Origin of the sequence: Streptomyces sp. NPDC012508 (assembly GCF_042902595.1) — a bacterium.
In the GTDB taxonomy this organism is placed as follows: domain Bacteria; phylum Actinomycetota; class Actinomycetes; order Streptomycetales; family Streptomycetaceae; genus Streptomyces.
In genome coordinates this window covers 744,393-800,894 of the sequence record NZ_JBIBEO010000001.1, presented here as the reverse complement: position 1 = coordinate 800,894, position 56,502 = coordinate 744,393, and the positions used below count along the sequence as shown (strand labels likewise).

Sequence of the window (56,502 nt, the reverse complement as noted above, 5' to 3'; positions counted from 1 at the left end):
CCGCGTGCGCGGCAGGCGCCGGGCCGGTGCCTGACGCGGGCCGTCCGATCCGCGGAAGTGCCGGGACGGCAGTGACTCGCGCCCCCGATTCCGGCAGGCGTCGAGCTCGGGACGCGGTCCGTGGGCGGGCGGTGTGGTGCGTGGATCCGGCGTACTCCGCGCGGTGCCGGTCATGGCCGCCGTGACTCCCGTACGGCTCTACAGGGCGCCGAAGTCCGGGATGGTCAGGGAGCCGTCTTCGGCCAGGGGGAAGCCCGGGTTGTGGGCGATCTCCCACAGATGGCCGTCGGGGTCGGCGAAGCACCCCGCGTAGCCGCCGTACGCCGTTGCCTCGGCCGGCTTCGTGACGGTCCCGCCGGCCTGCTGGGCCGCGGCCAGGAGCGCGTCCACGTCCTTCGGCGCGTTCGTGTTGTGCGCCAGGACGATGCCGCCGAAGCCCGTCCCGTGGCCGTTGTCGAGTCCGCAGTCGCGTGCGAGCTTGTCGCGGCTCCACAGGACGAGCCCGAGGCCACCTGCCTGGAAGAAGACGGTCTCCTCGACCTCTTGGCCCCGCCAGCCCAGGCTCTCGTAGAACGCCCGGGAACGTCCGAGGTCGGCGACGCCCAGGGTGATCAGACTGACGCGCTGTTCCATGATCGGAAGCTAGCACGCGGTCCGGCGGATCCCGCGAACCTCGCGCGCTAGGACTTGCCGAAGATCAGCTCGAGTTGGGCGTCCAGGGTGGCGACGGCCTCCGCCTCGCTGAACTGGTGCGAGAGCAGTTGCATGCCGAGACCGTCGACGAGTGCGAGCAGGGCCGTCGCCGCCCGTTCGGGGGAGTCGCCCCCGGCCCCGGCCGCCCGTATCCGGTCCGCCAGGAACGTACGCATCTCGGCGGCGGAGTCTCGCAGTCCCGCACCGATCGACGGCTTCACCGTGGCGTACGCGAGGAAGGCGAGCGAGACATGGCCCTCGAGCCGGCGGGTGTCGTCCAGGGGCAGGATCTGCAGGAGCAGGGCGCGGACGAGGTCGCGGGGGGATTCCGGCAGCGCCTCCGCCATGGAGCGTTCACGGACCCGGTCCATCACCATGCCGAAGGCGAACGACATCATCTCGTCCTTGGTGCGGAAGTAGTGCTGCACCATCCCCGTCGAGACCCCGGCCTCGGCCGCCACGTGCCGCAGGCTCACGGCTTCCAGGCCGCGCATGGCGGCGAGCCGCATCAGTGCGTCGGCGAGCAGCTCCCGGCGTTCACGGTGGTCGACCTTGCGAGGCATGCACGCACTTTACATTGCACCTGTATCGTCTACCTTATCCATTGCAGTCGTATTGGAAAAGGGGATCGGCATGGACATCGAGGTGGAGGATGGGGGCAGCGTGCTCGTGCTCCCCCTGGCGGCCGTCGAGGACGGGCAGCGGGACCTGGTGGGCGGGAAGGCCGCCGGTCTCGCCGCGCTGATCGCCCTGGGCGAGCGCGTGCCGGACGGCTTCTGTGTCACGACCGAGGCGCACCGCAGCGGCGAGGTGCCGCGGGCCGAGGTGCTCGCGGCGTACGACCGGATCGGCGGCGGGCCGGTCGCGGTCCGCTCCAGCGCCACCGCCGAAGACCTGCCGTACGCCAGCTTCGCCGGCCAGCAGGACACCCATCTCGGCGTCACGGGCGCCGACGCGCTGATCGACGCCATCCGGGGCTGCTGGGACTCGCTGCACTCCGAGCGCGCGATCGCCTACCGGGAGGCCAACGGGATCGCCCATGACTCGGCGCGGATGGCGGTCGTCGTACAGCCCATGGTCGACGCCGAGGTCGCGGGCGTGCTGTTCACCGCCAACCCTCTTACCGGCTCGCGCGCCGAGTCCGTCGTGGACGCCGCGCCCGGTCTCGGCACCGCGGTCGTGGACGGCACGGTGGACGCCGATCACTACGTCCTCGGCGGCGAGCGGATCGAGGAGCGCGGCTGCCTCACCCCGGCCCGCCTGCGGGAGCTGCGCGAGGTGGGCGAGCGCGTCGCGGCCGGGCTCGGCGCGCCCCAGGACGTCGAGTGGGCCTACGACCATGACGGCGTGCTGTGGCTGCTCCAGTCGCGGCCCGTCACCACGCTCTTCCCGGCGCCGCCGCCCAGCGACAGACCCGGCCCCCGGATCTACGTCGAGTTCGGCCATGTCCAGGGCATGCTCCAGCCCGCCACACCCATGGGAATGTCCACGCTGAAGTCGATGCTGGCGGGCATGTTCGCCGCCTTCGGCCTCACGGTCGAGGTCGTCGACATCGGCGGCCGGCTCTACGGCGACCTGACCGACGCGATGCGCGACCCGTCGACACGGCAGCGCCTGGTGAAGATGATGGCGGTGGACTTCGGACCGCGCGCCCAGAGGGTCGTCGAACACCTCCTGGACGACCCGCGGTTCGCCCCCCGGAAGAATGCCAGGCGACGCGGCGCGGCCGCGCTGAAGAGCGGTCCGAAGGCGGCTGTCGGGATTCTCGGCGCGCTGGCCCGCCCGGCGGTGGCGCGAGCGCGCGTCTTCGGCGAGATCGAGCGCCTGCGGCAGCAGCCGGTCACCGACCCGGCCTCGGCCGCGGAGCTCCTCGAACTGGTCGAGGAGGACGCGGAGCCGGGTATGCGATCCGACGCGATCATCTGGCCGGTCGTCAGCGGACTCGTCGTCTCCGCGGCCCTTCCGCCGTTGCTCAAGGGGGTCGCGAGCGAGGACGAGATCCGCACGGTGCTCGGCGGCATGCCGTACAACGTCACGATCGAGATGGATCTCGCCCTGTGGCAGATGGCCCGGCGCGCCGAGCCGTACCGCGAGATGCTCCTCGACACCCCACCGCAGGAGCTCGCTTCGGCCCACCGCGCGGGCGAGCTGCCGGAGTTCGGCCTGGGGGCGTTCCTCGACCAGTACGGTACGAGGTCCGCCGCCGAGGTCGACGTCGGCGTCCCGCGCTGGTCGGAGAACCCCGCGCCCGTGTTCGCGATGCTCGCCAACTGCCTGCGGGTCACCGACCCCGAGCAGGCCCCGGACCTGCGGTTCCGGCGCGCCGCGCACAAGGCCGAGGAGATGCTCGCCGAACTCACGCGCAGGGCACGCCGCAAGCATGCCCTCCGCGGCCGGCTCGCCGCCTTCTTCCTGCGCCGCTCCCGGGAGTTGACCGGGCTGCGCGAGGCGGGCAAGTTCGCCGGGCTCTACCCGCTGCGTGACCGGCGTCGACGCCTCCTCCTGATCGGCGCCGAACTGCGGGCGAAGGGGCTGGTCGAGCGCGCCGAGGACGTCATGTTCCTCACGCTGCCCGAGCTCCGTGGGGCCGTGCAGGACGGTGACGACCGGCGCGAGACGATCGCGCTCCGGCGCTCGGAGTACGAGAGGGAGCTGCACCGCCGGACCGTTCCGGTGGCCCTGCTCTCCGACGGTACGGACGTGGAGACGTTGCTGCCGGCGCCGCAGTCCGACGGTCGCACACTCCTGGGCATGGGCGCGGCCTCCGGACGCGTCACGGGACGGGCCCGCGTGGTCCGTGACCCGGCGAGCGCGACGGTCGAACCGGGCGAGATCCTCGTCGCGCCGACGACCGATCCGGGCTGGACCCCGCTCTTCCTCACCGCGGGCGCGCTCGTCACCGAGACCGGCGCGGTGATGGCCCACGGGCCGACGGTGGCGCGGGAGTACGGCATCCCCGCGGTCATCTGCGTCCCGGGCGCCACGCGGCACATCCGTACCGGGCAGCTGATCACGGTCGACGGCGCGGCGGGCACGGTCACCTTCGAGTAGCCGCCGGCGCGAACGGCGGGGCTGAGCCGGGGGTGTCGGGCCGTGCGGTCGGTGGGCGCCCTCGGCGCGTGCTAGCGCGGTCCGGCCTCAGCGGCGCCCTCGGCGCGTGCTCGCGCGGAGGGCGCCCACTGCGCGCGAGCACGCGCGGCCGCTAAGCGGCGCCCGTCGGCGCATCGTGCCCTGCCGTCAGCCAGGCACCGACCCCCGGGAGAGCGTCCGGCCCGCTGTCGCCCTCCACCGTCGCGACGAGGTCGGCGATGGTGGTCCCCGCGAGCGATGCCCTCCACGCGGCTTCCGCCGCTCCCATCGCCCGGGCGATGGGACAGGCCTTCGTGCACTTCTCCGGTGGGGTCGCCAGTGGCCCCCGTTGGCGGATCTCGGTGCAGACGAACGCCGGCTCGGGCCCGTCGACGGCCTGCACGACGTCGAGCAGGGTGATCTCGGCGGCCTGCCTGGTCAGCACGTACCCGCCGGTCTTGCCCTGCACGGATCGCACCAGACCCGCCCGCGACAGGGCCTGCATCTGCTTGGCGAGATAGCTCGGCGACACGTCGTGCAGCTCCGCCAGCCGGGCCGCGGGCACCGGTCGGCTCGCCGCTGTCAGGACCACACAGCAGTGGAGCGCCCACTCCACGCCACCGGACAGTTTCATGTCGCCTCCCCATCCTCCCCGTTTGACTCGGACACATGATATCCGAGTATCATCTCGGACATCGGGTATCCGAGTTTGCGTCCCGGGGCCGTCACCGGCCCACGAAGGAAGGCACACCATGAAGATCACCGTCATCGGCGGCACCGGCCTCATCGGCTCCCAGGTCGTCGCCATGCTCCGGAAGGCCGGCCACGACGTGGTCCCGGCCTCCCCGTCCACGGGCGTCGACCTGCTCACCGGCGCCGGTCTGGACGACGCACTCGCCGGCGCCCGCACGGTCGTCAACGTGACCAACTCCCCGACCTTCGACGACCGGTCCGCCGACTTCTTCCGCACCACCGTGAGCACCCTGCTCCGTGCGGGTGAGCAGGCCGGGGTGCGCCACCAGGTCGCGCTCTCGATCGTCGGCGTGGACCAGGTCCCCGAGCTGGACTACTACCGCGCGAAGGTGCTCCAGGAGGACCTGCTGCGCGAGGGCCCCACGCCGTATTCGATCGTCCGCGCCACCCAGTTCTTCGAGTTCATGGACGCCGTGCTCTCCTGGACCTCGGCCGACGGCGTCGTCCGCCTCCCCGCCACCCCGCTCCAGCCGATCGCGTCGGCGGACGTGGCCGCCACCCTCGCCGAGGTCGCCACGGGGGCGCCGCTCGACGGCACGCTCGACGTCGCCGGACCGGACGTCCTCGCGCTGGACGAGATCGGCCGGATCACCCTGGCCGCGCGCGGTGACGACAGCCGCGTCGTCACCGACGACCAGGCGGGCATGTTCGCCGCCGTCCGCGGCGACGTCCTCACCGCGGGTGCCGGTGCCCGCCGGGCCCCCACGCACTACCGCGACTGGCTGGCCGCCACCCTCACGCGCTGATCGGGACGGGCCCCGGGGCCGCGGCCGCAGGCGAAGACGGGTTCGCCAGCGCTCAGGCGCAGATCCGAAGAGGAGGGCACAGGAGCGGCCTCCGCGAGCCGGTCCAGGCGCTACGCGGAGGCTCTGCCCCGGCCCGTCGAACCGCCGTTCGTCGGCGGGTACGCCGGGCGCTCCGGTATCGACGGGGAGCCATGGGGCGAGGGCAGGGGCGGGAGGGACGGCTCGTGCAGCCAGGCGGTGAGCAGGTCGTCCACGGGCTCGTCCGCGTAGCGGGCCACGTGCGCGGTGAAGCCGGCGGTCGTCACCACGCCGTTGCGGTGCACGGTGGCCCAGTCGCGCAGCATCCGGAAGAAGGCCCCGTCACCCAGGGCGCAACGGATCGCGTGCACGGTGAGACCACCGCGCTCGTACAGGCGGTCGTCGAACATCAGCTTGCGTCCGGGGTCGGCGAGCTTCAGGTCCTGCGGCAGCGCGGCCAGCATCCGGTGGGCGACTCCCGCGAGGTCGTGGGCCGTGCGGCCGCCGGAGCGCTCCGACCAGAGCCACTCGGCGTACTTCGCCAGACCCTCGTTCAGCCAGATGTGCCGCCAGTCGGCGATGGTCACGCTGTTTCCGAACCACTGGTGCGCCAGCTCGTGGGCGACGAGGCGCTCGGAACCGCGCGCGCCGTCGACATGGTTGGCGCCGAAGAGGGAGAGACCCTGCGCTTCCACGGGGACGTCCAGTTCCTCGTCGGCGACGACCACCGCGTACTCGCCGAACGGATAGGGACCGAACAGCTCCTCGAACAGCTGCATCATGGCGGGCTGCCGGGCGAAGTCACGCGAGAAGCGCGGCAGGAGATGCGCCGGTACATGGGCGCTCTGCGGCACACCACCGAGCCCCGGGTCCCCGAGCAGCACCGTCTGGTACATGCCGATGGAGAGGCCGACCAGATAGCTGGAGGTGGGCGCCGACTGCTCGTACACCCACGTGGTCGTGCTGGCCCTGGTCGTACGGGTGAGCAGCCGGCCGCCCGCCACCACGGTGTACGCGGAGGGCGTGTTGACCGAGATCTGGTACGAGGCCTTGTCGGCGGGCCGGTCGTTGCACGGGTACCAGGAGGGCGCGCCGACGGGCTGGCTGGCCACCAGCGCGCCGTCGGTCAGCTCCTCCCAGCCGAGCCCGCCCCACGGGCTGCGGACCGGCTTCGGATTGCCCGCGTAGTGCACCTCCACCGTGAAGGCGGCGCCCGCGGTCAGCGGCTTGGCCGGCCGGACCCGGAGCTTGCCGCCGCGGTGGGTGTAGTGCGGCGCCCGGCCGTTCACGAGGATCCGGCCGACCTTGAACTCGGCCAGGTTCAGATGGAACTCGGTGAGCGGCGCCCGTCCCACTATGGCGCTGAGCCGGGCCGTCCCGGCGAGCCGGTTGGGGCCGGGACGGTACTCCAGAGCGAGTTCGTACCGATGCACGCGGTAGCGGGAGTCGCCGTGCTCAGGAAAGTACGGGTCCGATGCCGATGTCCGCTGGCCGCTCACTGCCGCTCCCGCTCCCTGCCCTGTGCTGTGCCGTGCTCGTACTGCCCGTTCAGGCCCGCCACGCCTCGATCGGATTGCCCAGCCAGCGGGTGTCGGCGGGGACCGATTCCCCGGCCATCACGAGAGAGGCGGGACCCAGCGTGCTACGGGCCCCGACCGCACTGCCGGGCAGGACGATTCCACCCGGGCCCAGGGTGGCGCCCTCGCGGAGGACCACAGTATCCGTCCTCAAGATCCGGTCGTGGAAGAGGTGTGTCTGCAACACGCAACCGCGGTTCACGCTGACCGCGTCACCCAGCACGACCAGGTCCGTCTCGGGGAGCCAGTAGCTCTCGCACCACACACCCCGGCCGATCCGTGCCCCGAGCGCGCGCAGCCACAGGGCCATGAGCGGCGTTCCCGGCACCGATCCGATCAGCCACGGCACGGCCAGCACCTCGACGAAGGTGTCGGCCAGTTCGTTGCGCCACACGAAGCCGGACCAGAGCGGGTGCTCGCCCGTCCGGTGCCGGCCCACCAGCAGCCACTTGGCGGCCACCGAGACCAGGCACGCGGCCGCACCGGCGGCGAGGAGGACCGCCCCGGACAGCAGGGCCGTGCCCCAGATCCCCAGCCCGGTCGCCGTGGCCAGGGCGCAGAGCGCCGCCACGGTCAGGACCGCCAGGGCGGCCGAGCAGAACACCGGCAGGAGCCGGCACAGCTCCACCAGACCGCGCGCCCACAGCAGGTGCGCGGGAGGGTCGTACGTCCTGCTCCGGTCCGAGTCGGCGGCGGACCGCGGCAGCCTGACCGGGGGCAGACCCAGGTACGAGCTGCCCTTCTTGGCCTTCTTCGGCGTCGCCGACAACACCCCGACCAGACCGTCGTCGGGCACCGTGCGGCCCGGCGCGGTCATGCCGGAGTTGCCGAGGAACGCCCGGCGGCCGATCTCCGAGTGCCCGATCCGCACCCAGCCGCCCCCCAGCTCGTAGGGCGCGGTCAGGGTGTCGTCGGCGAGGAACGCGCCGTCGCCGACGGTGGTGAGGCTCGGCAGCGCGAGCACCGTGGACACCTCCGCGCCCCGGCCGATCTTCATCCCGAGCAGCCGCAGCCAGACCGGGGTGATCAGCCCGGCGTAGAGCGGGAAGAGCGTCTCCCGCGCCATGTCCATCAGCTGCGTGACGGTCCACGCCTGCCAGGCGACCCGGCTGTGCGTCGGATGGCTTCCGGTGCGCAGCCCGAGGCTGAGCAGCCGTACCGAGACCAGCACCAGCGACGCGTACGCGAGCCCGTAGGCGAGGGCCCCGGGCACCACGGCGAGCAGCGCTCCCGGCAGTGCCTCGGCGAGCCCGGCGTCGGCGGGTACGAAGCGGCTCACCACGAGCAGGGCGGGCAGGGCCGCGAGCACGGGCAGAGCCGTGAGGAGGAAGCCGGTCGCTCCGTAGACGGCGCGCCAGCGGAACGCGCGGGCCGGTCGCTCCTTGGGCCAGTTCCGCTTGGCCTTCCCGAGCTTGCCCGCGGGCGCTCCGGCCCAGCGCTGTCCGGTCGGGATCTGTCCGGCGACGGCCGAACCGGGGGCCACCTCGGCCCGCTTGCCGACCCGCGCCCCGGGGAAGAGCAGGCTGCGGGTGCCGACCACCGCGCCCGCGCCGACCTTGACCGGGCCGATCTCCAGCCGGTCGCCGTCCAGCCAGTAGCCGGAGAGGTCCACCTCGGACTCCACGGCGCAGCCGCGGCCGAGCTTGAGCATGCCCGTGACCGGCGGCAGCGAGTGGAGGTCCACGTCGGGGCCGACCTTGGCACCGAGAGCCCGTGCGTAGCGCTCCAGCCAGGAGCCCGTGAGCGAGGTCGCGCCGACGCACTCGGCGAGACGCTCGGCCGTCCACAGCCGCAGATGGACGCTGCCGCCGCGCGGGTGGCGCCCCGCCTTCACCCCGCGCAGCAGCAGGCGGGCGCCGCCCGCCGCGATCGCGAGCCGGCCGGGAGGGCTGAAGAGCAGCGCCGCGCCGGCGGCGACGAACCACCACGAGGCCGTCGGAGCCCACGGGTAGGGCCCGAACCAGCGCAGGACGTTGCCCAGGGCAAGGAGCGCCACCGTCCAGCGGAGGCCGACCACGGTGAAGAGAGGGAGCAGCAGGACGGTCTGGACGAGCCGGGACCGGAACGGGACCGGCGCGACGGTCCGGGTGGCGCCGTCGTCCTGGGCGGACTTCTCCAGGCGCCGGGCGAGCTTGCGCAGAGTGGGCTGCTGGTAGATGTCGACGACGGCCGCGCTCGGATAGCGGGTGCGCAGCCGGGTGGTGAGCTGGGCGGCGGCGAGGCTGCTGCCGCCGATCGCGAAGAAGTCGTCGGCGGCGCTGGTGACGGCCACGCCGAGCGTCTCGCTCCACTGCTCGGCGAGCCAGGCCTCGGTGCCGTACAGCTGCTCGCTGGGGCCGGTGGTCTCCAGGTCGGGCAGGGGCCAGGGCAGCGCGTCCCGGTCCACCTTGCCCGACGTGCGGGTGGGCAGCTCGGCGACGGGCGCGAGCAGGGGTACGAGGGCGGCGGGCAGCTCGGCGCGCAGTCGCTCGACCGCCGCCGCGTGGTCCCAGCCGTCCTGGGTGACCAGATAGCCGACGAGCAGTTGGTTGCCGCTGCGCGCGGTACGGACGGCGGCGGCCGCACCGGCGACGCCCGGCAGGGCCTGGAGGGCGGAGTCGACCTCGCCCAGCTCGATACGGCGGCCGCCGAGCTTGATCTGCTCGTCGCCCCGGCCGAGGAAGACCAGACCTTCCGGTTCGGCGCGGACCAGGTCGCCGCTGCGGTAGGCGCGCTCCCAGCCGAGGGCTTCCAGCGGCGCGTACTTCTCGGCGTCCTTCTCGGGGTCGAGGTAGCGGGCGAGCCCCACGCCGCCGATCACCAGCTGGCCGCTGCCGCCCATCGGCACCGGCTCGCCGGACTCGTCGACCACGGCCAGTTCCCAGCCGTTCAGCGGGAGACCGATCCGGATCGGCTCCTCGCCCGTCATGAGGGAGGCACAGGCGACGACGGTGGCCTCGGTGGGGCCGTACGTGTTCCAGACCTCGCGGCCCTCGGTGACCAGACGCTGGGTCAGCTCGGGCGGGCAGGCCTCACCGCCGAAGATCAGCAGCCGGACCTCGTCGAGGGTCTCCGGCTCCCAGAGCGCGGCCAGGGTCGGCACGGTCGAGACGACGGTGATCTCCTGTTCCACCAGCCAGGGGCCGAGGTCGGCGCCGCTGCGGACCTGGGAGCGGGGGACGGGCACGAGGCAGGCGCCGTAGCGCCAGGCGAGCCACATCTCCTCGCAGGAGGCGTCGAACGTGACGGAGAGTCCCGCCATGACCCGGTCGCCGGGGCCGATCGGCTCCTCGACGAGGAAGAGCGCCGCCTCGGCGTCCACGAACGCGGCGGCACTGCGGTGGCTGACGGCGACGCCCTTGGGCTTGCCCGTGGAACCGGACGTGAAGATGATCCAGGCGTCGTGCTCGGGGCTGGGGCGTGCGGCGGGGGTACGGGCCCCCGCGCGGCCGGTCACGTGGCGGGCGGTGATGGCGTCGCGGGCGGTGGTGGCGTCGCGGCCGGTGGCTTCGCGCTCCGTCGCTTCGCCGGCGGCGGCGTCGATGCGCCCGCCGGCGCCGAGGACGGCGCGTACTCCGGCCTCGCCGAACACCAGCTCGGCCCGCTCGTCCGGGTCCTCTGCGTCGACCGGCACATAGGCGGCGCCCGCGGCGAGGACGGCGAGGATGGCCACGTACAGGTCGTTGGTCCCGGAGGGCACGCGGACGCCGACCCGGTCGCCGAGCCCCACTCCGGCGGCAGCCAGGGCTCGGCGCCGGCGCTCGACCTCCGTGGCCAGGGTGCGGTAGGTCAGCCGGGTGCTGCCGTCGTCGAGGGCGAGCTCGTCGGGGTAGGCCCGTACGGACGCCTCGAAGATGTCGACGAGGGTGCGCACCGGTGCGGCGGGGCCGGCGGAGAACCGGGCGGATTTGCCGGGCTCCTCCTCCCCCGCGTCCCCGTCGTGGAGCAGAGTGATCTCACCGTGCTCAGGTGTGGCTGCCATCGGACCTCGCGTCTCGTTCCCGGCAACGTCCGGGTCGTCGGCGGAGCCCGGGTCTGCCCGGGTTGTTCCGTTCCGACGCCAAACAGCCCGCCAGTCTAGTGCGTCGGCAAGGATTTACCGGCCGACGCCTTGCGCGTGGCCGGTACCGGGCGGTATTGGAGCGGCTTCCGAAGAGCAGTCCGCGCTTTCTAACTCCAACCTGGATTGTTCCTAGAATGGCCAGGTGGAGGACATCAACGCGATCGCGATGCTGCAGGATCCGGTGCGGCGCCGACTGTACGAGTACGTGGCGGGCCAGGGGCGCGAGGTCGGCCGCAACGAGGCCGCCGAAGCGGCCGGGGTGGCGCGGACGCTCGCCGCGCACCATCTGGACAAGTTGACCGAGGCCGGTCTCCTGGAGAGTGGGAGCCGCCGTCTGACGGGCCGCTCGGGGCCGGGGGCGGGCCGCCCCGCCAAGGTGTACACGCGGGCGGCGGCCGAGCGGTCGGTGTCGCTGCCCGCCCGCGACTACCGCACCGCCGCCGAGCTGCTCGCCGAGGCGGCCGAGGAGGCCGGGCTCGACGCCGGGCTCTGCGCGGCCGCCCGCCGCCGGGGCGAGGCCCTGCGCGGCTCGGCGGCGCCCTGCGGCGGCCTCGAAGACGCGATGGCGGTGCTGGCCGCCCGCGGCTACGAACCGCACATGGAAGGCGGTGCGGGTGCGATCGGGGAGGCCGGTGCCGAGGGTGCGACCGGGGAGGCCGGTGCCGCAGCCGCAGCCGTGGCCGGGGAGGCCGGGGAGGTCGCGCCTGTCGTCCGTATGCGCAACTGCCCCTTCCATGCCGTCGCCGAACGCTTCCCGCCGCTCGTCTGCGGCATGAATCTCGCGCTCCTGGAGGGGCTGCTCGGTACGGACGGTCCCGTGCGCGCGCGCCTGGACGCCCGGCCGGGTGAGTGCTGCGTGGTGGTCGAGAGTTCTAAAACCAATGATGATTGACATAGAAAAGCCGACCGTGCTGGGATGAGGCCATGACCGCATCCACGCCTCCTGCCGCCCACCTCGCCCAACTCAACGTCGCCACACTCCGCCATCCCCTCGACGACCCGCGCATCGCGCCGTTCGTCGAGCTGCTCGATCCGGTCAACGCGGCCGCTGACGACGCCCCCGGCTTCGTGTGGCGGCTCGTGGAGGACGGTGCGGCCGACGCCACCGGCCTGCGCCCGGCGGGTGAGGACGTCATCGTCAACCTGACGGTGTGGGAGACCCAGGAGGCCCTGTGGGACTTCGCGTACCGCAGCGGGCACCTGGAGGTGATGCGGCGGCGCCGCGAATGGTTCGAACGGCACGTCGAGGCGCACCTGGTGCTCTGGTGGGTCCCCGCCGGGCACCTCCCCACCGTCGACGAGGCGCTGGAGCGACTGGCGGACCTGCGGGCGCACGGGCCGTCCCCGCGCGCCTTCACCTTCGCCTCCGCCTACAGCGCCGCCGAGGCCGCCCAGGACCTTCAGGTGATTCCGCCGGCGCAGGATGACCAGGTCGTTCCGCAGGCGCGGGACGAGCAGCCCGCCACGACCACGCGTCCGACTCCGGCCGGGGACGCGGCGGTGGTCTGAACGCCCGCACCGTCTCGGTGTCCTGGCTCATGGCGGCGAAGGGCGCCGACCGGCGCCGGTGGAGCGCTGTGCGTCAGTGGGGGTCGTCGTGCCGTCCGAGGGTCTCCACGGGGGTCGCGCCCGGGCGGGTCCACTGCGGTACGGGCCGGCCGGTCGGGCCCCAGGTGGCGACGCCGTCGGCGTCCGTACGCCAGTACCAGCAGATCGGCGCTCCGTGCCCACCGACCGGCGAACCGGCGTCAGGGGCCTCCGGCCAGCCCTCGGGGTTGTCCTCCCATGCCTCCCGCCGGCCGTACGGCGTCATGTCGAGCAGGCCCAGGGACCCGTTGACCGGCTCGTTGCCGCGGCCGGTCGTGGAGTACGTGAGGAACGTGCGGTCGCCGTCGCGCAGGAAACAGGTGACGTACCCCATGGCTCCGCCGACCGGCTCGTCCACGTCGCGCACCGAGTACCAGGGCTGGGTGTAGCCCATGAACGCGACGTAGGAGGCCACCTCGTCCCACGGGCCCGTCGTCAGCATCGCGAACGAGACGCCGCGCGCGTTGAGGTAGACGGCGTCCTTCATGTGCCAGGCCGTGGTGGTGCAGCCCTCGCACTGCCCCTGGTGCGGGGCGCCGTCGTACCACATGTGCTTGTACACCACGAGTTCGTCGCGGCCCTGGAACAGGTCCAGGAACGGGACCGGGCCGTCCGCCCCGACGACCTCGACCGTCCCGTCGAACTCCACCATCGGCAGCCGGCGGCGGGCCGCGGCGATGGCGTCGCCCTCGTGGGTGTGGGCCTTCTCGCGGACCAGGAGCTCGTCACGGGCGGCCTGCCACGTGGCAAGGTCGACCACGGGCGGGCGCCCGGGCGGCGCGGTGGTCCGATCGTCCGACGTGGGCGCCATGGTGTCCTCCGCGGTGTCTCGTGCCGGGCGGTGCCGTACGACGCTGGGCGATGCCTCGTGGCCGACAGCGTCCTGCGACGTCCTACGACACCATTAGACGCGCGACCCGGCCGAAACTCATCGCGGTGGAGCCCTCGGCCGCAGCCGCTGCGGCGCATGCCGTCGAGGGTGGGCCCGGCAAGCGGTCGTCGTCACGAAGCGGCCACTCCGTTCGCGAAGGCGTCCGGTTCGCCAATTCCCCCTCCCGGCCCGGCAGTCGGCGACGTACGCGCGGGAAGGGCTTCCCCCGCCACGGCCCGGCAGCCGTCCGGAGGCACCCCGAGGCGATCGGCTCCGGCTGGACGACCGTCAGATGCCGTTCCGGCGCGGGTAGACACAGGTGCGCGCGGACGGCGGGCAGGGCGCTCGACGGGCGAGGGGCGGTGTCCGGTGGAAGGCTGAGGGGCGTAACGGAACTGCGAAAGGTCCCTGCCATGATCACCACCGATTTCGTACCCGGCTCCCCTTGTTGGCTCGACCTCGGCGCCCCCGACGTCCCGGCCGCCGCGGCCTTCTACAGCGCCGTGCTCGGATGGGAGTACGAGTCCATGGGTGAAGGGGAGGACATGGAAGGGGGGATGTTCCGCAAGGACGGAAAGATCGTCGGCGGGCTCGGCAAACTCACCGAGGAGGGCGCGCGCTCGGCCTGGATGATCTACTACTCCGTCGCCGACGCGGACGACACGCGTCAGGCGGTCGAGCGGGCGGGCGGAACGGTCCGGGTCGCACCGATGGACCTGGAGGAGTGGGGCCGGATGGCGCAGTTCAGCGACCCGCACGGAGGACAGTTCGCCGTCTGGCAGCCGGGCACGAACAAGGGCGTCGAGCTGGTGGACGAGCCGGGATCACTGTCCTGGACCGAGCTGTACACGACCGACGCCGCTGCCGCGAAGGAGTTCTACGGGGGTGTCTTCGGCTGGCAGTACAGCGACATGGAGATGCCCGGCGGCGGAGGCACGTACACGCTCATCACCCCGGCCGGACTCCCGGAGGAGCGCATGCAGGGCGGCCTCATGGGGATGTCCGCGAAGGACCTCGTCCTCACGAACGGACGGCCGTACTGGCACCCCGTCTTCGCCGTCGCCGACTGCGACGCCACGGTCGCCAAGGTCGTCGAGAACGGCGGCAACGTGCAGATGGGACCGGACGACGCGGAAGGCGTCGGCCGGCTCGCCGTCTGTGTCGACCCGTCGAACGCCGATTTCGTGGTCCTGGCCCCCGAGTCGAGCTGAACTCAGGCAAACAGCCGGCAAGCCAGTCAGTCAGTCAGTCAGCCAGTCAGGCTGCCAGGCAGTCGGGCTGCCAGTCGGTCAATCGGTCGTGACGGGCGGCGGGAACTCCTGTTCCGCCCATATGGTCTTGCCGCTACGGCTGTAGCGGCTGCCCCAGCGAGTGGCGAGCTGGGCCACCAGATAGAGACCGCGGCCGCCCTCGTCGGTCAGCCGCGCCCGGCGCATCCGCGGGTGGGTGGCGCTGGGGTCGGAGACCTCGCAGATCAGCCGGCCCGCGCGGATGAGCCGTACCTCGATCGGCCCTCCGGCGTACCGGATGGCGTTGGTGACCAGCTCGCTCAGCACCAACTCGGTGGTGAAGACGAGCTCTTCGAGCCCCCATGCCTGCAACTGCGCCGTGGCGGCCTCCCGTACGGTGCCGACCGCCGCCGGATCGGCCTCGATCGGCCAGGAGACCGCGTCCTCGGCGGGTACGGCTCGGGTACGGGCGAGCAGCAGGGTGACGTCGTCCCCCAGGCCGTCCCCGAGGCCGAGGGCGTGGCGCCGGGTCTGGTCCTGCCCCTGGTCCTGCCCGCCGCCGTTGCGGCCCGTGACGATCTCGCGGCCGAGTTCGCGCAACGGCCGGGCGAGGGCCCCGGGTCGGGACAGCCGGGCGGCGAGGTCGGCCATGCCCGCGTCCAGGTCGCCGTCCCGCCCCTCGAGCAGTCCGTCGCTGTACAGCGCGAGGACGCTTCCGGGGGCGAGGACGACCTCCGTCGTCTCGAAGGGCAGCCCGCCGACACCCAGCGGGGGGCCGGGATCGACGGGAAGGTACGACACATGGCCCTCCAGGTCCGCCACGGCGGGCGGTGGATGGCCGGCGGACGCCACCGCGCACCGCAGTGAGACCGGGTCGTAGATCGCGAACACACAGGTCGCACCGGTGGGGGAGGAGGGGTGGCCGACGTGCCAGCCGTCGTCGCGGTCGTCGTCGCCGTCCGTGCCCCCGCCGCTGTCGCCGTCCTCGCCGTCGTCCGCCCCGGGCTCCCTGTCCGTCTCCTCGGGCTCGGCGAGCAGTTGGGTGACGAGATCGTCGAGGTGTGCGAGCAACTCGTCGGGTTCGAGGTCGAGATCCGCGAGGGTGCGGACGGCCGTGCGCAGCCTGCCCATGGTGGCCGTCGCCGCGAGGCCGTGCCCCACGACATCGCCCACGACCAGGGCGACCCGCGCGGACGACAGAGGGATCACGTCGAACCAGTCTCCGCCGACTCCGGTCGTGGTGTCGGCCGGGAGGTAGACGCCCGACGTGGACGCCGCGGCCGTCTCGCTCTGCGTGGGCGGCAGCATGCTGCGCTGGAGGCCGACCGCCGCGCGGCGCTCGCGGGTGAAGCGGCGGGCGTTGTCGAGCGCGAGGGCCGCGCGGTCGGCGATCTCGCGCAGCAGGTCCCGGTCGGCGTCCTCGTACGCGCCGCGGTCCGGGTGCCGGCCCAAGGACACCCGGCCGAGCACCATCCCCCGGGCACGCAGCGGGACCGTCATGCTCATCGGATATCCGCCGATGCCGTCGGCACCCGCGCCGGTGCGGGCGGCAGATGACGGATCCGTACGCGAGCCGGAGCCGGAGCCGGAGCCGGAGCCCGAGCCGGAGCCCGAGCCCGAGCCCGCGGCCGTGACCGGACCCGGGTCGCCGCCGCCACCGGCGCTCTGGTCGACGGTGACCAGCCCGGCCTCCGCGTGTGTGGCGTCGGCGCCGGCCGCGGGCTGCCCCGCCACCGCCGTGCGGCGGAGCAGCAGCCGCCCCTCGGGGTCGGGCACAGGCTCTTCGCCCAGCATCACCGCGTCCGCGATCTCCACGACGGCGTGATCGCCGAGGCCCGGTACCAGCGCGTCGGCCAACTCCCTGCCCGTCTCCCTGACCGACAGAGAACCGCCGACGCCGGCCGTGGCGCGGTGCAGCAGCGCCAGGCGTTCGCCTGACCGCCGCAGCTCGGTGACGTCGGTGAAGAGGGCCGTGAGGCCCAGGACCTGCCCGTCGGGCGCCTGCAACCGGAACGCCGAGATCGAGATGATCACCCCTCCGGCGGGGTCCTCGATGGTGCGCAGGACCTCCTCCGACCCGATCGAGGGCCGGCCCGTACGCAGAACCTCGCGCAGCTTCGTCTCGATCGACGCCGCGTCTCCGGGCCAGAGGAACTCGCTCAGCCGCCGGCCCCGCAGGTCGGTCGGCACGCCGGTGTACGGAAGGAGGTGGGTGTTCGTCCGCAGGAGCCGCAGCTCCGCGTCGAAGACGGCGAGCCCCACGCGGTTCTGGAGGAACAGTTCCCTGACGAACGCCCGGTCCTGATGCCAGCGGGCGGCCAGCGCCGCGGGGGCGGCGAGGACGAGAAACCCCTCGCCCGTCGCCACGCCACCCTCACCCGTCACCACGCCCTCGCCCGGTGCCACGGCCTCACCCGTGACCACGCCCTCGCCTGCCACCACGCCCTCGCCCGGCGCCACGGCCCCGCCCGCCTCCGCCGTACCGCCGTGTCTGCCGCTGTCGTCGGCGAGGCCGAAGGCCTGGAAGACGACGGGCAGGTCCTCGCCTCCGCCCGTGCGCAGCACCGTCTCTCCGCCTGCCTCTCCCCGCGCGTACGCCTCCACCAGCGCCGACCAGACCGTGGGGTCCGCGAGGAGGGCGTACACCGGCCGGCCGACGACGTCGGCGGGGGACCGGCCGAGCAGCGCCCCGGCCTCCGGCGACCAGCCGGTGATCCGCCCCCGGCCGTCCAGCAGCGCACCGGCCGTGCCCTCGGGGAAGGGCAGGAGGCTGTCACCCGGGAAGGGAGTGTCGTTCACGGGGCCTCCTCCTCTCGGCCGTGCTCGCTGTCGTCCGACGGGTGGGCCCGGGCGATCAGCAGCGCGACGTCGTCGTGGTCGTCGGGGCCTCGCAGCGCGCCCAGGAGCAGGTCACAGGTTTCCTCCAGCGGGAGGGACGCCTGGCCGAGCAGGTCGGTGAGGGCCGTGAGCCGGACATCGATGTCCTGGTCTCGGGTCTCCACCAGGCCGTCCGTGTACAGCACCAGTTCGTCGCCCGCCGCGAACTCGATCTCCTCCGTCTCGAAGGGAACCCCGCCGACGCCGAGAGGCGCACCCGTGGAGAGGTCGAGCAGCCGGGGCGGGAGGCCCATGGGGACGTGCACGGGCGGCGGATGGCCGGCGTTGGAGAGGCGGCACGTTCCCCGCTCGGGGTCGTACACGGCGTACAGGCAGGTGGCCATTTCGTCCAGGTCGACGACCGTCCGGTCCAGCTGGGTCAGGACCACGGAAGGCGACAGGCCGAGCCCGGCGAGGGTGCGCGCCGCCGTCCGTACCTGCCCCATCGTCGCGGCGGCCTTGATGCCGCTGCCCATCACATCACCCACCACCAGGGCCGTCTTGCCGTCCGGGAGCGGAATCGCGTCGAACCAGTCGCCGCCGACCTCGACCGCCTCGGAGGCCGGCTGGTAGCGGTAGGAGACGTCGAGCCCGTTCAGCCGTGCAGGGCCATGCGGCAGCAGATGGCGCTGGAGCGCCAGGGCGGCCTGGCTCTGGTGCCGGTACCAGCGGGCGTTGTCGATGGCCACGGCCGCGCGGGCCGCCAGCTCCCCGGCCAGCAGGACGTCGTCCTGGTCGAACGGCACGGAGTTGCGCGCCCGCTTGAGGTCGAGCACGCCGAGGACGACGCCCCGGGCGCGCAGGGGGACGGCGAGGTACGAGTGGACGCCCGCCCGCCGGAGCAGCGCCGCGGCGGGGCCGGCGCGGGCAATCCGGTGCAGGTCACTGTCCGTGACATGCTCGACGAGGACCGGGCGGCCGGTACGGGCGCACTGGGTGACCAGCCGCTCGATGCCGTAGCGGGCCGGCTGGCCGACCGGGTCGGCGGCCTCCTCCGCCGGGGTGGGATACGCGGCCTTGACCGCCAGGGCGCGGAACACGGCAGGGCCCGAGGCCCGTGTCCCGCCCGGGTGCGGGCCGGTCAGGATGTCCTCAAGGACGTCGACGGCGGCGATGTCGGCGAACTCCGGAACCACCAGATCCGCCAGCTCGTGCGCGGTGAGGTCGAGGTCGAGCGTGGTGCCCACGCGTTCGGACGCGTCCGCGATCACCGCGAGGCGCCGCCTTGCGCGTGCGGCCGCCCGGGCGGCGTGGTGCTGGTCGGTGATGTCCACGACCGAGACGGCGACCCCGACGACACGCTGCGCCGAGGTTTCCAGGCGATACAGCGACAACGACCACACCTGTTCCCGGCCGCCGGACCGGTCGGGGCCCCGCACGCTCCTGGAGAGGACCGGAACGCCCGTCTCCAGCACGTCGCGGAGCGCCGCCTCCAGAGCGTCGCCGTCCGGCGACGTCACGGCCTGGCGGAACGTCCGGCCCAGATGGCCGGCGGCGGTCCGGCCGTCGATCTGTTCGAGAGCCGGGTTGACCAGGACGAACCGGAGGTCGGAGTCCAGTACGGCCAGGCCGATCGGGGAGTGGGCGACCAGCCGGGAGGACAGGGCGAGGTCCTGTTCCACGCGCCTCGAGGTGCCGGCGTCGGTGGCGAGCCCGAGCGCGTAGTGATGCCCCTGGTCGTCCTGGAGCCGGGTGTTGCGGAACTCCACCGGGATCGTACGGCCGTCCTTGTGGCGTACCGAGAAGATGCCGGACCAGGGGGCGCCGGCCCAGGGCCCGCCCGCGGACATCACCCGCTCGAACAGGGACAGCGCCTGGTCGCGGTGGCGCTCCTCGACCAGCAGCCGGGCGGCCGGCCGGCCAAGCGCCTCGGCCGCCGGATATCCGAAGATCGCTTCCGCCTGCGGACTCCACAGGACGATCCGCCCGCTCGCGTCCACGACGACGGCGGCCACCCCGAGCACATCGAGAAGCCCGCCGGGCTCCACGGCGAACTCACCGTTCGCCGGGTCCTGGCCGGCAGGGGGAAGCGCCGCCTCACTCATCCAGACCGCATCCCTCCTCCACCCCGCGACCACCACGCCACCGCTGCCCCTTTCACGGCGCGGACGCACGGGTCTCCTCCATCATCCGTCAGACGGCGCCCCTCGGCTTCACGGCCGGTGTCCGCCGTGCGGTACGGCGGTGAGCGATGGGCCGCCTCGTGATGGACCGGCCCTCGGCCTCCGAGCATGTCGAAACGGAGACGGGGTCTCCCGAAACCGTCGCCGCCTCGTCCGGCGGGCCGGCGCGTCCGCGGCCTCGATGATCTTCGTGAAAGGCTGAGGAGATCGTCGCAGCAGCGCAGAACGTCGTCGTCAGAGAGGCGAACTCCCATGAACCTGCCCGCATCAGGCCGCCGCGTCCTTGTCAGCGGAGCGTCGCGGGGCCTGGGCCGCGCCGTGGCGCAGGCGTTCGCCGCCAACGGGGACCGCGTCGCCGTCCACTTCGGTTCCCGTGCCGAGGAGGCCCGCGAGACGCTCGACTCCCTCTCCGGCACCGGGCATGTCCTGATCGGCTGGGACCTGACGGATCCGGCGGGGGCCGCCGCCGTGGTGGACACGGCCGTGGAGGCGCTCGGGGGGATCGACGTGCTGGTGAACAACGCGGCGGTGAACATCCGGCACCCGCTTGCGGAGACCTCGTACGAGGAATGGGTCGCCGTCTGGCAGCGGCATGTGTCCGTGAACCTGCTCGCCACGGCGAATCTGAGCCATCTCGCGGCACGGCGGATGATCGACCAGGGCGAGGGCGGGCGGATCGTCAACATCGGTTCCCGGGGCGCCTTCCGCGGCGAGCCGGACCACCCGGCCTACGGCGCGACCAAGGCCGCCGTCCACGCGCTCGGCCAGTCCCTGGCGGTCTCCCTCGCCCCGCACGGCATCGGCGTCGCCTCGGTCGCACCCGGCTTCTTCGCCACGGAGCGGGTCGCGCCCCGCTTGGAGGGTCCCGAGGGCGCGGCGATCCGTGCCCAGAGTCCCTTCGACCGTGTGGCCGCGCCCGACGAGATCGCGGCGGCCGTGCTGTGGCTCGCCTCCCCCGAGGCCGAATGGTCGTCGGGCACGATCCTGGACCTCAACGGCGCGTCGTATCTGCGGAGTTGAATCAGGCTGACGGGGGGCGGCGACCAGGGCCCAGGCGGTCGGCCTGGACAACATCCCGCCCCGTCCATACCCTCTCCCCACCTATTCAATTAGTTGAGTACTGCGAGGGTCCATGCACGCGTTCCGCAAGGCAGTCGAGAACCGGGACGAGAGCGCCATCGTGGCGCTGCTCGCCGACGACGTCGTCTTCACCAGTCCCGTGGCCTTCAAGCCGTACGAGGGCAAGGCGATCACCGCCGCGATCCTGCGTGCCGTGATGCGTGTCTTCGAGGATTTCGAGTACGTCCGTGAGATCGCCGACCCCGCCGGCCGCGACCACGCCCTCGTCTTCACCGCGACCGTGAACGGCCGTCGGATCCAGGGATGCGACTTCCTGCACGTCGACGAGGAAGGGCGGATCGACGACTTCACGGTCATGGTCCGGCCGTTGTCGGCCGCGCAGGCGCTCGCCGAGGCGATGGGTGCGCAGTTCGACCGCATCGCGCAGGAGGCGGCGGGGGAGTGAGGGGCCTCACCAGGCAGGGCCCATGGCGAGGAGACGGTCCCGGACCAGGGTGACGTGGGGGTTGGCGGAGGTGCCGGGGCGCTGGACCAGGTAGCCCGTGTTGATCGGCGGGTCGTCGGTCTCGTGGAGGGCGACGAGGGTCCCGGCCGCGAGTTCGTCCTGGCAGAGGTAGCGCGGGAGGACCGTGAAGCCGGCCCCCGCGACGACGGCCGCGAGGACGCCGCGCAGGTCCGGCACCGTGACGGCGGCTCGCCGGTTGAGACGCTGCTCGAAGACGTGACGCCAGTAGCGGCGGACGATCGGGAGATCCTCGGCGTAGGTGACCAGGGGGACGGAGTGCAGGGCTCCCGGTCCCTCGGCTGCGACCCGTCCGCCGAGACGGTCTGCCCAGACCGGGGCGGCGACCAGGACGAACTCCTCGTCGGTCAGCGGTACGGCGGTCAGGGTCCGGCCGCGTGGACGCGAGGTGGCGATGACCAGGTCATGACGGCCGGCCCTCAGCTCGTCGAGCAGAGGGTCCGTCAGGCCGGTGGTGAGGCGGAGCTGCACCCCGTCCCGGACGAGCGGGGCGAGCGCGGGCAGAACCCGTACACAGAGGAGCTCCGCCGGGCCCGCCAGGTGGACCGGCGCGGGGGCCGACCCCGCCGCCGGGTCGTGTCCGGTCGCCGCCAGCAGGGCGTCGAGCGGGCCCGCGATCCTCGCCGCCAGATCCTGGGCGTACGGCGTGGGGGCGACGCCGCGCGGCAGGCGGGCGAACAGCTCCCGCCCCGACTGCCGCTCCAGCGCCTTCACCTGGGTGGTCACCGTGGGCTGCGAGATGCCGAGCAGCTGGGCGGCGGAGGTGAAGGAGCCGGAGCGGTACACGGCGAGGAAGGTACGTACGAGATTCAGATCCAGAGCCGCCGCGCCCTGTTGCCCCTCGACGCGCCCCGGCCCCCTCTCATGGCCGCCATGGGGATCCCTATGCTTCATAGGCTTGAAGCATAGCTTCTGCTATGGCTATGGCTATGGAGTCGTGGCGACCGTCGTGGCCGTGGCCGTGGCCGTGGTCGCCCTGCCGCGCCTCAGGCCAGCTTCTTCAGCAGCTCGTCGGCGAGCGGGGCCGCGGAGGCCGGGTTCTGGCCGGTGACCAGGTTGCGGTCGACGACGACGAACGGCGCCCACGGCTCGCCGGACCGGAACTCGACGCCCGCCTCGACCAGACGGCTCTCCAGGAGCCACTTGGCCTTGTCGGCGAAACCGGCCTGCGTCTCCTCGGCGTTGGTGAACGCGGTGATCTCGTACCCCGCGAAGGCGTTCGTGCCGTCGGCCTTCGTGGCCGCCAGCATCGAGGCGGGGCCGTGGCACACGACGGCGAGCGGCTTGCCCGATTCGAGTACGTCGACGAGGATCCGGCCGGAGGTCCGGTCCACGGAGAGGTCCTCCATCGGGCCGTGGCCGCCGGGGTAGAAGACGGCCGCGAAGTCGTCCGGATTCACGTCCTCCAGGCTGATCGGGTGCTGGAGCTCGTCGATGGAGGCGAGCGCGGCAGCGACCTTGTCGGCACCCTCCTGACCACCGTTGAACTCGGGCGCGAGGCTCCCCTTGTCCACGGTCGGCACGACGCCACCGGGCGTGGCGACGACGACCTCGTGGCCGGCGGCCTTGAACGCCTCGTACGGGGCGACGGCCTCCTCGGCCCAGAAGCCGCTGGGGTGCTCGGTGCCGTCGGCGAGCGTCCAGTGGTCGGCGCCGGTCAGCACAAAAAGGATCTTGGACATGAGGGTCACTCCGAGGATTCAGATCGTCAGTGCGGTGATGTCCTCGAAGCTATGCCCGCCGTCGCTAGCTTTCCAATGCGGAATCCGATGTCTGACATCGGAACTCCGATGGGTCGGAGGGAATACCCCGGCGACGTCGCGATATGAGCTCTGACCTGCGGTGCTGCTCGCGAGGGCGGTGGCGGGGACGTTGACGCCCCGGCGCCTGTCGTCCGTCGCGCGCGGGAAGGCGGTGCCCTGCGGTACCCCGATGCCGTACGGCCGGCCGGGTGACGTCGACGTCGCCCCCGGCGGCGGAGCGGGACGTCCTGGCGGACCCCTGGCCTCCCTCGCCGCCGGTCGGACCCGGTTACCCTCCGCCCGCCCGCTCCAGGGTCAGACCCAGTTGACCTCTGCCCGCTCCAGGAGCGGATCGTCGACGAGTTCCCACAGCGGTACGGCCTCGTTGCCGGACCGGTAGTGGCCTCCGAAGTTCAGGCCGAGGACGCGGTGGTCCGAGAGGTCGAAGACCGGCGAGCCGCCGCTGTCGCCGAGCGTGGAGCAGTCGTGCCTCATCACCAGGCGGTCCGGAGTGAACTCCGTCGCCCTGCCCGGCTGGAGGCGTTTCGCGTCGTACACGTCCATGAAGATCCGGCGCATCGACTCCGGCTCGTCGCGGCGCCCGTCCCAGGCGGGGTGGCCGATCATGTACACCGGCCGGCCGGACAGGTCCGCGGGTGCGTCGGCGGCCACCGCGAGCGGGGTGGGCAGCACGCCGCCGTCGGGCGGGCCGACCCGCAGCAGCGCCAGGTCGACGTCCGGATGGATGCCGATCACCTCGGTGACCTCGTACCCCACGCCCAGGTCCACGCGGGCCGACATGCCCTCCCGGAAGGACCATCCCGCGTCCCCCGCCTCACTGAACTCCCCGGCCACCCGGCGCGTGGTCATCACCGTCCGCGGACCCACGAGGAAGGCCGTACCGACCCGGTCGAGACTCGGATGGCCGGTCACCTCCAGGCGGCCCACCCGCGCGATCGACGCGCGGACGGCGGCCCGGTCGTCCTCCAGGACGGACCAGTCACCGTCCTGCGCGGCGAAGTCCTGGTCCTGCACGGGGATCGCTGGCCTGCCTTCCAGGAGGACGATCGCGTCCACGCCGAAGTGCTCGTCCTCGTCGATCTCGTCCGCGCGGTCCGCGGCCAGTTTCTCCAGTCCGGAGACCCCCGCCTCCAGGACCCGCGCCCGTTCCTCCTGCGCGAAGCGGGAGATCTGGCCGGCCGGTGTCCCGTCCCCGGGCAGCTCCGTCACCGAACCGGAGATCTCCTCCTCCAGATGCCGGCGCACCCGCGCGGCGACGCGGCGCAGGTCGTCGAAGACCCGCGCGGGATCGGTCGCGACGGGTGATCCGTACAGCGTCCTCATGTCCCGCCACCTCCGCCTCACCGCGCTCCATCCGTCCGGCCCTGAGCGCGTCGAGCCCTGTCATGGTTTCACCGCGCCGGAGGAGGAGCAAACGGGTGAAACGGTACGACCGGGCCCGCTCCCCGTGCCTTCAGCTCTGAAGGGCGATGTCGTCGAACGACTCCAGGCGCCGCCAGCGATCTTCCGGCGTACGGAACGGCGGCATCAGGTCGACATCCGGCAGCGGTCCGAACTCCAGCTCCGTGAGCTCCGCGATGTCCGAGACCGGCACCTGGTAGGTGCGGAACGGACCGAGCGGCGGCGGCGCGCCCGGCTTCGCCCCGGCGAGCGCCCGCTCGGCGTCACGGCCCAGGTCCGGGCTCTGGTCCAGTACGTACGCGGTGGAGGCCAGCGCCCCCTCCTGCATGAACGCGACCACCTTCCAGAAGCGCAGCGGCACCTGGATGCCCCGGTAGGGCGGATCGGAGTCGTGCAGCACAGGACCCGTGAGGATCGTCAGCCTCCGGTCGAACTCCGCGGCGTGGTCCAGGAAGTAGTTCTCGAGCCCCTGCCAGAGCTGTCTGCCCTGGTTGATGAGGTCCGACTGCGGGACCGCGTTCGGGTAGTGGAACGTGTCGGTGGCGGCACGGGCGGCCACGGCCGCCGGGCCCCACACCGGGTCGAGCCGCCGCACCAGATGGCCCCGGTCCAGACTGTTGTTCCGGTAGACGTCGTTGCCGGCCTGCCGCTCGTCGGGCAGTCGCGGGTCGAACTCCCAGACGTCGTCCCCGTGTACGCCGTTCGCCGCCTGCACGCCGAGCCCGTCCTCGGACAGCTGCCCGCCCTGGACGCAGACCGCGGTCGAGGCGGCGAGCCGCCGGTCCGGCCGGAAGACCACCGTGAAGTGGGTGTACGGCAGGATCACCGTCTCCACCGAAGCGCGGACGGGCAGCGGCAGCGGCACGGTCGGGCCCAGGAAGTCCTCGTCGTATCCGGTGCGGTCGTCGAACGACTCGCGGCGCTGTCCACCCGCGCGCGGGTGCGGTGGGGAGGGCGGGGGATCGGTCGGTTCCATACGACGTAAGTACCGCGCATCACGGGTTCGCGCGCGGCGCCGGGCCCGCGGGCCACTCGATCAGCCCCGGAGCGCGGTCGCCAGTTGTGCCCGCGAGCGGACGTCCAGCTTCTGGTAGATACGGGTGAGGCGTGCCTCGACCGTCTTCACGCTCAGATACAGCTTGGCCGCGGCCTCCTGGTTACTGGCGCCCTGCCCCACCAGGTGGGCGAGGCGCAGCTCCGCGTCCGTGAGCGAGGACAGTGCGGGCAGCGAGTCCTCCCCGGCCGGGGTCTCGCTCGCCAGCGCGAGCCAGGGAGCCGCCCCTGCCCGTTCGAACACCGTCGCCGCCGAGTGCAGCGCGCTCTGCGCCGCCGAACGGCGCCGGCGCCGCCGCTCCACCCGCGCCAGCGAGACCAGCGCCCGCCCGTGCTCCAGCGGCAGCCCCGCCCCGGCGAACCGCTCGGCCGTGCGGGTGAGCAGCTCCGCCGCCTCGTCCGTCCGCCCGCACCCGGCGAGGTACAGCGCGTACGCCCGGTCGCAGCCCAGAAGTACGGTCGTACGGCGCAGCTCCTCGGCCACCGGACGCACCTCGTCCAGCAGCTCCACCGCCTCCTGCGCCGCGTCGTTGGCGAGCAGGGCCTCGGCCAGCTCCTCGTGCCAGCGCAGCATCGACGGGTCGACGGTCGACTGCGCGCGCTCGTTGGCCTGCACCCGGCGCAGCGTCTCCAGGGCGGAGGCGACGTCCCCGTTGATCAGCTGGACGCGCCCCAGGGCGTACAGGCTGCGGGAGAGGAAGACCCGGTCGCCCTCCTCCTCCGACGCCTGGACACTGCGCCGCGCGTAGCTGGCCGCCCGGGCGAAGCTGCCGCCCGCCGTCTCCGCGAGCGCGAGGGTGTACCAGGCCGGCCCGGGGGAGAGACCCGCCTCCAGGGTCAGGGCGAGCGACTGGCCCGCGTGGACGAGCGCCGCGGGGCACGCCCCGATACGGGACTCGATCGCGGCGAGCGTGGAGAACAGCTCGATCGTGTCCTCCACCGAACCGCGCCGCTGCACCAGCGGAAGCAGGGCGTTCACCTGGTCCCTGGCGTCGATCAGCCGGTCGTCGAACAGCGCGTGACGGAGCGTCAGAATCTGTGCGGCGTTACGGATACCGAGCGGACGCTCGGCCATTTCCAGGCCCCGCGCCTGGGCGAGCACCGACTCGGCGTCCGAGGCTCCGAGCGCCCGGTCCATCCGCGCCTGTACGGTCAGCGCCTGCGCGGCCGTCCGGGGATCGCCCACCGAGGCGGCCAGCGCGGCCGATTCGACGGCCGCGGCCCGCGAGCGCAGCGGATCGCCGTCCGCCAGAACGTATTTGACGGCCAGTCGGAGCAGGACGCCCGCCCGCAGCGCGGTGTCGCCCTCGGAGTCCTCCATCGAGTGCACATACATCTCGTCCAGGCCGGTCAGCCCCTGGCCCGCGGTGTCGAGGACCGCGAGCCGGGCGCGTACCCGGTCCGAGGGGGCCGCGTCGCGGGCCAGCAGGTCGGTGGCGGCGCGCATCGCGAGGTCGGCCCGGGCGGCGCGGGCGGCCTCCTCGGCCGCGTCCACGAGCCGCGTGATCCGCTGCGTGGCGTTCCGGACGGGCGTCGACTCGGCGGCGAGCAGGGCCAGTTCGGCCGCGAGCGCGCTGTTGCCGCGCCGCCGCGCGAGATCGGCGGCGTCGGCGACCTCGGCGGCCAGCGACTCGTCGGGGATGTCGGTGGCCAGCGCCCGGTGCCGTACCGCCTCGACCGAATCGTCCACCACGCGGGCGAGCGCGGCGTGCCCGGCGCTGCGCTCGGCCCAGCAGGCGTCGTGGACCAGCGTGGAGGGGAGCAGTCCGGCGGTGAACGCGACCGTGCCGTCCTCGGCGAGCGAGACCAGGTCGGCGCGCTCGGCGGCGGCGAGGTCCGCCTCCGCGTTGGGCCGTCCGGCCCGGCGTATCAGCGCCGCCGTGGGGCGCAGCGCCAAGGCGGCGAGCAGCAGCGTCTGCCGTACGTCGGGGGGCGCCGCGCCGAGGAGCTGCCGCGCCAGATCACGGGCCCTGCCGGACAGGGTCAGAGCGTCGGCGTGGTGGACGGGGGTGCGCGCGTCGGCCAGCGAACGGCCCACGGCGAGCGCGAGGCGGGGGTTGCCGCCGCTCGCCTTGTGGATCCGGCCGGCCATTCGGGACGGCAGCCGGTGGTGGAAGAGGAGCTCGGCGATCTCGTCGGCGTGCAGCGGCGGTACGAGCAGGATGTCGGCCTCCGACGGCACCCAGAGCCGGGCGTCGTGACCGTCCTCGGCGCCGTACGCCTCGGGGGTCTCGACGGCGATGACCCGCAGCGCGGGCGGGGCCAGGTGCAGGGCGAAGCGCAGCAGGTCGGCGCTGTCGGCGTCGATGTGCTGCACACCGTCCACGACGAGCAGCGCGGGGCCGCGGGCGGTGAGGGCCCGCAGGATCTGGGCGATGCCGAGGCGCAGGGCGATCGGGTCCCAGCCGCCGTCGTAGAGCGGCGCCTCGCGGCACAGCATCGCGACAGCGGTCCGCTGGGGCCCGGGCAGCCCGTCGAAGACCCCGGACGCGGTGACCGGACCGACGGCCGTACGGAAGCCGTCGGGGCCCTCGGGGTGGGCTCCGTGGCCTGGGAAGGCTCCGTGGCCCGGGTGGCCTGAGTGGCCTGCGTGGCCTGAGTGGCCTGCGTGACCTGGGAGGCCTGTGTGGCCTGGGTTGCCTGTGTGGCCGACGGGGCCCGTCGGCCCTGATTGCTCGTGGTGTCCCGGGTGGCCGGCGTACGTGATGTCGCTCGTCGGTGAGTCGGCGGCAGCGGGGCGACGGGCGACCTCGCCGTCGGGCGAGACGTCCGCGCGCGGCGCGGGAACGCCGGGCAGCGGGGCGCCGGTGCGGGGCGCTTCCGGTCCGGAGGGGGCGGCTGCGTCGGCCGCCCTCGGCCAGGTCACCGTCGCCGCCGCCGAGGCGACGAGTGCGGCGGCAGCCGCGCCCGGTATGTCACGGTCGGCCGGCAGGGTCGCCAGCCACAGGACGGTCTCGCCGCGCGCCTCCGCGCGGGCCGCTTCCGCCAGGGCGACCTCGGTCTTGCCGACGCCCGCGGTGCCCGTGAGCAGCGCGCGGCCGCGGGAGTGCAGGACGCGTTCGAGTCGGGAGAGCAGCTCCTCCCGGCCCACCGGCGCTGGGTTTCCCCCCACGCCCCCGGGGCGCAGAGGAAGGTGTGCCGCTGTCGTCACGTGTCCACCCCCTCCGGCACTCGGGCCCTGCCCGTGAGCCCCGTGGGGCAGAAGAATACGGAGCGTACCGGCGCAGTCCAGGCCTGTTGTCCGGCATACGGACAGTCGATGTCGGTCACCACGCCAGGACGCGCCCGTGGTGTAGACCACGAGCGCGTCGCTGACCAGCAATTATGCTGTTGTGGGGGGTGGTTCAGGTGGGGCTCAGAAGGTGAGGTTCCACGAGTCGATGTAGCCGGTGTCACCCGAGGCCACATCGCGGACCTGCAGCTTCCAAGCGCCGTTGGCGACCTCGCTCGACGCGTCCACCGTGTAGGTGGTCACGACGTTGTCGGCGCTGTCCGAGCCGGAGGAGGCCTTCAGGTTGCGCACAGTGCCGTCGGGAGCGACCAGGTCGATGACCAGGTCCCCGCGCCAGGTGTGCTTGATGTCCACGCCGACCTTGAGGGCGGCGGGGGCGTTGCCGGTGCGGCCGGTGACGGAGATCGTCGACGACACGGTGGTGTTGTCGGAGATCGTGACGTCGGTCGCGTTCGTGAAGACGGTGCCGGTGGGCGGCGTCGTGGTGGTGACCGCATTCACGGTCTTGGCGGCGTCGGCGATGCCGGTGCCGCAGCCGCCGGTGCAGGTGCCGGGCAGCGGGCGGGCGTTGGACTTGATCGCGGACTCGATCTCGGCCGGGGTGAGGCTGGTCTTCGCCGACTTCAGCAGCGCGGCGAGGCCGGCGATGTGCGGCGCGGCCATCGAGGTGCCCTGGTAGGGCGCGTAGTTCTCCGCGGACTGGGTCGTCGCGCCCGAGTTCAGCGTGGAGTAGATGCCGTTCTGCGGGGTGGTGATCGTGCCCGGCGTGTCGGTCGCGCGGCGGGTCTCGCCGCCCGGCGCGGCCACGTCGATGTTGGCGCCGTAGTTCGAGTAGAACGAACGGTTGCCCTCGCGGCTGGTGGAGGCCACGTTGATGACGTTCGCGCAGTTCGCGGGGGTGAAGCCGGACGCGTTGGCGTTGCTGTTGCCCGCGGCGACGACGACGGTGGTGCCGCGCGAGACGGCGCCGTTGATCGCGGTCTGGTAGACGCTCGGGCAGGTGGAGCTGGCGCCGCCCAGGCTCAGGTTGATGACCTTCGCCGGGGTCGCGTTGGCCGCGACGCCCGGCACGGTGCCGCCGGACGCCCAGGTGATGGCGTCGGCGATGTCGGCGGAGGAGCCGCCGCACTTGCCGAGCACGCGAACGGGCTGGATCTTCGCGTTGTACGCGATGCCCGCGATGCCCTTGGTGTTGTTGGTGACCGCGCCGATGGTGCCGGCCACGTGGGTGCCGTGCCAGGAGGAGTTGGAGGCCTTGGAACCGAGGCCGCACTCGTTGTCCGTGGCGTTCCAGTCGCCCTCGTCCTTGGCGTTCGCGTCACGGCCGTTGCCGTCGCGGGCGTCCGCGGAGTCGGAGATGAAGTCGTAGCCGGAGACGACGTTGGTGGCGAGGTCCGTGTGGGTCGCGTAGCCGGTGTCGATGACGGCGACGGTGACGCCGGAGCCGGTGGTCTTGTCCCAGGCGGTCGGGACGTTCATGCCGCCGGTGGCCTCGAAGAGGTCCCACTGCTTCGCGTAGTCGGTGTCGTTCGGGGTGACCGCCATCGCGTACGCGCGGATGTCGGGCTCGACCGAGGCGACCTGCGGGTCGGCGCGGAAGGCGTCCATGACCTCGGCGACGTCCTGCTTGGTGGCGCTGTCGCCCAGGTCGACCAGCGCGGCGCCGCCGGCGAGGCGGCGCTCGAAGGCGAGGCGCTCGCCGGTCGCGGCGCCCTTGGCGGCCGCGTCGCTCTTCGCGGCGGCGTTGGAGCCGGCCTCGGCGGTCTTGGACTTGTAGGTGACGATGACCTTCTCGACCGGTGCGCTGGGCAGTGCGGTCATCGCCTGCGCGGCCGGAGCCGGCTTCGGCGTGGCAGCGGCCGGGGCGGCGGCGAACGCCCCGGAGGAGGTGGCAGCGGCGCCGATGATCGCGGCGCTCGCGACCACGACGGATATGACTCTCCGCCTGGAACTGTTCAAGGTGTTCCCTTTCAAGCACGACGTAGGTGCGGAGCAGTGGCGGCGGCGCGGGAGACCACGGCGCGATGTGGGGTCGCGGTCCGTCGTTCCCTGGGCTTGGGGGGCCCGTGCGCCGCCACCGGCGACACGACGGCCCGGGTCAAGGCCGTCACCGGCGGACACTACCCACCGCTCCCCATGAACCTGACAGGCGGGGCGGGGGATGGGATCTGCCGGTGCGGCAGACAGTAGGGAACGGCGAGATGAACCCGATACGGGGAAAACCCTTGTCGGCCCCCGAGGGGGTGGGGGAGGGGGTGTGGGGCACGCGCGGGTTGACGCGATGTGACGTCGGCGCGCGGACTTTCGGCCGGAAATGTCGCCACGCAAGGCGCCCAGAAAGGGAGATGTCAGGGCATAGGGAAACCCTGCGCCTTGCTCAGTAGCGGAACGTGTCATGCCAGTTGTCCGGTCGCCGACCCCCTCCCGCGGCTCGCCCGACGGTGACCCCCGACCCTGCCGTCCACCTGCCGGCAGCATCTCCTGTTCAACGGCCGGGCGAAGGCCTAGCCCAGTTCGAGCGTCGTCACTCCGAAGATCCGTTCACGCGCCACCGGCCGGACCTCGCCCGTGTACATCCGGGCCGTCTCGAACGTGGGCTCCAGACCTCGCTCCGCCGCGAGCGCGGCCGCCGCGGGGTTCGCCTCGGGCATGTCGATCGCGATGCGCGGCGAGCCGAAGGCCCGCGCCTCGGCGGCCAGCGCGTCCAGGAGGGCGGCGGCGTCGGCGGGTGTGTCCGCGAACAGGGGCCCGACGCGTGCCTCGTCCTCGGCCGGCCGCACCACCCCGTACCCCGTGAGGCGCCCGTCGACGACGCGTACCAGTGCCCGATGGCCCGGAGTGGTCAGCCACGGCACGAGGAACCGCGGCCGCTCGGCGTGGTGGCAGGCGCTGTCGTACGCGGCGAGGGCGGCCGGGTCGACCCGCGCCGCGGGGACCACATCGGGCGCGGGGGCGCCGGCCGGACCGGACTCGCCCACGTACCGGGCGGTGCGGTACGCGAGGGAGAAGCCGGAACGCCGGTAGTTGTCCTGCTGGTCCGGCACCCCGTCGAGCCCGACCGCCCGCTCACCGGCGTGCGCGAGCCCGGCGCGCCAGGTCGCGAGGCCGTGGCCGCGACCGCGACCGCGCAGATCGGGCCGGACGAGATAGAAACCGAGGAAGGCGTACCGGTCGCTGTAGTTGACGACCGAGACGGCGGAGACGGGCTCCCCGTCGATCCGGCCGAGAAAGAACCCCTCCGGATCCTGGGCGAAGAACGCCGGGGCGTCGGACGCCCCCGGATTCCACCCCTCCTCCGCCGCCCATCCGCGCACGACCGACCAGTCCTGGAGGGTGGCCGGGGTGACATGGAGCGTTCCGGGGGTGGGGGAGGCCATGGGCGTTCCTTCGACAGCCGGTGGAGCACGGGGCGGTGACGGGCGAACCGGACGAAGCGGTCCGATCCTAGCGAGCGCGCCCGGCCCGGCGGGCCGGCGCCGATGCTTTCGGGCCGCGCGGAACCGGCGGCGGTGGGCCTGGGCCTTCGACGATCCCGTACTGTCCGCGGTACAGGACACAACCTGTCCGCTATTGCTGCGAGGGTGATCTCCGGATCGTCCCCGGACCGGAGAGCAGCAGCATGACCGTCCTCGACACACGCGCCCTCAACCGCGCCACCCTCGCCCGCCAGTACCTGCTGGAGCGTGCGGACGCACCCGTACGAGACGCCGTGGCGCACCTGTGCGGAATGCAGGCACAGGAACCGCAGGAGCCCTTCGTCGGCCTGTGGTCCCGGCTGCGTGACTTCGCACCGCGACAACTGGACGACGCGCTGACAGGCCGCCAGGTCGTGCGTACCCACCTGATGCGCCGGACCGTCCACCTCGTCACCGCCGAGGACGCGCTGGCCTGGCGGGCCCGCCACGACGCGATGTTGCGCCAGCGCGTGATGGCCACCTACCGGCGCGAGCTCGCGGGCATCGACGTCGACGAGGTCGCCGCGGCCGGCCGGGCCGTCATGGCCGACGGGCAGCCCCGCACCATGGCCACGCTCGTCGAGGAGCTCGACGGCCGGTGGCCCACGCCCCCGCGCCGCGTCCTCGGCGAGCTGCTCGTCGCGGCCCTCATCCCGATGGTCCAACTCCCGCCCCGCGGGCTGTGGCAGACCAAGGGCGGTGTCCGCAACCTGCCCCTGGCCACCTGGCTCGGACAGGACGTCGACCCGCTCTCCCCCGACGTGACCGACCCGACCGGGCAGCAGCTGCTACGGCGCTACCTCGCCGCCTACGGTCCCGCCGCGACCGCCGACCTCCGCGCATGGAGCGGCCTCGCCGGACTGCCCGCCGCCGTCAAGGCCCTCCGCGACGAACTCGTCTCCTTCCGCGACGAACGCGGCCGCGAGCTCCTCGATCTGCCCGACGCGCCGCGCCCCGACCGGGACACCCCCGCACCGGTCCGGTTCCTCCCGGCGTTCGACAACGCGATCCTCGGCTACGCCGACCGCGGCCGCATCATCGACGACGCCCACCTCGGGCTGTCCGTCGCCGGCCAACGCGCGGTCCTCGTCGACGGCCGCGTCGCCGCCATCTGGACCGTGCACGACGGACAGGTCGCCGTCACCCCGCTCCGCACCCTCGCCCCCTCGGAGCGAGAAGCCGTCCACGCCGAAGCCGAAGCCCTGACCGCGTTCCTGGGCGGCTGAACAGAGCGCGCCGGGTCAGGGGCGGCCCTCACCCCACCAGCCGAAGCGCGGTCCCCGCCACCCCGACCCGGACCGTCTGGCCCCAGGCCAGGTCCAGTGCGTCCGATTCCATGCCGTCGCCGAAGGCGACCAGGCGGTCCGACTCCACCGTGAGATGCAGGGAGCTCGTGGCGTCCAGCACACCCTCCACCCGCGTCGTGCCCGTCGTCGGGGACGGCCAGGCCTCGCGGACGAACCAGGCGAGGCGGCGGGCCGTCGGTGCGGGCAGCGCCAGCGGGCTGGAGCGTTCGTGCCAGAGGGAGCGGAGCCATCCCGTGGCGCCCGTGCCCGTACCGATCAGGACGCCCGAGGACGCCTGCGGTTCGGGTGCGGACCGCCTCGCCCCCGTCGGCTCCGTCGCCCCTGTCGTCCCGGTCGCCCCTCTCGCCCCCGTCGGATGTGCCGACACTACGGACTCCGCCGACCCCGCCGACCCCGTACCGCCCTCGACCGCGAGGGTGTAGCGCGCGGTCTGGTGAGTCGGCGGGCCCAGGTAGATCTCGTTCAGCGCGAGGAGCCGCTGCCCGTCGTCCGTCACCGCCTCCGCCATCGTGAGCGCGTCCACCCCCGTTCGCCCCGCCGACGCCACCGCCGACCGCAGCAACGCCCCCGCGTCCGCCGCCCGGTGCCGGACGAGGACGCCCGGATTCCGCCCCGGGTCGGTGTCGATGCCGACGACCGGCTGCCCGTCCAGGTACTTGGCGGCATTGGCCACCAGACCGTCCTGCCCGACCACCACGACCACGTCCTCGGGACCGAACAGGAACCGGTCCAGGTCCGCCCGCTCCACCCTCGCCTGACGCCACGACAACGGCACCGCCGCCGCGACCTCCGCGAGCCCCCGCAGGTTCCGCTCGTGCCGCCGCTGTACGTCCTCGATGCTCCGGCCCCGGCTCGACAGGAAGAACTCCGCCTGCCCGTGCGTACCGTGGCGCGCGAGCAGTCCCTCGTACTCCGTGACGCGGTGCACGAGCACCGCGCGAGGCGCCAGGCTCACGACGAGGACCCGCCGCCCAGCCTGCCGAGCAGCGCCGTCAGCACGTCGGGGGAGACCGTCACGCTCTCGATCCGCGGCAGGTTCTCCGCGGCCCGGGTCGCTGCCAGCGCGTGCAGCGTCCCCGCGTCGACCTCCCCGTGGACCCGGAGCCACGCCGCCTGCGCGGCAGCCCGCGCCTCGCCGACCTCCCGTGCCGCCTCCGCCTCGGCCCGCGCGAGCCGGACCTTCCGTACCGCCTCGGCCTCCGCCCGTACGGAGTCGGCGGCGGCACTCTCCTCGGCCTCGCGGCGTGCGTTGGTACCGCGCTGGTCGACGAGCCGCTCCTCCTGCCGGGCCAGCTCGATCTTGCTGGCGAGCTCGTTCTCGGCGATGGTCCGCTCACGCTCGACCGCCACGGCCCGCCGCTCGTACGTCGCCCGGTCCGCCTCCTGCTGGATCTGCTCGCGGGCCGGGGTGCGCAGTGCCCGCTCCACCTCCGGCTCCGGGCGGATCGCCACCACCCGTACCGCCACCACCTCGATCCCGGTGGCCGGCAACCGCGGCTCGGCCGCGAGCCCGTCGGCGATCCGGTCCCGTACCGCCGCCACGCCGTCGACCAGCGCCGCCGCCAGCGGGGTGCGTGCCAGGACGTCGAGGGCGTGCTGCTGGGCCGTCTCGGTCAGGAGAGTGGCGATCTGCTCCAGCGGCGCACCGCGCCACGCGCCCGTGTCCGGGTCGATGGAGAAGTCGAGCCGGGTGGCGGCCGCCTCCGGGTCACCGATCCGGTACGTGACGGTGGACTGCACGCTCACGTCCTGGAAGTCGGCGGTCCGCGCGTGGAACGCCATCGCCAGCTCCCGGTCGTTCACCGGCACTTCGGAGAGCGCGGCGGACAGGGAGCGGTACCAGAAGCTCAGACCCGTCCCGTCGTGGACGAGACGTCCGCGCCGGTGATGACGGATGTGCGCGGTGGGCGCGGACCGCAGATGGCGCCAGCCGGCGCGGCGGGTGATGTCGGCCATGGAACTCCCCCTTGTCGTCATGGTGACGATAGGGGGCTCGACTCATTTTCGTCAAGATGACGAAAGTGGGGGCTCCGGCCGGGTGGTGTCGTGGAGATGCGCCGAGACGTCCTCGTGCGCCAGGCGGCGCAGGGCCAGCAGGATCGGCTCGTAGAGCATCGTGTACGCGACGGCCGCCTCGATCGCCTCCTCCACGGCCGGGTACTCCTCCATCACCGTGTACTCCTCGGCGGCGATCGGGCGCATCACCTCGGCGTACCGCCGGATGTGGTCGACGCCGCCCCGGTATCCCAGTGCGCGGAGGGTCACGACCGCCCGGGTCAGCGCGGCGAGCGCCGGCGCCCCGTCGCTCACCCGCCAGCCCATCTCGGCGAGCAGGTCGCGCATCTCGGCGAAGACCTCGTCCCAGAGTGGGCGCTCGGGATCGGAGGGCTCCGGCGGCGGGACCTGCGGGCCGAGCATGTACGCGGCGGCGCTGACGCGCTCGTGGCGGCCGGAGGCGGGATCGTCCGCCACCGCCAGGACGTCCCGGGCCTGCTGGATGGTCATGCCGCCCACCGTGAGCAGCGCCCGGACCAGGCGCAGCCGGCGCAGATGCTCCTCGCCGTACTCCGACTGCCGGGCCGTGACCGGCGTGCCGGGGGGCAGGAGCCCCTCGCGGAGGTAGTACTTCACGGTGGCCACGGACACGCCGCCGCGGTCGCTCAACTCGGAGAGGCGCACCAGCGATTCACCGTTCCCGTCGTCTCGACACCGATACCGAGAGGTTGTACTCCGCCCGTTGAGGATAGTTCAGCTATCCAATGGGGGGATGCGGGAGGTTCCGGAGATGGAGTGACCCGCCGTCAGCCGTTCGTCCTCAGCCGGCTACGGGCGCGGGAGTGGGCGCGGGGGTGGCTGCCGCCTCGTCCCTACGGGGCGAGGGCAGTGGCTGTCCGGAGGCGACGACGGGCGACGGAGCCGGGGGTACGGGAAGCGCTCCCGCCCCGGTCGTCAGGAGCACCACCCCGCGTGCCGCCACCATCGAGGCGGCGGCCGCGACCAGCCAGCCCCACACCCCGGCGCGGAACGTCTCCCCGAGCAGCGCCACGCCGATGATCGCGGCGGCGGCCGGATTGGAGAGGTTCACGACGGCCAGCGGCGCGGCCAGGCCGCCCCGGTAGGCGGTCTGCGAGAGCAGGAGCCCGCCCACCGCGAAGGCGGAGATCAGCACCGCGATCAAGGTCGTCTGCCACCAGGCGGTCGGACCGCCCGGCAACTCGCGGGCGAGCGCGGCCGTGAGCGTCTGCGTCAGCGCGGAGCCGACCCCCGAGGCGATTCCGGAGGCCGTGGCATGCCCCAGCCCCCGGCCGCGACCCGGCCCCCGGCCCTCGCGCAGCCCCCGGCCCGTCCCGCGCCCCCGGGTCGCCCCGCCTTGCGTGCGCGACCCCGGGCCTCCGTGCCGCCGTCCGCCCGAGGCGAGGGCCGCGATCAGGAGCGCCGTCACCGCAGCGACGACCACGGCCTCCCGCAGGCTGAGCGCGTCGCCCGGGGTCGCAGGTCCGGTGACCGAGATCAGGCCGACGAGCCCGGCCAGCGTCCACAGCGCGCCGCGCCATTCCGCCCGGGTCACCCGCCGCCGCGCGTAGTACGCCCCCAGGGGCAGCGCCGCCACCAGGGTCAGCGCCCCCAGCGGCTGAACGAGCGTCAGCGGGCCGTAATGCAGCGCGACGACATGGGCGAGCGCGCCCGCCGCGTTGAGGCCGACCGCCCACCACCACTGGCCCCGGGCGAGCAGCGCGCGCAGCGCTCCGCGTCCGCCGTCCGAGGACGAGGCGAGCCGGGACTGGGCCACCGCGGCCAGTGCGTAGCCGGCGGCGGAGACCAGGGACAGGAGGACGGCGATCATGGTGCCCTGGAGGCCGTTCATCGCAGTACCTCGGCCGGACGGGCCGCCGCGGCGCGGAGGAGGGGCCCGGCGGCGGAGCCGGTGCCGGGAGTGCGTACGACCGCGAGCGCGGCACCGAGCAGGGCGGCTGCCGCGAGCGCGTCGAACCAGTAGTGGTTGGCCGTGCCGACTATCACCAGCAGGGTCAGGGCCGGATGGAGAAGCCACAGCCACCGCCATCGCGCGCCGGTCGCGGCGATCAGGCCGATCGCGACCATCAGCGCCCAGCCGAAGTGGAGTGACGGCATCGCGGCGAACTGGTTCGCCATCGAGTCCGTGGCGGGAGTCGCGCCGTACACCGACGGCCCGTAGACCCGCGCGGTGTCGACGAGCCCCGTCGCGTCGAGCATGCGGGGCGGGGCGAGAGGCATCAGGAGGTGCAGCGCGAGCGCGGCGGCGGTGAGGAGGGCGAGGACGCGCCGGGACCAGACGTAGTGCTCCGGCCGGCGCCAGTAGAGCCAGGCGAGGAACGAGATCGTGGCCGGGAAGTGCACCGCCGCGTAGTAGGTGTTGGCGGCCCGGACGAGCGGTTCGCCGTGCATCAGGAGGGCCTGTACGGAGCCCTCGCCGGGGAGATGGACCCACCGCTCCGCGTCCCAGATCCGGTCGGCGTTGTGGAAGGCCCGCAGTTCGTGGCCGTTCGCGAAGAGCCGGCCGAACTTGTAGACGACGAACAGCGCGGTGACGAGCAGCAGCTCACGCAGCAGGGGCGGTCGCGCGGCGCGCGGGGCATGCGGCGGTTTCGGCGTGTCCGTCGGGGTCTGGACAACGGTCGGTCTCGGCGTGCCCGTCGGGTTCGGGGTAGCGGTCGGCCCCGGTCCGGTGGGACGTGTCCCGCGTATCCCGGCAGCCATGACCCGGCCCCTTTTTCCGTCAAATCGCCTGCAAACGGAGGAAGCCTAGATCCGAATTCATCGAGACGCAAGCGTCTCGATACGTTTGCGTCTCGATTGTGCACCCCCTACTCTCGTATGTGCAGAGAGCTGTCCGGGAGGAAGCCATGTCCACGCAGGCCGCGACCGAAGCCGCCCGCCGTAGCAAGATCACCCCCGAGCGGGAGACCGAGCTGTACGAGGCCGTGCTCTGCCTGCTCCGCGAGGGCGGCTACGACGCGGTGACCATGGAGGGCGTCGCGGCCCGCACCAAGTGCGGCAAGGCCACGCTCTACCGGCAGTGGGGAACCAAGCCGAAGCTCGTCACGGCCGCCCTGTCCAAGCAGCGCTGTGTGTTCTTCGCAGGCATCGACACCGGTTCGCTCGCCGGCGACCTGCGCGAGGCCGCCCGCCTCGCCGCGACCCGCCGCGACCACGACGCCGAGCTGATGGAGGCCGTCAGCCAGGCATACGTCCAGTACCCCGATCTGCGCGAGGCGCTCCGCGAGACAGTGATCAGCCCCGAGATCGCCGCGCTCGACGAGATCCTCCGGCGGGCCGTGGAACGCGGCGAGATCGACCCGGACAACCCGGCGGTCGGGTTCGTCGCTCCCTGCTTCCTCGGCATGCTGCGCATCGAGCGGCTCTTCGAGGAGCGGTTCGCCGACGCCTCGACCATGCGCGTCTTCGTCGATTCCGTCCTGCTGCCCGCGCTGATGCCGGCGGGGCGCGCCGACGTGTGACCGTCCGCCCCCTCCGGCACCCTGGACCCATGGATTCCGCTGCCCCCGGCGTACGCGTCCGACGGATCTACGAAGCCCCCTCACCCGACGACGGCGTCCGGGTCCTGGTCGACCGTCTCTGGCCGCGCGGCCTCGCCAAGACCGACGCCCAGATCGACGAGTGGCCCAAGGCGCTCACGCCCTCCACCGAGCTGCGCCGCTGGTACCACGGCTCGGAGGGCTCGTACGAGGAGTTCTGCCGGAGGTACGAGGACGAGCTCGCCGGACCCGAGGCCGCCGAAGCCCTCGACCGGCTGCGTATCCTCGCCGCTCAGGGCCCCGTCACCCTCCTCACCGCCGCCAAGGACCCTTCCGTCAGCCACACGTCGGTGCTCGAACGCGCCCTGGCCGCTTCGGCGGCGTAGCCAGGGGTACGAGGGTCCGGTCACCATGGCGGGACAGCACGCCGTTCACACCTGCCCGAGTTCCGCACCTTCTCGTCCCGGAGGCGCCGCGTGGACCCGACTACGTACGCACGTCACGACCTGCTCGACGCGCTGCAGCGCGACCCGTACCCCCTCTACGCACGTGCGCGGCAGGCCGCCGGCCTGACCTTCGTCCCCGAACTCGACGCCTGGCTGGTCGCCCGGGACGCGGACGTCCGCGAAGTGCTGCTGCGGTCCGAGGACTTCTCTTCCGCGCAGTCCCTGCGGCCCGACGTCCTGCCCGCGCCCGCCGTCTTCGGCGTCCTCGCCCGCGGCTTCGGCCAACGGCCCACCGTCGTCTCCACCGACGGCCCCGCACACCGCCGCCATCGGGCCCCGATCAACCGCGGCCTCTCCGCCGCGCGTGTCGCGGCCCTCACGCCGTACGCCACCGAGGTCGCCACCCGTCTCGTCGACGGCTTCGCCGCGGACGGCCGCACCGAGGTGATGACGTCGTACGCGGGCGAACTGCCCGGAGCCGTCATCGGCAGGCTCATGGGCTTCGCACCCGAGGACGTGCCCGCCGCGGTGCACGGAGGACACCGCGCCGAGCAGCTCCTCTTCCGGCCGATGACCGAGGACGAACAGCTCGCCGCCGCCGAGGACGTCGTCGCCCTCCAGCACCTCCTGGACCGTTACGCCCGCGAGCGGCGCGCCCAGCCGCGCGACGACCTCTGCTCCGCGATGGTCGCCGCCTTGGCGCCCGACACCGGCCTCGGGCCCGGCACCCGTGCCCTCACCCACGACCAGCGGAACGAACTCGTCTCCAACCTGCAGAACTTCCTCATCGCCGGCCACCTGACCACGACCGCCCTGATCGGCACCGCGCTGTTCCATCTGCTGTCCCACCGCGACCAGTGGGAGCTGCTCTGTGCCCGGCCCGAGCTCATACCCGGGGCGGTGGAGGAGGCGGCCCGCTTCGACACCGCCGTCCAGGGATTCCGCCGTACCGTCACCCGTCCCGTCGTCCTCGCCGGCACCGAACTGCCCGCCGGTGCCACCGTCTTCGTCGCCTACGGCTCCGCCAACCGCGACGAGGCACGTCACGAGGAGCCCGACACCTTCGACATCACCCGGCCCGCGAGCCCCACGCGCCACGTCAGCTTCGGCCACGGCGCCCACGGCTGCCCCGGCTCCCAGCTGGCCCGCACCCAACTCCGGCTCACCCTGGAGCTGTTCACGCGCCGCTTCCCCGGGCTGCGGCTCGCGAAGGACCAGGAGGTCGTGATGCGGCCGACCATGATCCACCGCTCACCCCTGGAGCTGCCGGTCACCTGGTGACCCGCCGAGGGCGCCGCGTCACTCCCCGAGCAGACGCGGCGCCTCGGCGGCGGCGTCCGTCACGTCACCGGCCCGGTCCGCCAGCGTCTCGGCCCACCGTACGAGTCCGCCGACGTCGATCCCGTACGGATCGGGCTGCCCGGCGATCCGCGCGGCGCCGCGCAGCAACAGCCGCGCCCCGCCCGCCGCGTTGCCCCGGGCCGCGTGCGTCAGCCCCACCGCCAGCTGCGCGAGCCCCTGCCAGAGCTCCCGCTCCTCGGCGGGGCCGCTCTTCCAGGCGTCCTCGAAGACCTCGTGCGCATGGAACGGCATCCCCGCGTCGAGGAGCCGCTGCGCCTCGCGCACGGTCGCCTCCGGGGTCCGCACGACACCCTCGGGCTGCCGTGGCACCCCCTCGGTCCCGTAGGGCAGAGGCCGCCCCAGCCCGTCCCGGGGCCGCCCACTGCGCGCCCGACCCTCCGTGTCCCGGTCCCTCGGCATCCTGTCCACGCCGTCCATTCTCCCCCGAGCCCGCCCGGCCTGCGCGAATGCCACCCGCGACCCGGGAGGGGTGCGCCACGACGTCGCACGGAGTGAGGTAATGTTCTCTTGCACGCCGCCACCGGGGACAAACCGGGGGCACGGGCATCGGGACGTGGCGCAGCTTGGTAGCGCACTTGACTGGGGGTCAAGGGGTCGCAGGTTCAAATCCTGTCGTCCCGACTTTTCGAAGTCGCAGTTCAAGGGGCCGTTTCAGAGCAATCTGAAACGGCCCCTTGATCGTTTCACCGACCGCCGGGGAGCAACGGGGCACGGACCGGCCCGATTTCGGGACCGGACACTCTGCGGGCCGATGCCCCAGGGGCCTCGACATGGCGGCTCTCATCGACGCCCGGCTCGCACGGTGACGACCGACGCGGGGCTACCGTTCGGAGGCGGTGGGCTCCTGCGCGGGGTGCTGGAGTGAGCGGAGCGCGAAGGCGGACCAGGCGGCTGCCGCGATCAGGGCGACGGCGGCCATGCCGACAAGGAGGGGGGCCTCCGGGCGCCAGCCCAGGGAGAGACGGGTGCCCAGGTAGACGAGGGCCGCCGCTACACGGCCGGGGGCGTAGACGGGGACCTTGGCGGCGGCGGCGCGCAGGACGGTCGCCACCGCGAGGCCCGTCGCGGCCCAGGCCGCCAGATACGGCGTGAGCTCACCCGGAGCGGCGGCAGGAAGGCCGTACCGCTCGGGTCCGATGCGGAACAACGATGTCGCCCAACCCAGCGCCAACGCGGCGGCGGTGATGCCGATCACCCACAGCGCGTGGCGCCAGAACGGGCCGGGGCGCACGGTCTCGTCGTCGTTGTCGTAAAACTCCATCACGTTCCCATGGACGTGATCGAGTGGTCGAGGGTTGCTCGGTCAGCCCGCCCAACGTCCTGTCAGGTACGTGAGGGCGAACAGCGTCGACAGGGGCGCGGCCAGGCAGTAGTACGCGGTCCTGAAATGCGGGGAACGCAGGCTCCACGCGGCGAGCGTGATCCACAGCGGCCACCACAGGAGGGTCGCCCGGGGGATGGAGGTGTACCAGTAGGACGTGCCCAGCGCCCAGAGGCTGAGGGTGATGTAGGCGGCTTCGGGCCAGCGGCGGCGACGGATCAGCAGGGCCGCCAGGGCGAGTCCGACGAGCATCGTGAGGAGTTCGGCCTGGAACATGAAGGCGTAGCCGGTGGTCTGGACGTGGCCGAACGCGGATTCCCAGGTGGTGCTCCAGGCTTCCCAGGGTGCGTGGAACCGGCGGTACCACCCGCGTTCCTGGGCGTGTTTCCAGGCCATCCAGTCGCCGGTGTGGGCGTGCAGGTACCAGGCGTAGAGGATCGCGGGCAGGGCGGGCAGGGCGAGCCAGGGCAGCCGTCCCCAGTCGGCGCGGGTGCGGGCGGTCAGGACGAAATGCAGCGCCAGGGCGGCGGCGAGGAAGAGACCGCTGATGCGTACGGTCGTGGCCAGGGCGGCCAGGGTGGCGGCGAGCGGCCAGTTGTGGCGGTGGGCGGCGAGCCAGGCGGGCAGGGCGAGGGCGAGGAAGAGCGACTCGCTGTAGCCCGTGGCGAGAAAGACCGCGCACGGCGAGAGCAGCAGGAGCTGTACCGTCCGTCGGCCGGCCTTCGCGTCGGGCAGGTACAGCCGCGCGACCCGCGCCAGCGCCAGAACGGCGATGCCTCCGGCGACGAACGAGATCAGCAGCCCCGCCGCGGTCCAGTGCGGAACGACCATGTGTACGGCCCGCAGCGCGAGCGGGAAGCCGGGGAAGAACGCCTCGCGGTTGTCCCAGTCGGCGTTCCACGGGCCGTCTCCCGCGGGGAAGTAGCCGTCTCGCGCCACGTTCAGGAAGTGCCCCCAGTCCCATCGCTCGAAGGGGGCGAGGGAGGGTCCCGGGTCGCGGGTGCCGGCGTCGGCGGGGAAGATCCACCGCGCGCAGTAGGCGGTCGTCCATATGGCTGCGCGGGTCAGCAGATAGAGCCAGAGGATGTCCCGGTCCGCGCCGCTCAGCCGCGGACGACCGGTGCGGCGGCCGGCGCGGGCCGGGCGCGGTTCCAGACCGGTGCGGGGGAGGGCGAGCGGCTGCGTCTCTTCCCGCGCCCGCGGGGATATCACGGACATATCAGACTTTCGTGGGTGTGGGAGGGCATGGGGGACCGCGCGACGACGGCGCGTCGCGAGGTGTCGGCGGAGGTCAGGCGGAGGAGGTCGGGGCGGAGCGGGTCAGGCGACGGAGGTCAGGGCGGGGGGGCAGGCGACGGAGTTCAAGGGCGGAGGGGGCAGGGCGGAGGGGGTCAGGCGACGGAGGTCAAGGGCGGGGGGTCTCAGGGCGAAGGAGGCCGGGGCGGCGGAGGTCAGGGCGGCGTGGTGGTCGTCCGCCCCGACGGCCATGTCGCGGAGGTCGACGGGTCGCCCGGGGTGCCCTCGCCGGTGGGAGAGGTCGGCGACGTCGAGCCGGTCACCGGCGGCCGGGTGGTCTCCCCGGGAGACGGCGGCTCGGCCGGAGGGCTGGGGCTGGGGCTCGGGCTGGTGGCCGGGCCGACGGGTGTCGGGCCGTCCGAGAGGAGAGCGGCCGCGGTCACCCCGCCACCGGCGAAGAGCAGGCACGCGGCCCCGGCGGCCACCGCGAGGCGGCGCCGGTGCGCGTGCCTGGCACGCTCGGCGATCCGCGCGACCGGTACGGCACGGGTACGGGACTGCCCGGAGGCGGCGGCCTGCCGGAACAGCTCGCGCAGGGGGTCCTGGGGTTCCTGGGGGTCAGGCACCGGGGTCCTCCTCGACGTTCCGGGGCTGCAGACGATCGGCGAGCGCGACCCGGCCGCGGACCAGGTGCGTCTTGACGGTGCTGGCGGACTGTCCCGTCTCGCCGGCGATCTGTTCGACGCTCAGGTCGCACAGGTAGTGCAGCGTCACCGTGCGCCGCTGCTGGGCGGGCAGGTCACGCAGCGCCTCGATGAGCACCACATGCTCGGGGCCGGGACCCTCGACGGGTGGTGGAGCGCCCGCGCGGTCCCAGGCGTCCGACGCGCGCCGGCGGAAACGCCAGCGGCTCACGGCGAGACGCCAGGCGACGGTACGGATCCACGCCTCCGGCTGCCCGTCGCGATCGAGCTGCCGCCGCCGGCTCCAGCCCTTGACGAACGCCTCCTGCACGACGTCCTGAGCCTCGTGCAGATCGCCCAGCATCACGTACAGCTGCCCTGTGAGTCGCGCGACCGCCTGCTCGTAGAACGCCTCGAACTCCTCAACGGTCAACACTCACTCCCGGATCTTTCGCTTCACCCCGCATACGCCTGGCACCAGGCGTCTGGTTGACACGGGCCACGAATCAACAGAGTGACGGTGATCACGGAACCGGACGGAGCCGACACGCGTCGCCCTGGCCGACCGTACGGAAGGCCGCTCTCCACCGGGGGAGAGCGGCCTTCCGTGGGTTCATGGGCGCGGGGGGCGCCCAGCGGCGGGCGGGGGCGGGCCTAGCGGTGGGTGAGGGCGGCTGCCAGCACCTTTGCCGCGACCACCGGGTGGAAGAGGACCGCGGGGGAGGCCGTCATGTTGACCACCCGGACGAAACGCGACCACATCGCCGCGTCCTTCACCGCCACCCGGAACAGCCGCGTGTTGTACCAGTGACCGAACCGGGCGCCCGCCGGCTGCCGTCGGGGGTTCCACATCAGGTCCGAGTTGGTGGACAGCGTCCACGGCGCGAGGAGCAGTCGGCCGACGCGCCGCTGGAAGTCCCGTGCGGCGCCGTCGAGGGCGCGGCCCCCGGCCTGCCGGCGGGTGAGCATCGCGTGCAGCATCTCGGCCTCCATCGCGGCGACGGTGAGGCCCTGCCCGTACACCGGGTTGAAGACGCAGACCGAATCGCCGATCGCGACGAGCCGGTCGGGCCAGTCCTTGACCAGGTGGTACGGCCGCCAGCGGTTGTCGACGTTGGTGTAGCGGTATGTGGGCTCCTGGACCGTACGGCGTGCCAACTGCTCGGCCAGCTTCGTGTTCTCCAGACCGTGGGCGTACTCCAGATATCCGGCGTCGTCGGTCGGCGGCTGCTGCTCGAAGCCGAACAGCGAGCAGGTCCACCGGCCGCCCTCGACGGCCAGGAGCACACCCGCACGGGCGACCCGCGGCGCGAACAGCATCTGGTAGGCGATGAAGAAGTCCGGATGTCCTTCCTCGGGCCGGTCGAAGTTCATCGAGGTGTACGTGACCTTCGCCTTCACCGTCCGCTGCGCGGGCACGGAGACGCCGAGTTCGCCCAGCCACCCTTCCAGAGAGCTCGACCGGCCCGACGCGTCGACGACCAGGTCCGCGGCCAGCTCGGCCGTCCGGACCTCGTCCCCCTGGCCCCGGCGGTACGTCACGCCGCCCACCCGCCCCCGCCCGTCCCTCACCAGGCCCGTGCACGAGGCGCCGGCCATCGGCGTCACCTGCGGCAGGGCGAGGACCCTGCGCCGCAGCCGCCGCTCCAGCTCGTCGCGGGTGAACGTCTGGATCTCCACGCCCGTGCGGGTGCGCGGCGCGGTGCCGGCGGGCAGGAGGAAGTCGATCCCCTCCCCGTAGTCGAACACCGGCGCGCCGGCGGCGCGTAGCTCCTCGCGCAGCCCGGGGAAGAGCTTCTCGAGGACCTCGCCGCCCTTGGCCAGCATCGCGTGCGCGTGATAGCCCTGCGGTGCGCCCGGGTGGCTGCCGGTGTCCTCGTCGACGGCGTCGCGCTCCAGCACGACCACCTCGCGGAAGAAGTCGGACAGGACGCGCGCGGTCACGAGTCCCGCGTAACTCCCGCCGACGACCACCGCCGTGCCCCAGGGAAGATGCTTCGTCATGCGCTCCAGCATGCGCAGGTGCGCGTACCCGTCTCTACGGCACACACCCCGCTCCGACCAGCGCAAAGGATCACTGCGGGCGCACGACCGGCGCGGGGCGGTGCCGGCGTGACGCCCCGCCGTCTCGGTGTGCTCGCCGTGCGGCGGGACACCGAGCCCTTCACCGCGCGGGAGCGCGCGGCCCTCGCCCTGGCGGAGGCCGCGGCGGACCCCGCCGACGCCTTTGACCGCGTCTCTATCCGGAGCAGGCATCCCGTACGGGACGCTATGGCCTGATCCAGGAGGCGTCGGTGACCGACAGGCGTCTGACGGCCAGGGCGGTCGCCAGCACCAACGCCAGCGTCACCACCAGGACGAGGGTGAGCCGCCCGACCTGGAGGAGCACTGCGCCCACCAGGGCGCCGAGGAACATGGCCAGCACGGACAGCAACCGCCGGCCCGGCCGGGGCGGCGTGGTTCTGCCGGTCGCGGCGGAGTCCGCGGCCAGGCCGGTCAGCGTCTGCGTCAGCACGGTCGTGGTCAGGTCCGGTACGCCGAGGCGCCGGGCGACCGCGGTCTGCAGCCCCATGGCGACGCCGAGCGTGACGATCAGGACGTACTGGACCGGGTCGCTCACCTTGTCCCGCGCCACGACCGCGGTGACGAGCGCCGCGGCGACGAGGACTGCCTGCAGGGTGGCGCCCGCGGCGAGCAGGCGCCCGCGGTGCCCCGTGAACCGGGTGCCGAAGCGGCCACCGGTCACCGCGCCGACGAGGAACGCCGCCATCGCCGTGAGGGAGGCGGGCGCGGAGAAGCCCTCCGCGCCCGCCAGGGCGAAGCCCAGGAACGCCACGTTGCCGGTCATGTTGGCCACGAAGACATGCCCGAGCCCGAGATAGCTCACCGCGTCCACCAGGCCGGTCACCACCGTCAGCGTGAGCAGGAGCGGCGGCAACGGCCCATGACGGTCGCCCTTCGGCGGAACCAGTGTGTGGGCCGCGTCAACCAGCAGCTTGCGCATCCTCGTTGCTCCTTCCGGGGCGGAGGGACCGTGCGGCACCGCAGAGTGAGCGGGCCGCTCACCGGACCGACGAGGGCGGCAGGACAGACCCGCACGGGCCAGGGGTCAACCCGAGAACATGGTCCACCGACCGGTGACCGGGACCGGTGAGCCCCGGCGGGTCAGCCGGAATCCGACCGCGACGCCTGACCCCGTGACACCCGAACGAGGGGGAGCCGCCGGCCCGGCCCCAGTTCCTCGTCCCCTGCCGTCACTTCCCGGCCGGCGCCTCTCCCGTACTCGTGCTGCGTCCGAACGCGCGCTGGGACGCCTCCGGCGACGACCCCGCGCTGTACGGCATGTCACGGGGCGGCGCGGGAGGCTCATCCGTCTCCGGCTCCGGCGTGCGCGGAGAAAACACGTGGACCGCACACGTGCCGACGCGGAAGACTGACGTTTTGTCACCTGTCGGTCCGAGAGCACAGGGTTCGAGATGGGATCACCTGAAACGTCCGAAGGATTACCGAGCAAGGGCTCGGTGCTCCTCGCGCTCCGCTACTACGGAAGGGAACTGTCCCGGCACCGGTGGATGACCGTGCCGGCCATGCTGCTGCCTGCGCTCGGCAACATCGGCATCTTCTACATCGCGCCCCTGATCGTCGCCAAGCTCGTCGGCCGGATCGCCGGGGACGGCGACGCGGCCGCCGGGATCGGCCCGATGCTGCCGTACGTCCTCGGCTTCGCCGGCGTCCTGCTGCTCGCGGAGGCCCTGTGGCGCATCGGACTGCACTGTCTGAACCGCCTCGACGCCCGCGGCATCGAGCACCTGTACGTGATCGGCATGGACGAGCTGTACGCCAAGGACGCCGCCTTCTTCCACGACAACTTCGCCGGATCGCTGACCAAACGGGTCCTGAGCTTCGCCTCCCGCTTCGAGGAGTTCGTCGACACGCTCACGTTCTCCGTCATGGGCAGCTTCGTACCGCTGGTCTTCGCCTCGGTGGTGCTCTGGCAATACGACCCGCTGCTCGTGGTCGGCCTCCTCACGCTGATCACGGTCACGGCGGTCTGCGTGACCCCCCTGATCCGTCGCCGCCAGGCGCTGGTCGCCCGGCGCGAGCAGGCGATCGCCCGGGTCTCCGGCCACGTCGCCGACAGCCTGATGAACATGGACACGGTCCGGTCGTTCGCCGCCGAGGACCGCGAGGCCGCGGAGCACCGGTCCCGCGTCGCCGAGTCGCGGCGGCTCACGCTGCGGTCCTGGGACTACGGCAATCTGCGCATCGACACACTCGTCGCGCCGATGTCCGTACTGACCAACCTGCTGGGGCTGCTGCTCGCGCTCTCCCTCGGCGCGGGACAGCACGGCGTCGAGGCGGTCATCGTCGCCTTCACGTACTACGCCAACGCGACCCGGATCATGTTCGAGTTCAACCAGATCTACCGCCGACTGGAGAGCTCGATGACGGAGGCGGCGCAGTTCACCGAACTGCTCCTCGAACCGCCGACCGTACGTGACCCCTCGTCCCCGGAGCCGCTCCTGCCCCAGGGCGCCGGCGTGCGCTTCGAGCAGGTGACCTTCGCCCACGCGGGGGCCGAGCCGCTCTTCGAGGGCCTCGACCTGGACGTGCCCGGCGGGGCGAAGATCGGATTCGTCGGACGGTCCGGCGGCGGCAAGACCACGCTCACCCGGCTGCTGCTGAGGATGTCGGACATCGACGGCGGCCGGATCATGATCGGAGGCCAGGACATCAGCCGGCTGCGCCAGGCCGAACTGCGCAGCCTGATCGCGTACGTACCGCAGGACCCGGCGATGTTCCACCGCACGCTGCGGGAGAACATCGCGTTCGCCCGGCCGGGCGCCACGGAGGACGAGATCCGGCGCGCCGCCGAGGCGGCGCACGTCACGGAGTTCGCCGACGCGCTCCCCGACGGCTTCGACACCATGGTGGGCGAGCGGGGCGTGAAGCTGTCGGGCGGGCAGCGGCAGCGGGTCGCCCTCGCCCGGGCGATCCTGCGCGACGCGCCGATCCTGCTGCTCGACGAGGCCACCAGCGCCCTGGACTCCGAGAGCGAGATCCTGGTCCAGGACGCGCTGTGGAAACTCATGGCGGGACGCACGGCGCTCGTGGTGGCGCACCGCCTCAGCACGGTCGCCACCATGGACCGGCTCGTCGTCCTCGACCGCGGCCGGATCGTCGAGCAGGGCACGCACCAGGAACTGCTCACCTTCGGAGGCGCCTACGCGAAGCTCTGGCAGCACCAGTCGGGCGGTTTCCTCGACGACACCCCCGCGTCGGCCGATCTGCACTGACCCGTCGCACCGCCCCCGGGCCGCGTCCGCGATTCCCGTACTCTTTGCCAGTCTTGGCATGATCGGGGCGGACGCGGCCCGAAGAACACGAGAGGGTCGGGCCATGCATCACGACCGCACGCTGGACGGCGCACTGGACGTGCTCGTCTCGCTGGCCGACAAGGACGACGCCTGGCGGATACGGGAGCGGATCGGGGTCGCGGACCGGCAGGGCACGACCGACCCGCGGCGCTGGATCGCCACCCGGCAGATCGCCTCCACCGCCCCGCGCGCCTCCACCTGGCTGTGGATGCTGGAGGAGGACAACCCTGAGATCAACGAGATCGTGGTCCTGCTCGACAGCGGTCTCCCCAGCGCGCTGGAGCTGGCGGTCCTCAACGGAGAGCCCTTCGGACCCGACGAGCACCGCCGTGTGCCGGTGACGAAGGCGCTGGCCGACCGGCCCCGACCGGACGCCGTGAAGCGGCTGCCCGAGGAGGAACTGGTCCCCGCCCTCCGGGCGGTGACGACCATGCGCCAGGGCCGACGGGCCGCGCGGGCGGTCGCCCGCGGGGACTGGCCGGGCGTCGTCGAGGCGGACACCGCGGACCCGTTGCCCGGGTACGCGCGGTGGGCGCTCGCGCTGCGGCCCGACTGCCCCACGGCGCTGCGGAAGCGGTTCTCCGACCACCCGAGCTACGCCCACCGGATGCGCACGGCCGGCATCGTCGAGAGCCCGGCCGCCTACGTACAGGAGTGGCGCACCGCCCACACGGTCCTGGCCACACTGGACACCGGCCGATGGGCGTTCCCCACCCGGCTGCGGGAGGCCGAGGACGCGCTGCGGCCCCTGGTGCGCGGCTCGTTGGGGGCGAACGTCGAGGCCTGGGCCGTACTGGCGCAGCTGCTGCCGACCTTCACCGGCACCGTCCCGGAGCTGATCGTGACCGCGGGCGCGATCGCCTGAGGCGCCGCGACGGGGAGCCTCGGCCGGGACAACGGGCCGGGCCCGGGGACGAGGGCGGGGGCGGGGCGGCTGGAGTCGAACCAGCGTGTCCCGGTTCTGGAGACCGGTGCGTCTGCCTCTGCGCTACGGCCCCGCCTTGCGGCCGATCCTAGAGCACATGCCCGCGCCGAAACAGCTTCGCCCGCCGTCGCCGCCGCCTGATAGCAATGGACGAGAACCAAGGGAGTGACGGGGGAGACATGGCGTACGGGGAGCGCGGGGGACGGCCCCGCCATGTGGTCGATCTGACGGACCGACGCGCTCTGGAGCGGTGGCGGCCCGCCGACGAGGCGGTGATCACGGAGGCGCGGCGGCTGAAGGAGGCCGCGCTGCTCGACTTCGGGCTCTCCGGTTCGGCCGTGGCCTCCTGGCTGTACGCCAAGTGCCGCCACCAGATTCCGACCACGGCGGTGGACACGGCCGCGGTGGTGGCGAGCGGCGACGGAACCTGTCTGCTCGTCTACAACCCGGAGTTCTTCGTCTCCCTCGGGCTGGAAGGCGTCTCGTTCGTCCTCTTCCACGAGGCGCGGCACCTGATCCACCGGCATCTGTTCGTCGAGCCGGAGCTGCGGAGCGATCCGGTGTTCACCCTGGCCGCCGAGGTCTCCATCAACCATGTGGCGATGGTGCGTCTCGGTGTGAGCGAGCTGCCTTCGCGCGAGGGCGTACCGGTGGGCGTGAACCCGCGCGAGATCCACGCCGCCTACCGCGAGGATCTCCTGGCGCACGGTCTGGAGCCCGTGGAGTACGGGGAGTTCATCGGCACGGACATGTCGGTGTACGGAGAGCTGAAACGGATGGCGCACCCGCCCGTGCCGACACCGGCGCTGTGCGTCCGGCTCTCCCACGACGGGATTCCCGCCGACCAGGAGACCGTCGACGCCCTCGCCTCGTCCGTGCTGCTCAACTCCCTGCTCGCGGCGCGCCGCGGCCACGCGGTGGCCGAGGCGGAGCTCGGCGAGCTGATGGACCGCACGGACGGGGCCTCCGACCGGGTGACCCGGATGTGGGGCCGGCTGGGCGCGGGGCTGCTGCGCGGGCAGACGCCCCGCACGGGGCAGGTCGACTGGTGGCAGCGCTGGCTGGTGGACGTCGTCGCGTCGAAGCTGCGGGACGGCGAGCGGCTGGTGTACCCGAAGAAGCGGGGCGCGCTGCTCGCGGCGCTCGGCCTCGACCCGATGCTGTCGCGGCGCGGCCCGGTGCGCGACAAGGTCCTCGTCATCGCGTACGACACCTCGGGGTCCATGCCGGACCACGTCGTCGGCTGGCTCACCGAACTGGTCGGCGGGATCGACGGGGTGGAGGCCCACTGGCTCTCCTTCGACGCCGTCGTGATGCCGTTCCGCCCCGGCGAGAGGGTCTACGGCGGCGGAGGCACGAGCTTCCAGGCCGTCGCGGACTACGTCGAGGGGCGCACGCTCGTCGACGGCCGGACCTTCGACGAGACCCCGGACGCCGTGGTGATGCTCACCGACGGGTACGCACCCCCGATCACGCCGGCCGAGCCCGACAAGTGGATCTGGCTCATCACCGAGGGCGGCGACGACTGGCCCGACTCGCACACACCCGCGATGGCCTGCCATCGCGTCACGACAGGATCGACATGACCGCGCTCCGTACCGCCGCTCGATGGCGGCCCAACGCCACCTACCCGCAGCCGCCGGAGGGCTGGACGGGGGTGTCGCGCCTCGAGGGCTTCATCGACGCGATGATCGACATGGGCCAGACCGGCCAGGTCTTCGGCGAGCACGGCATCGGCAAGACGGCGACGTTCTTCTCGCACATCGCCGAGGCCTACCCGGACGCCGAGCTGGTCTTCGTCCCGGCCGCCAACCTCACCCCCGACGACCTGCTCGCCAACGCTCCCGTACGGGACGAGGAGACCGGGAGGCTCGTGCTGCGGCAGCTGGTGATGAGCCAGCTGAAGCCGGGGAAGCCCTTCGTGCTGCTCATCGACGACTCGCTGCAGGCGGGGGAGTCGATCCAGTCGCAGCTCATGCAGATCGCCTGCAACTGGACGCTCGGCGGCTACGACCTCCGGGCGCTCGGCTGTATCGGTGTCTTCCTCACCGACAACGAGTCGCTCGCCGAGACCGCCGCCCGTCGCAGCGATCTGGCCATCCTGGACCGGATGGTCACGATCCGGATCACCGCCAAGGACACGGCCTGGCGGTTCAAGCTGGCGGCGAAGTACCGCGGGTGGGACCTCGGCGGGGTGTTCTCCCTGTGGGCGTCGCTGAGCCCCGGGCTGCGGGAACTGCTCTCGCCCCGCACCCTGGACCACATCCTCGCCAACGCGCAGGAGGGCTTTCCGCTGAGCTGGGGGCTGCCCCTGGTCAACGGGGAGCGGCTCCGGCTCGCCGAGCCGCGCCCCGACGGCAGCCCGGGCCCCCACCGGACCCAAGAGATTCTCGACCGGATCGCGCAGACGCTCGGCGTCCCGAATCCGGCGCGGATCGCCGACCCCGTGCGCAGCGTCGTGCGGGCGGCCCTGCGCAACCGGTGGACCGTGCTGCTCCAGGGCCCGCCCGGCTGCGGCAAGACCGAACTCGTCCGGCAGACGGTCCGGGAGGGCATGGGCGGCCGGGAGCCGCTGTACTTCTCGCTGCCCGTCACGAACGTCGAGGACCTCTGCGCCCCGATCCCGACCCCGGACGGCTCCCTGGACAATCTGCTGGCCGCCGCCTTCACCGGCACGGAGCCGAAGGCGATCGTCTGGGACGAGTACAACCGCCCCAAGGACAAGGCCGCCTTCGCCAAGCTGATGGAGATCACGCAGGAGTGGTCTCTGGCCGGCCGGCCGATCGAGGGACTGCGGGCCCAGATCGCGGTGCAGAACCCGCCGTACCATCTGGGCCGCAAGCTCCTCGTGGCGCGGAACAACATCGCGCAGGCGACGCGGTTCACGGCCTCGTTGATCGTTCAGCCCGGGGACATCCCGGCCAACGAGTGGCTGATCGAGACGTACGGTCCGGTGGCCGAGACCGTGCTCGAGTGGTGGAAGCACGACATCGACGACGACGGCCGTGCCTGGATCACGAAGCGGACCATCGAGCGGCTGGTCAAGCTCCATCAGCGGGGGCTGCCCCTGGAGATGGGTACGGTCTATCTGGGGGACGGCGAGTACGCCCCGGTGTCGCTGACCGGTCTCGTCGAGCGGCTGAACAACCGGCCGGTGACCGGGTTGCGGGAGATGGCCCGGCAGGTGGAGGCGTGGGAGGCGCGGCTCCGGCGTGCGGCGGACGAGTCCTCCGAGGGCGGCGACGACAGCGATGTGGTGCACCAGGTCATCGCCAACGCCGAGTTGTCGCAGCTGAAGAAGCACCGCAAGGCCGTGACCCGCCTGGTCGCGCTGCTGCCCCCGAAGCTGCGGTCGACCTATCTGGTCGGAGCTTCGGAGGAGCATCAGCGCTTCTGGATCGAGGTGTTCGCCGCGATGCCGCGGTGACACCGCTCAGGTGAGGACGGAGAGGGCGGCGAGCGCCGGTCCCACGGCGCCTCCGAGCTGGTAGCAGAGGACGAAGAGCCCGATCGCGGCCGGCCGCTGGGCTTCCGGCACCTGCCGGGAGGCGTGGACGGAGAGGACCGCGTTGCTGCCGGTGGCGACGAACACGGCGGCCGCGGCGGCCAGGAGCAGTACGGGTGCCGAGGTGGCTGCGGCGGCGGCCAGGGGCGCGGCTGTTCCCAGCGCGACGAGGAGGGTGAGTGAGCGTCGGTGCCCCAGCCGGCCCGCCTTGGCGGCGAGGATCCAGGAGAGCGCGGATCCGGTCAGGAGCGCGGCCAGCTGGCCCGTGCCGATCGCCTCGGCGGACCACCCGGTCCGCCGCCGGGCGAGTTCGGGCAGGGCGAAGAGCAGGGTGAAGTAGGAGGTGGAGAACACGAACGCCAGGAGGGCGGAGTGCCGGAAGGCTCGTGAGCGGACCGCGGCGGCGGGAACGAATCCGTCCGGACGCCGCCGTACGTGGAGGGCGAGCGGGACCGCGAGGGCGGCGGCCGTGAGTCCGCCCGCCAGAGGGGCGGTCGGGGCGAGGACCAGTGCGGATGCCAGTGCCACGACGAGGCCGGCTCCGACGGCGTCGAACGGCGTGGTGCGGGGCGGGCGTTCGGATGCTGCCTCACCCGAGGCGATATGACGCCGGACCGCCGGGACGGCGAGGAGCGCGAGGGCGGAGACGGTGAGCGGGGCGCGGGCGCCGACCGTGGTCGCGAGGACGGAGCCGACCAGCGGTCCGACGGCGCCCAGTACTCCGAATCCGGCGGTGATCGCCCCCATGCGCCGGGTGGAACCGGCGAGGTTCATCGCCACGGCCACCAGCCCCGCCCCGCCGGCCGCCTGTGCGGCTCTGCCGGCGAGGGCCAGGGAGAACCAGGGGGCCAGAGCGAGGGTCACAGTCCCCGCGAGCGCGGCGGCCGTGGACACCACGAGGGTGAGTCCGAGGCCCCGGTGTCGTACGAGGGCGGCGAACAGGGGGGTCCCCACCGTCATGGCCCAGGCGAAGACGGTGACCGTCCACGTCGCCCGGTCGGTGGGGACCCCCAGGGAGCGGGCCATGTCCGGGAGGATGAGGACGGGGGCGTTGGCTCCGGTGGCGATGGGCGCGGCGAGCAGAGCCAGCCAGAGGGCGGACAGCCGGCGGGTCGGCGCCGGGCCGGTGAGACGACGTGTTGCGGTGACGGTGGACACGAGGGACCCCCTGTTCGGTCGGGCTCAGACGGTGGTGACGGCCTTGTCGTAGGCGAGGCGCGGCGAGCGGGGGAACCAGGGGTTCTCGCCCGGCCTGCCGATGTTGACGACCATCAGCGGGGTGTGGTCGTCGTCGAGGAACTCCTTCTGTACGCCGGTGTGGTCGAAGCCGGTCATCGGACCGGCGGCCAGCCCTGCGGCGCGGATGCCGATGATGAAGTACGCGGCCTGGAGGGCGCCGTTGAGCGCGGCGGAGCTCTCGCGGACCGGGCGCTCGGCGAAGAACATGTCCTTCGCCTGCGGGAAGTGCGGGAGCAGGTCGGGGAGTTCCTCGTGGAACTCGTTGTCGGTGGAGAGGATCGCGACCAGCGGGGCGGACCCGGTCTTGGCGCGGTTGCCCTCGGCCATGTGCGTCAGCAGCCGCTCGCGGGCGGCATCCGAGCGGACCAGGGTGACCCGGAGAGGAGCCTGGTTGTAGGCGGTCGGGCCGAACTTGACGAGGTCGTAGACGGCCTGGATCTGCTCGTCGGTCACCGGCTCGTCGGTGAAGGTGTTGGCGGTCCGGGCCTCGCGGAAGAGCAGGTCCTGGGCGGCGGCGTCGAGGGTGAGGGCGGAGAAGGACATGAGTGATCCGTTCGTTCAAGGTCGATAATCTCAACGTTGAAATAAAATCATCACCGATCGATCAACGTCAAGTGTCTCAACGTTGAGATATCCTCGGGCGAGGACGAACTGAACGGAGAAGGACAGTCCATGGACACGACGAAGGACGGCGACCCGGGCGCCGACGCGGTCGACCGGATCATCGAGCAGTGGACCGACGAACGTCCCGACTTCGCCGACGTCCTCTGGCCGGTCGAGGTGCTGGGCCGGCTCCAGCGGCTGGGAGTCGCGCTGGAGAAGGAGTTCCGCGCCTTCGCCGCGGAACGCGGCCTCGAACTCGGCGAGTTCGACGTCCTCTCCACCCTCCAGCGCTCCGGCCCGCCGTACGAACTCACGGCCGGGGCGTTCCGCAAGGCGTCCATGGTGACCTCGGGAGCCATCACCAACCGCATCGACCGCATGGAGGCCAAGGGCCTCGTCGAGCGGGTCCGCGACACCCAGGACCGCCGCTCGGTCAGGATCCGGCTGACCGAGGCGGGCCACGAGGTCACCCGCGCCTACATGGAGGACCACCTCGCCAACGAGGCGCGTCTCCTCGCCCACTTCGACAGGGACGAATGCGACGCCCTCGCCGGGCAGCTCCGCCGCCTCCTCATCTCCCTCGGTGACACCGGCATCCGCTGACACCACCGCTCGACACCCTTCCGGCCACCTCCCCGAGGTCGCCCCGACGCCGCGTCACCGTCGCCGTACGCGACGGTGACGCGGCGTCGGCGTCGTGTCACGTCCGGCGCCGCGGGTCCTGCGATCCCGTGACCGGTCATTTCGCCGATGCCTTCGTCCGCCGCTGCCCCGACAGTGGCCGAGCCGGTCGATACCGGCGCGCCGGCCGATCCCCAGGCCGCCGCCGCACCCCCACGACATGACGCAACACGACACGAGAGGACGACTCCGTCGTGAAACGACACCT

Annotated in this window: 47 protein-coding genes, 2 tRNA genes and 1 pseudogene (2 of these 50 running past the window's edge); 20 read left to right on the top strand and 30 right to left on the bottom strand. The window is 72.9% G+C overall.

Translation table 11 applies throughout. From position 1 onward, the window contains the following. Positions 1 to 34, top strand: the end of a protein-coding gene (locus ACFY8U_RS03375; protein ID WP_389565001.1) for an acyltransferase. 1,232 nt of this gene lie to the left of the window's left edge; only the last 34 of its 1,266 coding nucleotides appear in the window; its start codon lies off the left edge, out of view; it ends in the stop codon at positions 32 to 34. Positions 35 to 198: 164 nt separating this feature from the next. On the opposite strand, the gene ACFY8U_RS03370 is transcribed toward ACFY8U_RS03375, so the two are convergent. Both ACFY8U_RS03370 and ACFY8U_RS03365 read right to left on the bottom strand, forming a co-directional pair. Continuing rightward, the gene (locus ACFY8U_RS03370; RefSeq protein ID WP_389564998.1) at positions 199 to 633 is read right to left on the bottom strand and encodes a VOC family protein; all 435 of its coding nucleotides are present in this window, start codon (positions 631 to 633) and stop codon (positions 199 to 201) included. 47 nt (positions 634 to 680) lie between these two features. After that, entirely contained in the window at positions 681 to 1,256 is a 576-nt protein-coding gene (locus tag ACFY8U_RS03365) for a TetR family transcriptional regulator C-terminal domain-containing protein (protein ID WP_361757137.1), read from the bottom strand. Between the two features lie 70 nt (positions 1,257 to 1,326). Here ACFY8U_RS03365 and ACFY8U_RS03360 point away from each other — a divergent pair, with 70 nt between their 5' ends. After that, on the top strand, positions 1,327 to 3,744 hold the full coding sequence (locus tag ACFY8U_RS03360) for a PEP/pyruvate-binding domain-containing protein (protein WP_389564995.1): 2,418 nt from the start codon (positions 1,327 to 1,329) through the stop codon (positions 3,742 to 3,744). Between the two features lie 151 nt (positions 3,745 to 3,895). On the opposite strand, the gene ACFY8U_RS03355 is transcribed toward ACFY8U_RS03360, so the two are convergent. Continuing rightward, positions 3,896 to 4,396 (bottom strand): RrF2 family transcriptional regulator, encoded by a 501-nt coding sequence (locus tag ACFY8U_RS03355; protein WP_389564992.1) that lies wholly within the window; start codon positions 4,394 to 4,396, stop codon positions 3,896 to 3,898. A gap of 118 nt (positions 4,397 to 4,514) precedes the next feature. On the opposite strand from ACFY8U_RS03355, the gene ACFY8U_RS03350 reads away from it, so the two are divergent. Next, on the top strand, positions 4,515 to 5,261 hold the full coding sequence (locus ACFY8U_RS03350) for an SDR family oxidoreductase (protein ID WP_389564990.1): 747 nt from the start codon (positions 4,515 to 4,517) through the stop codon (positions 5,259 to 5,261). A gap of 110 nt (positions 5,262 to 5,371) precedes the next feature. Here ACFY8U_RS03350 and ACFY8U_RS03345 read toward each other — a convergent pair whose 3' ends face one another. Together ACFY8U_RS03345 and ACFY8U_RS03340 are read right to left on the bottom strand one after the other, a co-directional pair. Next, positions 5,372 to 6,778: a M1 family metallopeptidase gene (locus ACFY8U_RS03345; RefSeq protein ID WP_389564982.1), complete on the bottom strand. Its 1,407-nt coding sequence runs from the start codon at positions 6,776 to 6,778 to the stop codon at positions 5,372 to 5,374. 49 nt (positions 6,779 to 6,827) lie between these two features. Further along, the gene (locus ACFY8U_RS03340) at positions 6,828 to 10,817 is read right to left on the bottom strand and encodes a Pls/PosA family non-ribosomal peptide synthetase (RefSeq protein ID WP_389564979.1); all 3,990 of its coding nucleotides are present in this window, start codon (positions 10,815 to 10,817) and stop codon (positions 6,828 to 6,830) included. Positions 10,818 to 11,040: 223 nt separating this feature from the next. Here ACFY8U_RS03340 and ACFY8U_RS03335 point away from each other — a divergent pair, with 223 nt between their 5' ends. Both ACFY8U_RS03335 and ACFY8U_RS03330 read left to right on the top strand, forming a co-directional pair. Beyond that, positions 11,041 to 11,790 (top strand): helix-turn-helix transcriptional regulator, encoded by a 750-nt coding sequence (locus ACFY8U_RS03335; RefSeq protein WP_389564976.1) that lies wholly within the window; start codon positions 11,041 to 11,043, stop codon positions 11,788 to 11,790. Positions 11,791 to 11,822: 32 nt separating this feature from the next. Then, positions 11,823 to 12,407 carry a DUF3291 domain-containing protein gene (locus ACFY8U_RS03330; RefSeq protein ID WP_389564973.1) on the top strand — a complete coding sequence of 195 codons (585 nt, stop codon included), beginning with the start codon at positions 11,823 to 11,825 and terminating at the stop codon, positions 12,405 to 12,407. A 73-nt stretch (positions 12,408 to 12,480) separates the two neighbouring features. Here ACFY8U_RS03330 and ACFY8U_RS03325 read toward each other — a convergent pair whose 3' ends face one another. Next, a complete protein-coding gene (locus tag ACFY8U_RS03325; protein ID WP_389564970.1) occupies positions 12,481 to 13,296 on the bottom strand; it encodes a DUF899 domain-containing protein in 816 nt (271 codons plus the stop codon). 473 nt (positions 13,297 to 13,769) lie between these two features. On the opposite strand from ACFY8U_RS03325, the gene ACFY8U_RS03320 reads away from it, so the two are divergent. Continuing rightward, complete coding sequence (locus ACFY8U_RS03320) at positions 13,770 to 14,567, top strand: VOC family protein (RefSeq protein ID WP_389564967.1); 798 nt, start codon at positions 13,770 to 13,772, stop codon at positions 14,565 to 14,567. A gap of 78 nt (positions 14,568 to 14,645) precedes the next feature. On the opposite strand, the gene ACFY8U_RS03315 is transcribed toward ACFY8U_RS03320, so the two are convergent. Both ACFY8U_RS03315 and ACFY8U_RS03310 read right to left on the bottom strand, forming a co-directional pair. Next, positions 14,646 to 17,384 carry a SpoIIE family protein phosphatase gene (locus ACFY8U_RS03315; protein ID WP_389564964.1) on the bottom strand — a complete coding sequence of 913 codons (2,739 nt, stop codon included), beginning with the start codon at positions 17,382 to 17,384 and terminating at the stop codon, positions 14,646 to 14,648. Next, entirely contained in the window at positions 17,381 to 19,507 is a 2,127-nt protein-coding gene (locus ACFY8U_RS03310; RefSeq protein ID WP_389564961.1) for a SpoIIE family protein phosphatase, read from the bottom strand. The genes ACFY8U_RS03315 and ACFY8U_RS03310 overlap by 4 nt, the downstream gene beginning before the upstream one ends. 330 nt (positions 19,508 to 19,837) lie before the next feature. On the opposite strand from ACFY8U_RS03310, the gene ACFY8U_RS03305 reads away from it, so the two are divergent. Both ACFY8U_RS03305 and ACFY8U_RS03300 read left to right on the top strand, forming a co-directional pair. Then, on the top strand, positions 19,838 to 20,605 hold the full coding sequence (locus ACFY8U_RS03305; protein WP_389564958.1) for an SDR family NAD(P)-dependent oxidoreductase: 768 nt from the start codon (positions 19,838 to 19,840) through the stop codon (positions 20,603 to 20,605). Between the two features lie 112 nt (positions 20,606 to 20,717). Then, positions 20,718 to 21,110, top strand: a complete 393-nt coding sequence (locus ACFY8U_RS03300; RefSeq protein WP_389564955.1) for a nuclear transport factor 2 family protein — start codon at positions 20,718 to 20,720, stop codon at positions 21,108 to 21,110. A gap of 6 nt (positions 21,111 to 21,116) precedes the next feature. Here ACFY8U_RS03300 and ACFY8U_RS03295 read toward each other — a convergent pair whose 3' ends face one another. From ACFY8U_RS03295 to ACFY8U_RS03265, 7 genes are all read right to left on the bottom strand, one after another. Further along, positions 21,117 to 22,082 (bottom strand): LysR family transcriptional regulator, encoded by a 966-nt coding sequence (locus tag ACFY8U_RS03295; protein ID WP_389564952.1) that lies wholly within the window; start codon positions 22,080 to 22,082, stop codon positions 21,117 to 21,119. Positions 22,083 to 22,174: 92 nt separating this feature from the next. After that, positions 22,175 to 22,870: a type 1 glutamine amidotransferase domain-containing protein gene (locus tag ACFY8U_RS03290; protein WP_389564949.1), complete on the bottom strand. Its 696-nt coding sequence runs from the start codon at positions 22,868 to 22,870 to the stop codon at positions 22,175 to 22,177. A 375-nt stretch (positions 22,871 to 23,245) separates the two neighbouring features. Beyond that, positions 23,246 to 24,274 (bottom strand): trypsin-like serine peptidase, encoded by a 1,029-nt coding sequence (locus tag ACFY8U_RS03285; RefSeq protein WP_389564946.1) that lies wholly within the window; start codon positions 24,272 to 24,274, stop codon positions 23,246 to 23,248. 130 nt (positions 24,275 to 24,404) lie between these two features. Further along, complete coding sequence (locus ACFY8U_RS03280) at positions 24,405 to 25,328, bottom strand: DNA/RNA non-specific endonuclease (protein WP_389564943.1); 924 nt, start codon at positions 25,326 to 25,328, stop codon at positions 24,405 to 24,407. A 60-nt stretch (positions 25,329 to 25,388) separates the two neighbouring features. Next, positions 25,389 to 28,436, bottom strand: coding sequence for a LuxR C-terminal-related transcriptional regulator (locus tag ACFY8U_RS03275; RefSeq protein WP_389566135.1), 3,048 nt, complete (start codon positions 28,434 to 28,436; stop codon positions 25,389 to 25,391). A 324-nt stretch (positions 28,437 to 28,760) separates the two neighbouring features. Continuing rightward, on the bottom strand, positions 28,761 to 30,458 hold the full coding sequence (locus ACFY8U_RS03270; RefSeq protein ID WP_389566132.1) for a S8 family serine peptidase: 1,698 nt from the start codon (positions 30,456 to 30,458) through the stop codon (positions 28,761 to 28,763). Positions 30,459 to 31,141: 683 nt separating this feature from the next. Then, complete coding sequence (locus ACFY8U_RS03265) at positions 31,142 to 32,014, bottom strand: GNAT family N-acetyltransferase (RefSeq protein ID WP_389564940.1); 873 nt, start codon at positions 32,012 to 32,014, stop codon at positions 31,142 to 31,144. Positions 32,015 to 32,256: 242 nt separating this feature from the next. Between ACFY8U_RS03265 and ACFY8U_RS03260 the strand changes: the two genes are divergently transcribed. Continuing rightward, complete coding sequence (locus ACFY8U_RS03260; RefSeq protein WP_389564937.1) at positions 32,257 to 33,318, top strand: winged helix DNA-binding domain-containing protein; 1,062 nt, start codon at positions 32,257 to 32,259, stop codon at positions 33,316 to 33,318. Positions 33,319 to 33,346: 28 nt separating this feature from the next. Here ACFY8U_RS03260 and ACFY8U_RS03255 read toward each other — a convergent pair whose 3' ends face one another. From ACFY8U_RS03255 to ACFY8U_RS03235, 5 genes are all read right to left on the bottom strand, one after another. After that, a complete protein-coding gene (locus ACFY8U_RS03255; RefSeq protein ID WP_389564934.1) occupies positions 33,347 to 34,354 on the bottom strand; it encodes a hypothetical protein in 1,008 nt (335 codons plus the stop codon). Continuing rightward, positions 34,351 to 35,355, bottom strand: a complete 1,005-nt coding sequence (locus ACFY8U_RS03250; protein ID WP_389564931.1) for an SPFH domain-containing protein — start codon at positions 35,353 to 35,355, stop codon at positions 34,351 to 34,353. The genes ACFY8U_RS03255 and ACFY8U_RS03250 overlap by 4 nt, the downstream gene beginning before the upstream one ends. Before the next feature lie 51 nt (positions 35,356 to 35,406). Next, positions 35,407 to 36,078, bottom strand: a complete 672-nt coding sequence (locus ACFY8U_RS03245) for a MerR family transcriptional regulator (RefSeq protein WP_389564929.1) — start codon at positions 36,076 to 36,078, stop codon at positions 35,407 to 35,409. Positions 36,079 to 36,214: 136 nt separating this feature from the next. Beyond that, positions 36,215 to 37,264 carry a hypothetical protein gene (locus ACFY8U_RS03240; protein ID WP_389564926.1) on the bottom strand — a complete coding sequence of 350 codons (1,050 nt, stop codon included), beginning with the start codon at positions 37,262 to 37,264 and terminating at the stop codon, positions 36,215 to 36,217. Continuing rightward, the gene (locus tag ACFY8U_RS03235) at positions 37,261 to 38,136 is read right to left on the bottom strand and encodes a phosphatase PAP2 family protein (RefSeq protein ID WP_389564923.1); all 876 of its coding nucleotides are present in this window, start codon (positions 38,134 to 38,136) and stop codon (positions 37,261 to 37,263) included. The genes ACFY8U_RS03240 and ACFY8U_RS03235 overlap by 4 nt, the downstream gene beginning before the upstream one ends. A gap of 146 nt (positions 38,137 to 38,282) precedes the next feature. Here ACFY8U_RS03235 and ACFY8U_RS03230 point away from each other — a divergent pair, with 146 nt between their 5' ends. From ACFY8U_RS03230 to ACFY8U_RS03220, 3 genes are all read left to right on the top strand, one after another. Then, a complete protein-coding gene (locus ACFY8U_RS03230; RefSeq protein WP_389564920.1) occupies positions 38,283 to 38,897 on the top strand; it encodes a TetR/AcrR family transcriptional regulator in 615 nt (204 codons plus the stop codon). A 29-nt stretch (positions 38,898 to 38,926) separates the two neighbouring features. Beyond that, the gene (locus tag ACFY8U_RS03225) at positions 38,927 to 39,301 is read left to right on the top strand and encodes a DUF488 domain-containing protein (RefSeq protein WP_389564917.1); all 375 of its coding nucleotides are present in this window, start codon (positions 38,927 to 38,929) and stop codon (positions 39,299 to 39,301) included. Positions 39,302 to 39,391: 90 nt separating this feature from the next. After that, entirely contained in the window at positions 39,392 to 40,642 is a 1,251-nt protein-coding gene (locus ACFY8U_RS03220; protein ID WP_389564914.1) for a cytochrome P450, read from the top strand. 18 nt (positions 40,643 to 40,660) lie between these two features. Here ACFY8U_RS03220 and ACFY8U_RS03215 read toward each other — a convergent pair whose 3' ends face one another. Beyond that, the gene (locus ACFY8U_RS03215) at positions 40,661 to 41,032 is read right to left on the bottom strand and encodes a DUF309 domain-containing protein (protein WP_361594992.1); all 372 of its coding nucleotides are present in this window, start codon (positions 41,030 to 41,032) and stop codon (positions 40,661 to 40,663) included. A gap of 238 nt (positions 41,033 to 41,270) precedes the next feature. Here ACFY8U_RS03215 and ACFY8U_RS03210 point away from each other — a divergent pair. Continuing rightward, positions 41,271 to 41,344, top strand: a tRNA-Pro gene (locus ACFY8U_RS03210). 199 nt (positions 41,345 to 41,543) lie between these two features. On the opposite strand, the gene ACFY8U_RS03205 is transcribed toward ACFY8U_RS03210, so the two are convergent. The 5 genes from ACFY8U_RS03205 to ACFY8U_RS03185 all read right to left on the bottom strand — a co-directional run bounded on the left by ACFY8U_RS03205 (position 41,544) and on the right by ACFY8U_RS03185 (position 45,967). Continuing rightward, positions 41,544 to 41,984, bottom strand: a complete 441-nt coding sequence (locus tag ACFY8U_RS03205) for a hypothetical protein (RefSeq protein ID WP_389564911.1) — start codon at positions 41,982 to 41,984, stop codon at positions 41,544 to 41,546. A 42-nt stretch (positions 41,985 to 42,026) separates the two neighbouring features. Continuing rightward, positions 42,027 to 43,262, bottom strand: a complete 1,236-nt coding sequence (locus ACFY8U_RS03200; RefSeq protein ID WP_389564909.1) for a mannosyltransferase family protein — start codon at positions 43,260 to 43,262, stop codon at positions 42,027 to 42,029. Between the two features lie 233 nt (positions 43,263 to 43,495). Further along, positions 43,496 to 43,906, bottom strand: coding sequence for a hypothetical protein (locus ACFY8U_RS03195; RefSeq protein WP_389564906.1), 411 nt, complete (start codon positions 43,904 to 43,906; stop codon positions 43,496 to 43,498). Beyond that, the gene (locus tag ACFY8U_RS03190) at positions 43,899 to 44,396 is read right to left on the bottom strand and encodes a SigE family RNA polymerase sigma factor (protein WP_361666729.1); all 498 of its coding nucleotides are present in this window, start codon (positions 44,394 to 44,396) and stop codon (positions 43,899 to 43,901) included. The genes ACFY8U_RS03195 and ACFY8U_RS03190 overlap by 8 nt, the downstream gene beginning before the upstream one ends. Positions 44,397 to 44,617: 221 nt before the next feature. Next, a complete protein-coding gene (locus ACFY8U_RS03185; protein ID WP_389564903.1) occupies positions 44,618 to 45,967 on the bottom strand; it encodes an FAD-dependent oxidoreductase in 1,350 nt (449 codons plus the stop codon). Between the two features lie 105 nt (positions 45,968 to 46,072). Here ACFY8U_RS03185 and ACFY8U_RS03180 point away from each other — a divergent pair. After that, a pseudogene (locus ACFY8U_RS03180) lies at positions 46,073 to 46,243 on the top strand (carboxymuconolactone decarboxylase family protein); the annotation flags it as partial. Here ACFY8U_RS03180 and ACFY8U_RS03175 read toward each other — a convergent pair. Further along, the gene (locus ACFY8U_RS03175; protein WP_389564901.1) at positions 46,233 to 46,967 is read right to left on the bottom strand and encodes a YoaK family protein; all 735 of its coding nucleotides are present in this window, start codon (positions 46,965 to 46,967) and stop codon (positions 46,233 to 46,235) included. The pseudogene ACFY8U_RS03180 and the gene ACFY8U_RS03175 sit on opposite strands and share 11 nt — an antisense overlap. A 472-nt stretch (positions 46,968 to 47,439) precedes the next feature. Between ACFY8U_RS03175 and ACFY8U_RS03170 the strand changes: the two genes are divergently transcribed. Both ACFY8U_RS03170 and ACFY8U_RS03165 read left to right on the top strand, forming a co-directional pair. Beyond that, complete coding sequence (locus ACFY8U_RS03170) at positions 47,440 to 49,260, top strand: ABC transporter ATP-binding protein (protein WP_389564899.1); 1,821 nt, start codon at positions 47,440 to 47,442, stop codon at positions 49,258 to 49,260. 103 nt (positions 49,261 to 49,363) lie between these two features. After that, positions 49,364 to 50,206 (top strand): hypothetical protein, encoded by an 843-nt coding sequence (locus ACFY8U_RS03165; RefSeq protein ID WP_389564897.1) that lies wholly within the window; start codon positions 49,364 to 49,366, stop codon positions 50,204 to 50,206. Between the two features lie 59 nt (positions 50,207 to 50,265). Here ACFY8U_RS03165 and ACFY8U_RS03160 read toward each other — a convergent pair. Beyond that, a tRNA-Trp gene (locus ACFY8U_RS03160) sits at positions 50,266 to 50,341 on the bottom strand. Positions 50,342 to 50,445: 104 nt separating this feature from the next. Between ACFY8U_RS03160 and ACFY8U_RS03155 the strand changes: the two genes are divergently transcribed. Beyond that, a complete protein-coding gene (locus ACFY8U_RS03155; protein ID WP_389566129.1) occupies positions 50,446 to 51,852 on the top strand; it encodes a hypothetical protein in 1,407 nt (468 codons plus the stop codon). Beyond that, positions 51,849 to 53,693, top strand: a complete 1,845-nt coding sequence (locus ACFY8U_RS03150; RefSeq protein WP_389564895.1) for an ATP-binding protein — start codon at positions 51,849 to 51,851, stop codon at positions 53,691 to 53,693. The genes ACFY8U_RS03155 and ACFY8U_RS03150 overlap by 4 nt, the downstream gene beginning before the upstream one ends. Before the next feature lie 6 nt (positions 53,694 to 53,699). Here ACFY8U_RS03150 and ACFY8U_RS03145 read toward each other — a convergent pair whose 3' ends face one another. Then, positions 53,700 to 54,929, bottom strand: coding sequence for an MFS transporter (locus tag ACFY8U_RS03145; RefSeq protein ID WP_389564892.1), 1,230 nt, complete (start codon positions 54,927 to 54,929; stop codon positions 53,700 to 53,702). A gap of 24 nt (positions 54,930 to 54,953) precedes the next feature. Continuing rightward, positions 54,954 to 55,553, bottom strand: coding sequence for a malonic semialdehyde reductase (locus tag ACFY8U_RS03140; RefSeq protein WP_389564891.1), 600 nt, complete (start codon positions 55,551 to 55,553; stop codon positions 54,954 to 54,956). 129 nt (positions 55,554 to 55,682) lie between these two features. Between ACFY8U_RS03140 and ACFY8U_RS03135 the strand changes: the two genes are divergently transcribed. Next, positions 55,683 to 56,216, top strand: a complete 534-nt coding sequence (locus ACFY8U_RS03135) for a MarR family winged helix-turn-helix transcriptional regulator (RefSeq protein ID WP_389564888.1) — start codon at positions 55,683 to 55,685, stop codon at positions 56,214 to 56,216. Positions 56,217 to 56,488: 272 nt separating this feature from the next. Beyond that, positions 56,489 to 56,502 carry the 5' portion of an alpha/beta hydrolase family protein gene (locus tag ACFY8U_RS03130; RefSeq protein WP_389564885.1) on the top strand. The gene runs 847 nt beyond the window's last position, so 14 of the gene's 861 nt are visible here — the first part of the coding sequence; the start codon lies at positions 56,489 to 56,491; its stop codon lies beyond the right edge, outside the window.

Coding starts and splice junctions, on each gene's coding strand:
- ACFY8U_RS03225 (WP_389564917.1), top strand. CDS start 38,927: ATGGATTCCGCTGCCCCCGGCGTACGCGTCCGACGGATCTACGAAGCC.
- ACFY8U_RS03270 (WP_389566132.1), bottom strand. CDS start 30,458: ATGACCGCACTGCCCAGCGCACCGGTCGAGAAGGTCATCGTCACCTAC.
- ACFY8U_RS03365 (WP_361757137.1), bottom strand. CDS start 1,256: ATGCCTCGCAAGGTCGACCACCGTGAACGCCGGGAGCTGCTCGCCGAC.
- ACFY8U_RS03325 (WP_389564970.1), bottom strand. CDS start 13,296: ATGGCGCCCACGTCGGACGATCGGACCACCGCGCCGCCCGGGCGCCCG.
- ACFY8U_RS03260 (WP_389564937.1), top strand. CDS start 32,257: ATGACCGTCCTCGACACACGCGCCCTCAACCGCGCCACCCTCGCCCGC.
- ACFY8U_RS03250 (WP_389564931.1), bottom strand. CDS start 35,355: ATGGCCGACATCACCCGCCGCGCCGGCTGGCGCCATCTGCGGTCCGCG.
- ACFY8U_RS03265 (WP_389564940.1), bottom strand. CDS start 32,014: ATGGCCTCCCCCACCCCCGGAACGCTCCATGTCACCCCGGCCACCCTC.
- ACFY8U_RS03165 (WP_389564897.1), top strand. CDS start 49,364: ATGCATCACGACCGCACGCTGGACGGCGCACTGGACGTGCTCGTCTCG.
- ACFY8U_RS03230 (WP_389564920.1), top strand. CDS start 38,283: ATGTCCACGCAGGCCGCGACCGAAGCCGCCCGCCGTAGCAAGATCACC.
- ACFY8U_RS03320 (WP_389564967.1), top strand. CDS start 13,770: ATGATCACCACCGATTTCGTACCCGGCTCCCCTTGTTGGCTCGACCTC.
- ACFY8U_RS03330 (WP_389564973.1), top strand. CDS start 11,823: ATGACCGCATCCACGCCTCCTGCCGCCCACCTCGCCCAACTCAACGTC.
- ACFY8U_RS03310 (WP_389564961.1), bottom strand. CDS start 19,507: ATGAGTGAGGCGGCGCTTCCCCCTGCCGGCCAGGACCCGGCGAACGGT.
- ACFY8U_RS03135 (WP_389564888.1), top strand. CDS start 55,683: ATGGACACGACGAAGGACGGCGACCCGGGCGCCGACGCGGTCGACCGG.
- ACFY8U_RS03305 (WP_389564958.1), top strand. CDS start 19,838: ATGAACCTGCCCGCATCAGGCCGCCGCGTCCTTGTCAGCGGAGCGTCG.
- ACFY8U_RS03355 (WP_389564992.1), bottom strand. CDS start 4,396: ATGAAACTGTCCGGTGGCGTGGAGTGGGCGCTCCACTGCTGTGTGGTC.
- ACFY8U_RS03140 (WP_389564891.1), bottom strand. CDS start 55,553: ATGTCCTTCTCCGCCCTCACCCTCGACGCCGCCGCCCAGGACCTGCTC.
- ACFY8U_RS03155 (WP_389566129.1), top strand. CDS start 50,446: ATGGCGTACGGGGAGCGCGGGGGACGGCCCCGCCATGTGGTCGATCTG.
- ACFY8U_RS03340 (WP_389564979.1), bottom strand. CDS start 10,817: ATGGCAGCCACACCTGAGCACGGTGAGATCACTCTGCTCCACGACGGG.
- ACFY8U_RS03290 (WP_389564949.1), bottom strand. CDS start 22,870: ATGTCCAAGATCCTTTTTGTGCTGACCGGCGCCGACCACTGGACGCTC.
- ACFY8U_RS03300 (WP_389564955.1), top strand. CDS start 20,718: ATGCACGCGTTCCGCAAGGCAGTCGAGAACCGGGACGAGAGCGCCATC.
- ACFY8U_RS03205 (WP_389564911.1), bottom strand. CDS start 41,984: ATGGAGTTTTACGACAACGACGACGAGACCGTGCGCCCCGGCCCGTTC.
- ACFY8U_RS03170 (WP_389564899.1), top strand. CDS start 47,440: ATGGGATCACCTGAAACGTCCGAAGGATTACCGAGCAAGGGCTCGGTG.
- ACFY8U_RS03295 (WP_389564952.1), bottom strand. CDS start 22,082: ATGAAGCATAGGGATCCCCATGGCGGCCATGAGAGGGGGCCGGGGCGC.
- ACFY8U_RS03200 (WP_389564909.1), bottom strand. CDS start 43,262: ATGTCCGTGATATCCCCGCGGGCGCGGGAAGAGACGCAGCCGCTCGCC.
- ACFY8U_RS03285 (WP_389564946.1), bottom strand. CDS start 24,274: ATGAGGACGCTGTACGGATCACCCGTCGCGACCGATCCCGCGCGGGTC.
- ACFY8U_RS03175 (WP_389564901.1), bottom strand. CDS start 46,967: ATGCGCAAGCTGCTGGTTGACGCGGCCCACACACTGGTTCCGCCGAAG.
- ACFY8U_RS03240 (WP_389564926.1), bottom strand. CDS start 37,264: ATGAACGGCCTCCAGGGCACCATGATCGCCGTCCTCCTGTCCCTGGTC.
- ACFY8U_RS03235 (WP_389564923.1), bottom strand. CDS start 38,136: ATGGCTGCCGGGATACGCGGGACACGTCCCACCGGACCGGGGCCGACC.
- ACFY8U_RS03280 (WP_389564943.1), bottom strand. CDS start 25,328: ATGGAACCGACCGATCCCCCGCCCTCCCCACCGCACCCGCGCGCGGGT.
- ACFY8U_RS03185 (WP_389564903.1), bottom strand. CDS start 45,967: ATGACGAAGCATCTTCCCTGGGGCACGGCGGTGGTCGTCGGCGGGAGT.
- ACFY8U_RS03360 (WP_389564995.1), top strand. CDS start 1,327: ATGGACATCGAGGTGGAGGATGGGGGCAGCGTGCTCGTGCTCCCCCTG.
- ACFY8U_RS03370 (WP_389564998.1), bottom strand. CDS start 633: ATGGAACAGCGCGTCAGTCTGATCACCCTGGGCGTCGCCGACCTCGGA.
- ACFY8U_RS03150 (WP_389564895.1), top strand. CDS start 51,849: ATGACCGCGCTCCGTACCGCCGCTCGATGGCGGCCCAACGCCACCTAC.
- ACFY8U_RS03350 (WP_389564990.1), top strand. CDS start 4,515: ATGAAGATCACCGTCATCGGCGGCACCGGCCTCATCGGCTCCCAGGTC.